The 57,059-nt window shown below is 58.9% G+C and carries 53 protein-coding genes and 1 tRNA gene (1 of these 54 running past the window's edge); 33 read left to right on the forward strand and 21 right to left on the reverse strand.

The genetic code is table 11. The annotated features are described in order from the left end of the window. Together ACSHXH_RS13780 and ACSHXH_RS13785 are read right to left on the reverse strand one after the other, a co-directional pair. Positions 1-75 (reverse strand) — tRNA-Asn (locus ACSHXH_RS13780). 70 nt (positions 76-145) lie between these two features. Next, positions 146-1,057: an MBL fold metallo-hydrolase gene (locus tag ACSHXH_RS13785; RefSeq protein WP_435672473.1), complete on the reverse strand. Its 912-nt coding sequence runs from the start codon at positions 1,055-1,057 to the stop codon at positions 146-148. A 93-nt stretch (positions 1,058-1,150) separates the two neighbouring features. On the opposite strand from ACSHXH_RS13785, the gene ACSHXH_RS13790 reads away from it, so the two are divergent. Next, positions 1,151-2,449 carry an ATP-binding protein gene (locus ACSHXH_RS13790; protein ID WP_435672388.1) on the forward strand — a complete coding sequence of 433 codons (1,299 nt, stop codon included), beginning with the start codon at positions 1,151-1,153 and terminating at the stop codon, positions 2,447-2,449. A gap of 155 nt (positions 2,450-2,604) precedes the next feature. Beyond that, entirely contained in the window at positions 2,605-3,051 is a 447-nt protein-coding gene (locus ACSHXH_RS13795) for an acyl-CoA thioesterase (protein ID WP_435672389.1), read from the forward strand. A 42-nt stretch (positions 3,052-3,093) separates the two neighbouring features. Here ACSHXH_RS13795 and ACSHXH_RS13800 read toward each other — a convergent pair whose 3' ends face one another. From ACSHXH_RS13800 to ACSHXH_RS13835, 8 genes are all read right to left on the reverse strand, one after another. Then, a complete protein-coding gene (locus ACSHXH_RS13800; RefSeq protein WP_435672390.1) occupies positions 3,094-5,304 on the reverse strand; it encodes a PAS-domain containing protein in 2,211 nt (736 codons plus the stop codon). Continuing rightward, positions 5,291-6,439: an FIST N-terminal domain-containing protein gene (locus tag ACSHXH_RS13805; protein ID WP_435672391.1), complete on the reverse strand. Its 1,149-nt coding sequence runs from the start codon at positions 6,437-6,439 to the stop codon at positions 5,291-5,293. The genes ACSHXH_RS13800 and ACSHXH_RS13805 overlap by 14 nt, the downstream gene beginning before the upstream one ends. A gap of 90 nt (positions 6,440-6,529) precedes the next feature. Then, a complete protein-coding gene (locus ACSHXH_RS13810; RefSeq protein WP_435672392.1) occupies positions 6,530-7,213 on the reverse strand; it encodes a response regulator in 684 nt (227 codons plus the stop codon). A gap of 121 nt (positions 7,214-7,334) precedes the next feature. Then, entirely contained in the window at positions 7,335-8,624 is a 1,290-nt protein-coding gene (locus ACSHXH_RS13815) for a branched-chain amino acid ABC transporter permease (RefSeq protein WP_435672393.1), read from the reverse strand. After that, positions 8,621-9,631, reverse strand: coding sequence for a branched-chain amino acid ABC transporter permease (locus ACSHXH_RS13820; RefSeq protein ID WP_435672394.1), 1,011 nt, complete (start codon positions 9,629-9,631; stop codon positions 8,621-8,623). The genes ACSHXH_RS13815 and ACSHXH_RS13820 overlap by 4 nt, the downstream gene beginning before the upstream one ends. A gap of 126 nt (positions 9,632-9,757) precedes the next feature. Next, positions 9,758-10,504 (reverse strand): ABC transporter ATP-binding protein, encoded by a 747-nt coding sequence (locus tag ACSHXH_RS13825; RefSeq protein WP_435672395.1) that lies wholly within the window; start codon positions 10,502-10,504, stop codon positions 9,758-9,760. Further along, complete coding sequence (locus tag ACSHXH_RS13830) at positions 10,501-11,280, reverse strand: ABC transporter ATP-binding protein (RefSeq protein WP_435672396.1); 780 nt, start codon at positions 11,278-11,280, stop codon at positions 10,501-10,503. Before ACSHXH_RS13830 ends, ACSHXH_RS13825 begins: the two co-directional genes overlap by 4 nt. Before the next feature lie 94 nt (positions 11,281-11,374). Further along, positions 11,375-12,571 carry an ABC transporter substrate-binding protein gene (locus tag ACSHXH_RS13835; protein WP_435672397.1) on the reverse strand — a complete coding sequence of 399 codons (1,197 nt, stop codon included), beginning with the start codon at positions 12,569-12,571 and terminating at the stop codon, positions 11,375-11,377. Between the two features lie 335 nt (positions 12,572-12,906). Between ACSHXH_RS13835 and ACSHXH_RS13840 the strand changes: the two genes are divergently transcribed. Continuing rightward, entirely contained in the window at positions 12,907-13,959 is a 1,053-nt protein-coding gene (locus tag ACSHXH_RS13840; protein ID WP_435672398.1) for a PQQ-dependent sugar dehydrogenase, read from the forward strand. A 61-nt stretch (positions 13,960-14,020) separates the two neighbouring features. On the opposite strand, the gene ACSHXH_RS13845 is transcribed toward ACSHXH_RS13840, so the two are convergent. The 3 genes from ACSHXH_RS13845 to ACSHXH_RS13855 all read right to left on the reverse strand — a co-directional run bounded on the left by ACSHXH_RS13845 (position 14,021) and on the right by ACSHXH_RS13855 (position 17,745). After that, the gene (locus ACSHXH_RS13845) at positions 14,021-15,196 is read right to left on the reverse strand and encodes an ammonium transporter (RefSeq protein WP_435672399.1); all 1,176 of its coding nucleotides are present in this window, start codon (positions 15,194-15,196) and stop codon (positions 14,021-14,023) included. A gap of 199 nt (positions 15,197-15,395) precedes the next feature. After that, entirely contained in the window at positions 15,396-16,550 is a 1,155-nt protein-coding gene (locus tag ACSHXH_RS13850; RefSeq protein WP_435672400.1) for an acyltransferase family protein, read from the reverse strand. Positions 16,551-16,740: 190 nt separating this feature from the next. Further along, entirely contained in the window at positions 16,741-17,745 is a 1,005-nt protein-coding gene (locus ACSHXH_RS13855) for a GlxA family transcriptional regulator (RefSeq protein WP_435672401.1), read from the reverse strand. Between the two features lie 168 nt (positions 17,746-17,913). On the opposite strand from ACSHXH_RS13855, the gene ACSHXH_RS13860 reads away from it, so the two are divergent. Then, positions 17,914-19,284, forward strand: coding sequence for a class II 3-deoxy-7-phosphoheptulonate synthase (locus ACSHXH_RS13860; RefSeq protein ID WP_435672402.1), 1,371 nt, complete (start codon positions 17,914-17,916; stop codon positions 19,282-19,284). Positions 19,285-19,333: 49 nt separating this feature from the next. Here the strand turns inward: ACSHXH_RS13860 and ACSHXH_RS13865 are convergent, their stop codons facing one another. Next, positions 19,334-19,945, reverse strand: coding sequence for a PAS domain-containing protein (locus ACSHXH_RS13865; RefSeq protein ID WP_435672403.1), 612 nt, complete (start codon positions 19,943-19,945; stop codon positions 19,334-19,336). A 143-nt stretch (positions 19,946-20,088) separates the two neighbouring features. On the opposite strand from ACSHXH_RS13865, the gene ACSHXH_RS13870 reads away from it, so the two are divergent. The 7 genes from ACSHXH_RS13870 to tsf all read left to right on the forward strand — a co-directional run bounded on the left by ACSHXH_RS13870 (position 20,089) and on the right by tsf (position 27,307). Further along, positions 20,089-20,979 (forward strand): YicC/YloC family endoribonuclease, encoded by an 891-nt coding sequence (locus tag ACSHXH_RS13870; RefSeq protein ID WP_435672474.1) that lies wholly within the window; start codon positions 20,089-20,091, stop codon positions 20,977-20,979. 3 nt (positions 20,980-20,982) lie between these two features. Next, a complete protein-coding gene (gmk, locus tag ACSHXH_RS13875) occupies positions 20,983-21,624 on the forward strand; it encodes a guanylate kinase (RefSeq protein ID WP_435672404.1) in 642 nt (213 codons plus the stop codon). Then, the gene (locus ACSHXH_RS13880; protein ID WP_435672405.1) at positions 21,621-22,142 is read left to right on the forward strand and encodes a gamma carbonic anhydrase family protein; all 522 of its coding nucleotides are present in this window, start codon (positions 21,621-21,623) and stop codon (positions 22,140-22,142) included. The genes gmk and ACSHXH_RS13880 overlap by 4 nt, the downstream gene beginning before the upstream one ends. 91 nt (positions 22,143-22,233) lie before the next feature. Next, positions 22,234-23,535, forward strand: coding sequence for a HupE/UreJ family protein (locus ACSHXH_RS13885; RefSeq protein WP_435672406.1), 1,302 nt, complete (start codon positions 22,234-22,236; stop codon positions 23,533-23,535). A 182-nt stretch (positions 23,536-23,717) separates the two neighbouring features. After that, positions 23,718-25,358, forward strand: a complete 1,641-nt coding sequence (locus tag ACSHXH_RS13890; protein WP_435672407.1) for an ABC transporter substrate-binding protein — start codon at positions 23,718-23,720, stop codon at positions 25,356-25,358. A 210-nt stretch (positions 25,359-25,568) separates the two neighbouring features. Next, the gene (rpsB, locus tag ACSHXH_RS13895; RefSeq protein ID WP_435672408.1) at positions 25,569-26,342 is read left to right on the forward strand and encodes a 30S ribosomal protein S2; all 774 of its coding nucleotides are present in this window, start codon (positions 25,569-25,571) and stop codon (positions 26,340-26,342) included. An 89-nt stretch (positions 26,343-26,431) separates the two neighbouring features. Beyond that, positions 26,432-27,307 carry a translation elongation factor Ts gene (gene tsf / locus ACSHXH_RS13900; protein ID WP_435672409.1) on the forward strand — a complete coding sequence of 292 codons (876 nt, stop codon included), beginning with the start codon at positions 26,432-26,434 and terminating at the stop codon, positions 27,305-27,307. Positions 27,308-27,745: 438 nt separating this feature from the next. Here the strand turns inward: tsf and ACSHXH_RS13905 are convergent, their stop codons facing one another. Then, a complete protein-coding gene (locus ACSHXH_RS13905; protein WP_435672410.1) occupies positions 27,746-29,026 on the reverse strand; it encodes an ArgE/DapE family deacylase in 1,281 nt (426 codons plus the stop codon). A gap of 350 nt (positions 29,027-29,376) precedes the next feature. Here ACSHXH_RS13905 and ACSHXH_RS13910 point away from each other — a divergent pair, with 350 nt between their 5' ends. The 6 genes from ACSHXH_RS13910 to phoB all read left to right on the forward strand — a co-directional run bounded on the left by ACSHXH_RS13910 (position 29,377) and on the right by phoB (position 35,524). Further along, a complete protein-coding gene (locus ACSHXH_RS13910; protein WP_435672475.1) occupies positions 29,377-30,417 on the forward strand; it encodes a substrate-binding domain-containing protein in 1,041 nt (346 codons plus the stop codon). Between the two features lie 86 nt (positions 30,418-30,503). Next, entirely contained in the window at positions 30,504-31,973 is a 1,470-nt protein-coding gene (gene pstC / locus ACSHXH_RS13915; RefSeq protein ID WP_435672411.1) for a phosphate ABC transporter permease subunit PstC, read from the forward strand. Further along, entirely contained in the window at positions 31,970-33,292 is a 1,323-nt protein-coding gene (gene pstA, locus ACSHXH_RS13920; protein ID WP_435672412.1) for a phosphate ABC transporter permease PstA, read from the forward strand. The genes pstC and pstA overlap by 4 nt, the downstream gene beginning before the upstream one ends. A 15-nt stretch (positions 33,293-33,307) precedes the next feature. After that, positions 33,308-34,108, forward strand: coding sequence for a phosphate ABC transporter ATP-binding protein PstB (pstB, locus tag ACSHXH_RS13925; RefSeq protein ID WP_435672413.1), 801 nt, complete (start codon positions 33,308-33,310; stop codon positions 34,106-34,108). 4 nt (positions 34,109-34,112) lie between these two features. Then, positions 34,113-34,829, forward strand: coding sequence for a phosphate signaling complex protein PhoU (gene phoU / locus ACSHXH_RS13930; RefSeq protein ID WP_435672414.1), 717 nt, complete (start codon positions 34,113-34,115; stop codon positions 34,827-34,829). A gap of 5 nt (positions 34,830-34,834) precedes the next feature. Further along, positions 34,835-35,524, forward strand: a complete 690-nt coding sequence (gene phoB, locus ACSHXH_RS13935) for a phosphate regulon transcriptional regulator PhoB (protein ID WP_435672415.1) — start codon at positions 34,835-34,837, stop codon at positions 35,522-35,524. Between the two features lie 87 nt (positions 35,525-35,611). Here phoB and ACSHXH_RS13940 read toward each other — a convergent pair whose 3' ends face one another. Next, positions 35,612-36,661, reverse strand: a complete 1,050-nt coding sequence (locus ACSHXH_RS13940) for a sensor histidine kinase (protein WP_435672416.1) — start codon at positions 36,659-36,661, stop codon at positions 35,612-35,614. Beyond that, positions 36,658-37,839: a trans-sulfuration enzyme family protein gene (locus tag ACSHXH_RS13945; RefSeq protein ID WP_435672476.1), complete on the reverse strand. Its 1,182-nt coding sequence runs from the start codon at positions 37,837-37,839 to the stop codon at positions 36,658-36,660. Before ACSHXH_RS13945 ends, ACSHXH_RS13940 begins: the two co-directional genes overlap by 4 nt. A 134-nt stretch (positions 37,840-37,973) precedes the next feature. Here ACSHXH_RS13945 and ACSHXH_RS13950 point away from each other — a divergent pair, with 134 nt between their 5' ends. The 4 genes from ACSHXH_RS13950 (at position 37,974) to ACSHXH_RS13965 (ending at position 41,558) form a co-directional block, all read left to right on the forward strand. Further along, positions 37,974-38,861, forward strand: a complete 888-nt coding sequence (locus tag ACSHXH_RS13950; RefSeq protein WP_435672477.1) for a PfkB family carbohydrate kinase — start codon at positions 37,974-37,976, stop codon at positions 38,859-38,861. A gap of 1 nt (position 38,862) precedes the next feature. Then, positions 38,863-39,780 (forward strand): pseudouridine-5'-phosphate glycosidase, encoded by a 918-nt coding sequence (locus tag ACSHXH_RS13955; protein WP_435672417.1) that lies wholly within the window; start codon positions 38,863-38,865, stop codon positions 39,778-39,780. Between the two features lie 83 nt (positions 39,781-39,863). After that, positions 39,864-40,544, forward strand: a complete 681-nt coding sequence (locus tag ACSHXH_RS13960; RefSeq protein ID WP_435672418.1) for a DUF502 domain-containing protein — start codon at positions 39,864-39,866, stop codon at positions 40,542-40,544. A gap of 96 nt (positions 40,545-40,640) precedes the next feature. Next, complete coding sequence (locus ACSHXH_RS13965) at positions 40,641-41,558, forward strand: sodium:calcium antiporter (protein WP_435672419.1); 918 nt, start codon at positions 40,641-40,643, stop codon at positions 41,556-41,558. On the opposite strand, the gene ACSHXH_RS13970 is transcribed toward ACSHXH_RS13965, so the two are convergent. Both ACSHXH_RS13970 and ACSHXH_RS13975 read right to left on the reverse strand, forming a co-directional pair. Continuing rightward, complete coding sequence (locus ACSHXH_RS13970) at positions 41,542-42,573, reverse strand: patatin-like phospholipase family protein (RefSeq protein ID WP_435672478.1); 1,032 nt, start codon at positions 42,571-42,573, stop codon at positions 41,542-41,544. The two genes, ACSHXH_RS13965 and ACSHXH_RS13970, sit on opposite strands and share 17 nt — an antisense overlap. A 79-nt stretch (positions 42,574-42,652) precedes the next feature. Further along, entirely contained in the window at positions 42,653-43,426 is a 774-nt protein-coding gene (locus ACSHXH_RS13975) for a 3-hydroxybutyrate dehydrogenase (RefSeq protein WP_435672420.1), read from the reverse strand. Positions 43,427-43,852: 426 nt separating this feature from the next. Here ACSHXH_RS13975 and ACSHXH_RS13980 point away from each other — a divergent pair, with 426 nt between their 5' ends. From ACSHXH_RS13980 to ACSHXH_RS13990, 3 genes are all read left to right on the forward strand, one after another. Further along, a complete protein-coding gene (locus tag ACSHXH_RS13980; RefSeq protein ID WP_435672421.1) occupies positions 43,853-45,670 on the forward strand; it encodes an extracellular solute-binding protein in 1,818 nt (605 codons plus the stop codon). A 21-nt stretch (positions 45,671-45,691) separates the two neighbouring features. Further along, complete coding sequence (locus ACSHXH_RS13985; protein WP_435672422.1) at positions 45,692-45,790, forward strand: entericidin EcnA/B family protein; 99 nt, start codon at positions 45,692-45,694, stop codon at positions 45,788-45,790. 118 nt (positions 45,791-45,908) lie between these two features. Continuing rightward, the gene (locus ACSHXH_RS13990) at positions 45,909-46,142 is read left to right on the forward strand and encodes a hypothetical protein (protein ID WP_435672423.1); all 234 of its coding nucleotides are present in this window, start codon (positions 45,909-45,911) and stop codon (positions 46,140-46,142) included. A gap of 4 nt (positions 46,143-46,146) precedes the next feature. On the opposite strand, the gene ACSHXH_RS13995 is transcribed toward ACSHXH_RS13990, so the two are convergent. Further along, positions 46,147-46,770, reverse strand: a complete 624-nt coding sequence (locus ACSHXH_RS13995; RefSeq protein WP_435672424.1) for a helix-turn-helix domain-containing protein — start codon at positions 46,768-46,770, stop codon at positions 46,147-46,149. A gap of 78 nt (positions 46,771-46,848) precedes the next feature. Between ACSHXH_RS13995 and ACSHXH_RS14000 the strand changes: the two genes are divergently transcribed. The 8 genes from ACSHXH_RS14000 (at position 46,849) to ACSHXH_RS14035 (ending at position 54,843) form a co-directional block, all read left to right on the forward strand. Continuing rightward, the gene (locus tag ACSHXH_RS14000; protein ID WP_435672425.1) at positions 46,849-48,357 is read left to right on the forward strand and encodes a class I adenylate-forming enzyme family protein; all 1,509 of its coding nucleotides are present in this window, start codon (positions 46,849-46,851) and stop codon (positions 48,355-48,357) included. 65 nt (positions 48,358-48,422) lie between these two features. After that, positions 48,423-49,070: a DsbA family oxidoreductase gene (locus ACSHXH_RS14005; RefSeq protein ID WP_435672426.1), complete on the forward strand. Its 648-nt coding sequence runs from the start codon at positions 48,423-48,425 to the stop codon at positions 49,068-49,070. Continuing rightward, a complete protein-coding gene (locus ACSHXH_RS14010; protein ID WP_435672427.1) occupies positions 49,067-49,444 on the forward strand; it encodes a potassium channel family protein in 378 nt (125 codons plus the stop codon). Before ACSHXH_RS14005 ends, ACSHXH_RS14010 begins: the two co-directional genes overlap by 4 nt. A gap of 82 nt (positions 49,445-49,526) precedes the next feature. Then, positions 49,527-50,747, forward strand: coding sequence for an MFS transporter (locus tag ACSHXH_RS14015; protein ID WP_435672428.1), 1,221 nt, complete (start codon positions 49,527-49,529; stop codon positions 50,745-50,747). Positions 50,748-50,772: 25 nt separating this feature from the next. Further along, positions 50,773-51,987 carry an NADP-dependent isocitrate dehydrogenase gene (locus tag ACSHXH_RS14020; protein WP_435672429.1) on the forward strand — a complete coding sequence of 405 codons (1,215 nt, stop codon included), beginning with the start codon at positions 50,773-50,775 and terminating at the stop codon, positions 51,985-51,987. 52 nt (positions 51,988-52,039) lie between these two features. Further along, positions 52,040-52,660 carry a YitT family protein gene (locus ACSHXH_RS14025; RefSeq protein WP_435672430.1) on the forward strand — a complete coding sequence of 207 codons (621 nt, stop codon included), beginning with the start codon at positions 52,040-52,042 and terminating at the stop codon, positions 52,658-52,660. Positions 52,661-52,901: 241 nt separating this feature from the next. Continuing rightward, the gene (locus tag ACSHXH_RS14030; protein ID WP_435672431.1) at positions 52,902-54,437 is read left to right on the forward strand and encodes a trimethylamine methyltransferase family protein; all 1,536 of its coding nucleotides are present in this window, start codon (positions 52,902-52,904) and stop codon (positions 54,435-54,437) included. Between the two features lie 76 nt (positions 54,438-54,513). Next, a complete protein-coding gene (locus tag ACSHXH_RS14035; protein WP_435672432.1) occupies positions 54,514-54,843 on the forward strand; it encodes an SMR family transporter in 330 nt (109 codons plus the stop codon). Between the two features lie 64 nt (positions 54,844-54,907). Here the strand turns inward: ACSHXH_RS14035 and ACSHXH_RS14040 are convergent, their stop codons facing one another. Further along, complete coding sequence (locus ACSHXH_RS14040) at positions 54,908-55,492, reverse strand: outer membrane protein (protein WP_435672433.1); 585 nt, start codon at positions 55,490-55,492, stop codon at positions 54,908-54,910. 320 nt (positions 55,493-55,812) lie between these two features. On the opposite strand from ACSHXH_RS14040, the gene typA reads away from it, so the two are divergent. After that, positions 55,813-57,059, forward strand: partial view of a translational GTPase TypA gene (gene typA / locus ACSHXH_RS14045; protein ID WP_435672434.1) — the 5' portion only. 574 nt of this gene lie beyond the right edge of the window; 1,247 of the gene's 1,821 nt are visible here — the first part of the coding sequence; the start codon lies at positions 55,813-55,815; its stop codon lies beyond the right edge, outside the window.

A 57,059-nucleotide genomic window follows, 5' to 3' on the forward strand; every position in this document is an offset into this window, starting at 1 on the left:
TGGCTCCGGCGGTAGGGATCGAACCTACGACCAATTGATTAACAGTCAACTGCTCTACCGCTGAGCTACGCCGGAACACGAGGCGGGGTTTAGCAACAGTGATGCGGCGCGTCCAGAGGGTTTTCGGAAAAAAATGCGTTCGCTGTTATGTTAATGCAAATACGGTCTGCGCAGACAGTGCGCCCGTTGGTGCAACGGTGTTTTTTCCATGAAGATCAATAAGATGTGCAAGGACGTTTCGCGTTGCAGCTGGCAAGAGCGCAGCAGGCGTGTCGGAGTAGATCCGGGCAGCAAGAGCGGCACAGGTAGCCGGGCCATCTTTGAGCGCGTCCAGCACAGCCGCCTCGCGTGACAGTCGGTGCGCAATCAGCCACTCCAGCCGCGCGTGGGGGGCCGTGATCGGGGCACCGTGGCCGGCATGAAACACCGACCATGTCTCGGTCTGCAAGCGACGGCAGGACGCCATGAAATCGGTTAGGTCGCCATCCGGCGGTGAGACCAGTGAACTGGACCAGCCCATGACCAGATCGCCACAAAACAATACATCATCCCAGGCAAAGCTGAGATGATTGCCGAAATGACCGGGGGTGTGGATCGCACGCAAGGTCCAGTCGATCCCGTGTACCGCGTCCCCGTCGGCAAGACAGATATCAGGGTGAAACTCCTCATCCACGCCTTCGCCGCCGTCCAACAGCCCTGATTTGGCCAGATCCCGCATCACCGCGCTGCGCCCGCCTTTCGCGTCGGAAAACGCGTAGACTGGAGCATTCACGGCGTGCGCTAATGGCCGCGCGAGTGGGGAGTGGTCCACATGGGCATGGGTGACCAGAATTGCCGACACCTGTGCGCCCGTCACAGCCTCTAGAATCGCCTCCAAATGCTGTTGGTCCGATGGGCCGGGGTCGATGATGGCCAGATCCGTGTCGCCCAGCAGATAGGTGTTGGTGCCGCGAAAGGTCATCGGTGACGGGTTCGGGGCCAAAATTCTGCGCAGACCGGGGGCCAATATTTCGGCACTGCCGGGTTCAGGGCGAAAGTCGGGCTGCGGATCCTGCATCATGATGCCCAGAGCATCAGCCCATCTTGCAAATTGCAATCCCTGTTGCGCAGAGACATTCCGTTTTGTCAAAGGGTGGAGTAGCGTCGCGCCATGACATTTGACTGGCTCAAACGCTATATGCCACGCGGGCTGTACGGACGCGCGGCGCTGATCCTGATCCTGCCAGTGGTGACACTGCAACTTGTCGTGTCCATCGTGTTCATTCAGCGGCATTTTGAAGGGGTGACGGAACAGCTTAGCCGGGAAATGGCGCGCCAGATCAACACCGCGCTGGACCCGGTCCGGGAGGGCGATACGGTCTTGGCCGACGCGCTGGATCTGACGTTCCTGCCCACCACGCTTGAAGCAATGCCGGATACAGACTTGCGGCGCTGGTTCGATTTCTCGGGCATCGTGGTCATCCGCACGTTGCAAACCCATGTGATCGGCTATGAACGTGCGCATTTGGTGGATGATTGGACGGTCAACGTCTGGGTCAAACGGGGCGACCAGCCTTTGCGTCTGATCGAATTTGACCGCGAACGGGCATCGGCCTCTAACCCGCATCAGCTTTTGGTCAACATGGTGGTTTTCGGTGGGTTGATGACGTTGATTGCGTTTCTCTATCTGCGCAACCAACTGCGCCCGATCACACGGCTGGCCGAGGCGGCGGAATCCTTTGGACGAGGGCGCAACGTGCCCTATTCGCCGTCTGGTGCAGTCGAAGTGCGTGCGGCGGGGCATGCGTTTCTGGACATGCGGGCGCGGATCGAACGCCAGATCGAACAGCGCACTATGATGCTCTCGGGGATCAGCCACGATCTGCGGACCCCTCTGACGCGGTTGCGGCTGGCTGTGTCCATGCTGTCGGACGAAGATCGTGCGCCGTTGGAGCGCGACATCGACGATATGCAAAAGCTTATTGACGCGTTTTTGGATTTCGCCCGTGGCAATGCTGATGGTGCGCCACCCGAAGCCACCACGATGCCGGAGTTTGTGCAGACCGTTGTAGATGATTGCGCGCGCGCGGGGATGCCGGCGATGCTGGTCGCCTCAACGGGGCGCGGGCAGGTGATGCTGCGTCAGACGGCGATGCGCCGGGCGATTGAAAATCTGATCGGCAATGCTGAACGCTACGGCAACCGGTGCGAAGTGTCCGTGGCCCTGACGGACAAATCGCTGCGTATTCGGATCGAAGATGACGGCCCCGGCATACCGTCAGATCAACGAGACAACGCGCTGCGGCCCTTTGTGCGTCTCGATCCTGCGCGAAATCAGGACAAGGGGTCCGGCGTCGGTTTAGGCTTGGCCATCGCCGCCGATATCGCGCGGTCACATGGTGGTGTTCTGCGTCTGGGCACAAGCGACAGCATGGGCGGTCTGCGGGCGGATATCGTGATTGCGCGGTGAAATAAAATTACGCGGAGCTTCTCTACGACATTGGTATTGCCTCATGAACGGGCAGATTTGACGAAAGATGTTGAAAACGTCACCAATAATCTGAAATACAGACACAACCCGGTTCCTGCCGGGGTTTGGGAGAGACTTGCACAGGATGGTCCGGGATGCCGGCTTACCAATACGTTCACGATGTTATGCTGCGCGACTGCGAAACATCCGGCATCGTTTTTCTGCCTCGTTATTTCGAGATGGTGCACACCGTTATCGAAAATTGGCTGGACGAGGCGCTGGACTGGCCCATGAGCCAGATACAAGGCAGCGATGCGCTGACCTTGCCGTTCGTCAATATCTCGGCCGAGTTTTCGGCTCCAAGCCGTCTTGGGGATCGTCTGACATGGCGATTGTCGGTGCGTGAATTGCGTCGGAGCAGCATTTGGGTCGAGCTTGTTGCAACCACCGGGGCCGAGACGCGTGCTTCAATCACTGGAACGCTCGTGTTGTCCGAAGGTGTGGCGTTGAGAACGCGCCGTTGGCCCGATCCGATCGCCGAACGGGTCAAGGATTATCTGGTCACGCCGAACGGCAACATCCGGAATAAGGTGGCCGAATAGACCTTGGGCGTTGTGCGGTCACTTTCGGCCAGTCGATCCACCCTAATGCACAATATGCTGCGCGGCGGTGTAAAAGAACTCTACAAGCTTGGTGCGATCAATTGGCTTGAGAAGCAGATCAATCCCCAGACGCTTGGTTTCTTGGCGCAATTGGGTTGACCGCTCGGCGGATACGATGGCGCAGGGCAGGCGGCCCATACGCCGGGTCAGCTCTTCGTAAAGCTCTGTTCCGGTGGCACCGTCCCCCAATTGATAATCCAGCAAAAGCGCGTCTGGCGTGATCTGAAGATCAGCCATCAACTCCAGCGCATTTTCGGCGTTTTCGCTTTCGATGACGCTGATCCCCCAGCTTTCGACGAGGAGCGACATGGCGCGTCTGAGCTGTGGATCGTTCTCCACCAAAAGGACGATCAGCCCGGATTTCAGCAGGCCCATTGCAGACGCATTGCGCGAGACCTTGGACAGGCTTGGCTGTGCATGACGGGCGCGCGGCACGTTCAACATGAAACATGACCCACGGCCCAGTTCGGACCACAGGCCAAGCGGATGGCCCAGCCGTGCGCAGGCCCGTTCGACAATAGCCAGACCAAGCCCCAGCCCGTCATTGTTGCTGGCAGTGGTATCAAGGCGGCGGAATTCTTCGAAGATCGCGTTCTGATCCTCCTCGGCAATGCCGGGGCCGGTGTCCCACACCTCGATCCGAACTGAATCACCGTTACGCCGCGCGCCGACGACCACACGGCCTGAGTCAGTATAGCGGATGGCATTGGTCAGCAGGTTCTGCACGATGCGCCGCAGGTAGGATGGATCAGAGTCCACGACATGCGAACTGTCTACAATTCGCAAGGACAGTCCCTTGCGTTCCGCCAACAACCCCATCTCGTCGCGTAACGGATCAAAAATCTCGCGGAGCGCCACTGGACGGATGTCAAAGCTCAGCCCATCGGTTTCCAGCTTTGAGATGTTAAGCAGTGCGTCGATGATCTGTTCGGCGGCACCAAGGGCGGTTTCCGCCTTGGCCAGAACGGCCTGTTCATTGGGGGTGTCGATCTTGTCAGACAACGATGCCATGAACAGCTTGGCCGCAGACAAGGGTTGCAACAGGTCATGACTGGCAGCCGCCACAAACCGCGATTTGGACGCGTTTGCACGTTCTGCCGCACTTAGTGCATCCTCAAGCTCCAGCGTGCGCTCCATCACCCGCTGTTCAAGGATTTCGTTCAACTCATATAGCTTGCGGGCGGCTTCGCGTTCAGCGGTGACATCGGTGCAGGAAATCACAAAGCCCCGGTCCGGCATGTCGCGGCCAAAGATGTGCAGGATGATGCTGTCGCCGCGCTGCACTTCAAAGGACACGGGCTGTCGCAGGCCGTCCGCCACTGCCCAACGGCGGAACGACGCGCGGTCAATCCCGCGGGTAAATTTGAACGCATCATCCAAATCGTCAAGCAGGCCGATAAAGGACGCGCCAATTCGCAGGCGTCGTGCAGGGATCGCCAAGAGGCTCCCCAGTTTCTGGTTCCAGCCGACCAGACGCGCGTTTTCGTCAAAGATACACACGCCTTGGTTCAGGTGGTCCAGCGTGGCACGGATCATGCGGGTTTGCTTATCCCGCAGCTTGGCCTGTTCCTGCCGTTCGATCCGCATGATATCGGTGATGTCGGTCTGAAGAACCACAGTGCCGCCATTGGCCGTGCGGTGTTCGGACACCTGCAACCAGCGGTCCTGCGTAAGCTGCACGTTGAACATCACCCGCCGGTCCGTGTGCCGTTTGCGGCGCAGCTTGGCCCATGTGTTGCGATCCTGATGCTCGGGCAGATGCAGATGCGCTGATCGGCTGACCCGGTCCACATAGCTGTCAAAGGCCAGACCGGGCTTCAGATCATTGGCAGTGTCACGGAAATCCCGGCAAAAGCGCGAATTGCACATGACCAGAAAATCACTCGGATCAAACAGCGCAAAGCCTTCTGAAATCGTCTCGATCGCATCAGCAAGGTTGCGCCGCGCAGCTTCGGTGTCTTGATTGGCCTGCGCCAGTTGCGCGTTGGCGTCATGCAGCAGGTCCAGCGTCTTCTCAAGTTCGAGCGTACGTTCCCGCACCCGCTTTTCCAGCAGCGCCGCGCGTTCGAATTGGGCATAGGCCGCGCCTGAATGCGATGTCCCGTATTCGACACGCCGCATGAGGCTGTCGGCGATCTTGAGCAGCTTTTCGTTCTGACGTTCAAGACTGTCAGTTGGATCAATCAGGGACACGGGTCGCCTCGTGCGCAAGAGGAGGATAAATTGCAACGCCGGTCAGTGTCTGGTTCACATGCAGACCGCCGATCTGTTCACCATAGGTCGAAAACCCAACCACATTATGCGCCTGCAACACGTCCGACACAGCGCGGCTTTGCTGGATGCGCCCGGCCTCAATGCGCCGCAGTATGCAATCACAGCCCAGAATGATCTCGGGTTTTGTGTGCTTGGCAAGGCTCTCAAGCCCACGATCCAGATGCGCCGCGATATCGTCATGGGTGGCCAGCGTCAGAACCATGCCTTCGTTGATGGCCGAAAAGAACACCAGATCGTGGTTTTCCTTAACCTGCTGAATGGCCCGCACATGGTGCGCATCGCCCAGACGCACAACCACCGGGTGTTCGGCAAAGATGAATTGATCAAGCTGGTTCGGGTCCAACCCAAGCAGTCGGGCATATTCAAGAGCGGCTGGTTCCGCGTTGATTTCATGCACGATTCTCGTTTCGGGCGAGGCCGATGTGACCACCATGCGCTGGTCGGTCGGAATCAGGTGATCAAGGCTGAACACCCGAACAGGGCGATCACAGCGCACAAACACCACCACGGCGGCGTTTGTCATCACAACACCGTTGCGCGCAAGCCAAGTCTTGCCAAACCGGGTGCCATCGCCTGACGACCCGCCGAACAAGGGCGTCGGGCCAAGCCCGGCTGACAGGAAAGCTGTTAATTGCTCTTCGCGCAGACTAAGCCCGTCCACCATCAGGAACGCAAATTCCGAGGACCATTCCGGCGTTTTCTGGATCAGGGTCAACCGTGCTTCGATCAAGGCGCCGGCAACAACCTCTTCCTGTAAATTATCAAGATTTTCAATAGAATATGTCGTTATTTTAAAGTTATTTTTGCGAAAGGCGACCGCGATGATCTGCTCTTCCTCATATCCGGCGCGGCCAATTTCACCGGCGGTCGTGCATGCCAAAACATCCGCGTCGCCGAACCGGCGCGAGGTTGCTGCCACCGATGCGCCAAAGTCCGCCTCCGGAGACACAAATAGACAAACAAGCTCGAACGGTCCCGGCCCAAGTTGTTTGGCTATTTGGTCTGCGAAGTCTGGATCGTCACAGCGCACCTGTGCAACTGCGATGACCTCCACGGCGGTCTCAGAACGTTCGGTCTCAGGAAAAATCCTGCTTCCTTCCACTCTTTGGTTCCCAAGTGTTGGCTGTCTTGGATGATAGGAGGATCACAGGTCGTTTGGCAAGACGCGGTTGAACCGCGCTTCCTGTGCGATCAAGACCGCCTGCGTTCGGCTGTGCACACCGAGCTTGCGCATGATGGCTGTCACATGCGCTTTGACGGTGGTTTCGGCGATGGACAGGTCAAATGCGATTTGCTTGTTCAGCTTGCCTTCACAGATCAGGTTGAGGATGCGCGCTTGCTGGTTGGTCAGGGATGCCAAGCGCGACAGCGCCTCTTCCGGGGCGTCGCGGGGATTGTCTTGCCCTTGGGGGTCGATATAGCCATCCGGTACAAATGACAGCCCGTCGCGCACTGCGTCAAACGCCTTGCGGAACACGGCGCGCTGGGAATGCTTGGGCACAAACCCGTTTGCTCCGGCTTTCAGCGCATGGCTGATCATCCGGTTGTCGGCCATTGACGACACAATCAGGATCGCGGATTTCGGCGCTGCCGTGCGCAGACGGATCAATCCATCAAGCCCGTTCACATCGGGCAGATTCAAATCCAGCAAGATCAGGTCGAACTCGGTCTCGTCATTGACCTTGTCCAGCGAGGCATCAAGCGTGCCAGCCGTCTGAATCTCGGCGAAATCGGCAATGGATCGCAGGGTCAACATCAACGCGTCACAGAACAAAGGATGGTCGTCCACGACCAAGGCGGTCAACGCGGTTGTCGGGATATCTCGCATTGTGCTGCTCACTTCTGCCATCCGGGCGGCAGACGCAGCGCACGTCTGCCATGTCCGTTCACTTTAGGCGGTTCCTGCCGCGCCGTCTCTTGCCGAAAGGTCTCATACGGCGCGGCAGGGGTCATCGTTCGGGCAAAAGCCCGCGTGGATAGAGCCGGAGCACCAGCAACAGGATCAGCCCCATCGTCAAAAGGCGCATATGCTGCACGCTGTCCATCAGATGCGCCTTGAGCCAAGACCCGTCCGCCATGCCCGCGGTGATCGCCGACATCAGCAATTGACCCATCGGCTCGACCTGCACCCACAGGAACCAGATCAGGAACCCACCCAATACCGCGCCAAGGTTGTTGCCGGACCCGCCGACAATCACCATCACCCAGATCAGGAAAGTATATCGCAGCGGTTGATAGCTTCCCGGAGTTAGCTGCCCGTCCAGCGTGGTCATCATGGCACCGGCAATGCCGCAGATCGCAGAGCCCAGAACAAAGACCTGCAAATGCCGGGCCTTGACGTCTTTACCCATGGCGCGCGCGGCAGTTTCGTTATCGCGGATCGCGCGCATCATTCGGCCCCAAGGACTGTTCAGCGCGAGTTGCGACAGAACGAGCAGGACAATCAGCACCGCCGCAAACAGCAGCCCGTACTCGATCTTCACATAGATGGTCGATGCGGTGGTCGCATCCAGCCCGAACCCTGCCGCACGTTCGACAAAGGCGGGATCGTTCTGAAGGTCCACCTCGAACGGTACTGGGCGGGGCAGGCCGATCACATTCTTCACACCGCGCGCCAGCCAGTCCTCGTTCTTGAGGATCGCAATGACGATCTCGGCAATTCCGAGCGTAGCAATGGCCAGATAGTCCGACCGCAGGCCCAGCGCTGTCTTGCCGATCACATAAGCCGCACCGGCGGCCAAAACGCCGCCCACAGGCCACGCCAGCAACACCGGAAGGCCAAGTCCCCCAAGATAGCCCGCCAACGCCGGATCAACCGCCTCCACGGCCTCAACCGCGGGGTCCAGCACCATGCGATAGATCACAAGGCCAATCAGCAGCACCGCCGCCGTGCCCCAACCGCGCAGCTTGCCCGTGGTGCGCGACCAGACCAGCACCGCTGCCACGATCGTGGCGGCGCCCAGCACAAGTCCCAACAGGATGTTGCCGCCGCCCGCCTGCCACGCCGCACCCACAGGCGGCATGGAAATCAGCACAACCGCCAGCCCGCCCAGCGCGACAAAGCCCATCACACCGACGTTGAACAGCCCTGCCAAACCCCATTGCAGGTTCACCCCCAGCGCCATCACCGCACTGACCAATCCCATATTCAGGATCAGCAGCGCCGAGTTCCAGCTTTGCACAAATCCGGTCCCAAGAATGAGTCCCGCCACTCCCGCAAACAGCAACACCGTTTTCATAGCGATTTCCCCCGGAACAGACCGGTTGGTCGGAACAGCAAAACGATCACAAGGATCACGAAACTGACCGCAAATTTGTATTCCGTACTCAGCATTTGCACCAAACCGTCAGGCTCCAGGGCAGGGGGCATGATGTAGACTAGCACCTTTTTCCACGCATAGGTGATGCCCACTTCGGAAAACGCGATGACAAACCCTCCGGCGATGGCACCCAACGGATTGCCCAATCCGCCCACGATAGCGGCGGCAAAGATCGGCAACAAAAGCTGGAAGTAGGTGAACGCCTTGAATGACTTGTCCAGTCCGTAAAGCACACCCGCGACCGTGGCGAGGGATGCCACGATAAGCCATGTCACGAGCACGACGCGTTCGGGGTTGATGCCCGACAACAGTGCCAGATCTTCGTTGTCGGAAAACGCCCGCATGGATTTGCCGGTGCGCGTCTTGTTCAGGAACCAGAACAACGCCGCCACCACCACGATTGCGGTCACCACCGTGATCACCTGCGTCGTGCGCAGGGCAAGCCCTTCCTCAAGGCCTGTCATGTCGCGGAAGGTGCGGGCCGAGATCACGAACCGCTCACCATCGGCAAAGCGGTGATCATCCGGGCCAATGATGATGCGCGTAAAGCCATTGTAGATGAACATCACGCCCATCGACACAATGACAAGGATCACCGGCTTGGCCTTTTGTGCGCGGTAGAACTTGTAGACATACTTGTCCGTCAGCAGCACCAGCGCGGTTGCGCCCAGAATGCCGATCGGGATCGCAAGCAGCGCCGTGGGCAATGGCCCAAGGCTCACGCCAAGGCTTTGCAGCCCCCATGTGGTGAGGACCGCAAACATGGTGCCTGCGGCCATTGTGTCGCCATGGGCAAAGTTGGAAAACCGCAAGATGCCATAGATCAGCGTCACACCCAAAGCGCCGAGCGCAAGTTGGCTGCCATAGGCAATCGCCGGGATCAGCACGAAATTGGCCAGCGCCACGATACCGTTCAGGAAATCCATGACACAGACCCTTTGGCCAAATCGGGGCACACCCCTTGCTTTTTCTTTTTCAAAATACGCACGTCCATCATCTCCATCCCGCGCGCCCTTTGGCAAACGCGTTGACCGGGCCTTTGCCCGGTATCCCTATCCACCCAAGAACGACCGGCGCACATCGGGGTTCGCCAAAAGCTCTTTTCCAGTGCCGGAATAGCCATTGGCACCCTGTACGAGGACATATCCCTTGTCCGCGATCTCCAGCGCCTGCCGGGCGTTCTGTTCCACCATCAGGATCGAAATGCCCGTCCGCGCTACTTCAATGATCCGGTCAAACAGCTCGTCCATCACGATGGGCGACACGCCCGCCGTCGGCTCATCCAACATCAGCACCTTGGGTTGCGTCATCAACGCCCGACCCACCGCCACCTGTTGCCGCTGCCCGCCGGACAGTTCGCCCGCCGCCTGATGGCGCTTTTCACGCAGGATCGGGAACAGCTCGTAGACCTGTTCCATCGTGGTGCGGAAATCATCCTCGCGGATGAACGCTCCCATCTCAAGGTTCTCTTCCACTGTCATTGACGTAAAGATGTTCGACGTTTGCGGGACAAAGCCCATCCCGTGCCGCACCCGCGCTTGTGGGGTCAGATGGGTGATGTCCTCTCCATCCAGCAGCACGCGGCCCTCACGCAGGTCGAGCATACCGAACACGGCTTTCATCGCGGTCGATTTACCGGCGCCGTTGGGGCCGACAATCACCGCGATCTCGCCGCGCTCCACAGCGATAGTGCAACCATGCAGGATGTCGGGGCCGGTCTTGCCATAGCCGCCGGTCATGGTCTCGCCGATCAGAAACGGAGCGTCTTGTGTCTTGGTCGCGGTCTGCGTGGTATTCATTGCACCGCTTCCTTGTTCTTGAGGCCAGTGCCCAGATACGCCTCGATCACGCGCTCATCCGCCTTGATCTCGTCGATGGTGCCTTTCGACAGCACCTTGCCTTCGGCCATGACAATCACCGGATCACACAGCCGTCCGATGAAATCCATGTCGTGCTCGATCATGCAGAAGGTATAGCCGCGCTCCTGGTTCAGCCGGAGGATCGCATCCCCAATGGTGTTGAGCAGGGTGCGGTTCACCCCTGCGCCAACTTCGTCGAGAAAGACGATGCGGGCGTCGACCATCATGGTGCGGCCCAGTTCCAGCAGTTTCTTCTGCCCGCCCGACACCTGACCGGCCTTGTGATCCGCCAGATGTTCAATGGTCAGAAATTCCAGCACTTCATCCGCCTTGGCGCGCAATGCACGTTCCTCATTGGCGATGCGTTTGCGACCGAACCATGTGTTCCAAAGCGTCTCTCCCGTTTGACCGGCAGGCACCATCATCAGGTTCTCACGGCAGGACATGGACGCAAATTCATGTGCGATCTGGAACGTGCGCAGAAGCCCTTTGTGGAACAATGTGTGCGGCGGCAGGCCGGTGATGTCTTCGCCCGCCATGAACACCTGACCCGACGTTGGGGGAAGAACGCCTGCCACCACATTGAAAAGCGTCGTTTTTCCCGCACCATTGGGGCCAACAAGGCCGGTGATCGACCCGGTCTCGATCTCAAGCGTTGCGCCGTCCACTGCGTGAAAGCCGCCAAAATGGCGGTGAAGATTTTTCACCTCGATCATCGTGTATCCCTGTGGCGGTTTTGTTTTTTCCGCCTTTTATAGTGAAACGGCGCGAGAAATTCCCGCGCCGCTCGAAATCTGAAGGACGGCGCGCTTAGCGGTAGCCGACCACTTTCAAAGCGCCGTTTTCCACTGTGAATTCGGCATAAGACCCTGCCGCTTCGCCCGGCTCGACCAGTTCAACGCCTGTGGCGCCCTGGTAATCCACGTCACCACCGGCAGCGAGGATTTCCAGCGCCTTGTCCAGTTCGCCCGGCAGGATCGGCTCGCCCGGTGCGTTGGCCACGTCAAAGATGCGCGAACCGTAGTCGCCCGGCTCCATCGACCCGGCTGCGGCCATGGCCAGCAGCATCAGCGCTGCGGCATCATAGGACTCGCCCGCATAGACAGAGGTTCCATCGATCCCGGCGGCGGTTGCCATTTCCTGGAACATCGCGGCGCCTGCATTGTCCGACCCCGGAGCGGTGCCGATCATGCCAGCGATGTCATCACCGAACCGTTCGGCCAGCGAGTCGCCGATCATGCCGTCGCCCATGGCGAACATGTCAAACGCGCCTGTGTCCAGTGCGCCCTGAATGACGCCCGCGCCACCCTGATCGACATAGCCCAACACGACCAGTGCATCGCCGCCAGCCGAGGCCAGCGCGCCGACTTCGGCCGAATAATCGGCCTTGCCGTCCTCATGCGGAGCGGACAGGGTCACGGACCCGCCAGCGGCCACATACGCGGCTTCGAACGCATCGGCAAAGCCTTTGCCGTAATCGTTGTTGGTGTAGGTCACAGCCGCGCTGGTGATGCCTTTTTCCATCATGATGGTCGCCAGAACGACACCCTGACGCGCATCGGACGGGGCGGTGCGGAAGAACAGGCCGTTGTCTTCAGCAGCCGACAATGCGGGCGAGGTTGCGGAGGGCGAAATCATGACCATGCCGTTGGGCACAGACACGTTTGCCAGAACCGCGCCGGTGACGCCGGAACAATCCGGACCCATCATGGCCTTGATGCCGTCGCTGGTGATCAGGCGTTCGGCCGCTGCTGTTGCCGCGGCGCTGTCCACGCAGGTTGAATCTGCACGGACGGACGTGACGGTGGCACCGTCAAGAAGTTTGCCGCTTGCGGTGACTTCGGCCATCGCCATTTCGGCACCCGCCGCCATTGACGGTGTCAGGGATTCAATCGGGCCGGTAAAGCCAAGGATGACCCCCATCTTGATTTCTTTGGAATGGCCGTCTGCAAATGCCGCGCTTGTCATCAAGGCGGCGACCGCAGTCGCTGTCAAAAACGTTTTCATATGTTCACTCCCATGTTGGAACATCGTGATGTTCTGACGAAAGACGATATTCATCTGTTGTGGAAAAGAAAAGACCTCTCGATCGGAGGGGCTGTTGGGGGAAAGTTGTTTAAAAGCAAGTATTTATGGAAAATTTTTCACGATGATACAAACTTTTTCCGCATCCTCAGGTGGCGTCACGTCTGTGTCAGGCCGGTTGCCCTTGCGGCAGGGCCGCCCATATTGACTGGCAAACGTAACACAATTCGGAGACGCAACCGATGATCCCTCTGCGTTCTATGTCCTTAACATGCATGTTGGCGGCCGCCCCTTTGGCGTCTGTCAGTGCTCAAGTGATGTCCGAAACGATCCAGACCAGCGGCGGCGCGATGCAGGTCTCTGCGATGGTGACAGGGCTTGATACGCCTTGGGCGTTTGGTTTTTTACCAGATGGTAAAATTGTGTTGACCGAACGCGAAGGACAGGTGCTACTTGTCACGCCGGGTGAGGGCGCAGTGACGTTACGCACCCCGCCAGACGTGTTCCCGGACGGGCAGGGCGGCTTGCTCGACGTCATGGTGCCACGCGATTTCGCACAGACCCGAGAGCTGTATTTCACCCATTCCAAACGCCAAGGCCGCGGCAGCGGCACGGCGGTGACACGGGCTATGGTGTCGGCGGATGGCACAGCATTGACCAATCACGAGACGGTTTTCGAAATTGCGCCCGGTTCAAACGGCGGGCGGCATTTCGGGTCGCGGATCGTTGAAGCCCCTGACGGCACGCTGTTCATCACCATCGGAGACAGGGGCGATGACGCCACCGCGCAGGACCGCAGTCTGCACAACGGATCGGTTCTGCGCATCACGCGGGACGGGGAGGTGCCGTCAGACAACCCGTTTGTCAGCACCCAAGGTGTGCAGCCCGAGATTTGGTCTTATGGTCATCGCAACCCGCAAGGCGCTGCGTTTGATGCGCAGGGCCAGCTTTGGATCATCGAACACGGGGCGCGTGGCGGGGACGAGGTGAACAGGATTGAGAAAGCGGCCAATTACGGTTGGCCGGTGATTTCGTATGGGCGGCATTATTCGGGCCGGTCCATTGGCGAAGGCACCACCAAAGACGGCATGCAACAGCCCACGGCATACTGGGATCCGTCGATCGCGCCGTCTGGCATGGCAATTTTCAATGGCGGTTCGGTTGGCGCTTGGGCAGGCGATATGTTCGTCGGCTCTCTCAAGTTCGATTATATCGCACGGCTTGAAGGATCGCCCTTGCGCGAGGTCGAACAAATCCGCGGTGACAGCACTCAACGTGTGCGCGATGTGCGGCAAGGCCCGGATGGCGACCTGTGGTTTTTAAGCGTTGGCAATGGCGCGCTTTATCGGATGTCCGCGGTCGGGTCGTAGCCACGAAAAAAGGATGGCCCCCGTATCGAGGGCCATCCTTGTTGGTCTTGATCTATACGATTCAGGTCAGCAATTCGTACCCGCGCTGGCCGTGCAACACCTTGTCGAGGCCCGAGTTTTCATGTTCGGCAGACACCCGGATCCCGACAACGCCTTTGCAGAAGTAGATCACCACCAAGGTCACACAGATGGTGTACGCCCCGATGATGGCGATGCTCCCGATCTGCGCGGTCCAGCTCGCCACACCCAAAGGTGCAATCATCATGGAGCCGTAGATACCACCGACACCGTGTACGGCAAACACATCGAGTGAATCGTCCACCCCAATCTTGCGCAGGAAATACACTGCCTCCTGACACATCATACCGGCCAGCGCGCCAATCAACAGCGCATAGCTCGGATCAACGAACCCAGCCGCAGGTGTGATCGACGCCAACCCAGCAAGCGTTCCTGTGGCCATGCCCACAAGGGTGAACTTGCCGAATTTTACATATTCCCATGCCAACCAAGACAGCGACGATGCGGCCCCGGCAATCATGGTCACAGTCATCGCGCGGGCGGCGGTTGGGTCTGCTGACAATTGAGACCCTCCGTTAAAGCCAAGCCACCCCACCCAAAGCATCGCGGCCCCGATCATCACAAGTCCTGGGCTGTGCGGGTTGTTGTTGGTGTTAAGGCGCGGTCCGATCACAACGGCCAAAACCAGACCGGCAATCCCGGCTGTTTGGTGTACCACCAGCCCGCCAGCAAAATCCCGAACGCCAACGGCGCCAAAGATACCCCCATCGGACAGGAACCCGCCGCCCCAGACCCAATGCGCAACGGGCGCATAGACCAACAGCATCCAAAGTCCTGAAAACATCAGAATGAACCCGAACTTCACGCGTTCTGCGCAGGCCCCGAGGATGATCACGGGCGTGATGATGGCAAAGGTCATCTGGAAGGCAAAGAATACGTATTCGGGCAGTGTTCCCACTGTGGTGTCAAGCGTCACCTCGCTCAGGAAGATCTTATCCAGTCCGCCCCAGTACCCGCTGCCACCTCCGTAAGCGATGGAATAGCCGAACGCATACCACAGGATCACCATGAGGCAGGCCGTGGCAAAGCATTGCATAAACATATTCACCACGTTCCGCGCTCGGACCATCCCACCGTAGAACAGGGTCAGACCCGGTATGGTCATGAAAAAGACAAGTGTCGTGGCGATCAATATCCAAACGGTGTCCACAGAGTTCATGTGTTACCTCCCCAATTCTACAAAAGCTATATGTAGTAGAATATGCACCGGCAGAGGCTATGGATAGAGAATACTATCGATTGCTTCGTTTTATCCACAGATTTTTGTCTCGTTCGCGCATTTGGATGCGCCAAAGAGGTGACTCAAACCTCAGTAAAGGGCGATTTTGGAACGGTGCAGGACGGTCGGTGCCGGGTTTTCAGACTTGTGGCGTTGAGTATTTCTGGACTTTGCCGCCAACAAGATAGGCCACCCGCCCAAGCCGTGCGATCCCGCGCCACAAGACCCATGTCACGATATAGACAATGACAGTGACAGCCGGAAACGCGATCCACCACGGGGCTGAAACTTGAACGGCAAGGGCAAGGCAGACCAGCGTGACCGGAAAATGCAGCACGTAGATCGGGTAAACAGCATCGTTTAATTCTGTCAGGTATCGGTGTGGCCTGGCAAGGTATCGGCACGCCAGCCCAAGTGCTGCAAGGCACCACGCCCAAGCTGTGACAGCTTCAATCACAAGATAGACCGCTGCATGTGCCGGGACCAAACCCGCAGGCACCCAACCTCCGGTCCGCAGCAGGATCGCTGTATCGACGTCGGTTTTCATGACAACCAACAGCAGCGCTGTTTGAACGGCAAACACCAAGCCCGCGCCAGCGGTCAGCCGCCACGCCATGCGTTTGAGCATAGCCATGATCCGGTCCTGATCTGCCCCAATCAGGTAGCCGCCGACAAAGAACATAAGATAGAAGGCAAACTGGTGGGTCTGTCCGCGAACGGCTTCGAAATGCGGTTTCAGCAGGACAAGCGTGAGTGCCGACACCGCAACCAGCGCGGTCAGAGTCACGATCGGCGCGGGCATCACCCCTTGGATTCGATCCCGCAGCGCAAAGATCGGCCAGCACAGCAGCGTGTAAACCGCAAGGTTGAGCAAGAACCACAGATGCATGATCTGCCATGGTGCAGGTCGCGTGTAATACGCGGTCAGAAATTCGGAGACCGTCAAACCCTCAATTGACATCACCCCGATAACATACCCGGCAAACGGATTGAGGCAGGCTGTCCCAAACACCAGCGGCACAAGCAGACGCAAAAGCCGGTGCCCCATAAAGCGCGCGGTGGCACCTTTGGAGGTCAGGAACCACATGCCGATGCCCGAAATCAGAAAGAGCGACGGGATGCGCCAGCTGTGGCTCCAATAAAAGAACAGCAGCATGCCCTCTCCCGCCAGATCGTCATTGAGAAACTGATAAGTGTTGAGCCCGGTATCCACAAAACCAAGGCCGACATGGAACGGCACGAGCAGGGCAAACAGCAGGACCCGATACCAGTCGAGTTCATGACGACGGGTCAAAATATCGACCGCATGGTAGATTCTGTCATGGGCAAACGCGCCTTCGGTGACGAAAAATCGCCTGATGAAATGGATTAGACTATGTCTTTCACCGTCACATCAAGGGTCAAGCCCGTCAACGGAATTGAAACGGTTTGGGGCATTTAGACTGTGTGGTGCACTGAATCAGGGTCATTTCGCGCGACTGCCGTTACACCGATAAGCGTGACGCATGCGCGCCGCGTTCGCGGTACGGCGTTGTTTCGTAATGCGCGCGGTAACATTTTGAGAAATGCGACGGTGAGGCAAAGCCGCAGGCCAATGCAACGTTGATCACGCTCATATCCGTTTGCATCAGCAGGTTGCGCGCCTTTTGTAAGCGCAGTTCCATATAATACCGCTTGGGGCTGCGGCTGAGATATCTGCGGAACAGCCGTTCCAGTTGCCTTGTGGACATGCCCACCTGTTGTGCAAGAACCGAGGGGCTGATTGGTTCCTCGATGTTCTGTTCCATCATCTGGATGACCTTGGACAGCTTGGGATGCCGTACGCCGATGCGGGTCGGCACCGACAGGCGTTGGGTGTCCTGATCGGTGCGGATGGAGTTGTATATCAGCTGATCCGCCACCGCACCCGCCAGCTCTTCGCCATGATCGTCGGCTATGATCTTGAGCATCAGGTCCACGGATGCCGTGCCGCCTGCGGTGGTGATGCGGTTGGTGTCGACGACAAAGATCGACTTGGTCAGGGTCACTTCGGGAAATTCTTCGGTAAAGCTGTCCTGGTTTTCCCAGTGGATCGTCGCGCGCTTGCCGTCCAGCAACCCAGCCGTGGCCAATGAAAACGCCGCCGTGCAGAGCCCGCCCATCGACAACCCGCGCCGTGCTTCGCGGCGCAACCAGTTGATGATGCGCTTGGTGGTGGCCTTTTGCACGTCAATGCCACCACAGAGCAACACCACGTCGTCGCGGTTCAGTTCGATGAGGTCAGAATCCAGTCGAAACGACACACCTGCCGAACAGGTGATCTCTTCTCCGCCTTCACCGATGATCGTCCAGTCATACAGCTTGCGGTTGGCCATGCGGTTGGCAATGCGCAAGGATTCCACCGCCGCCGAAAAGCACAGCATGGTGAATTCGGGCAGCAGGACAAAGACAAACCGGCGCGGTCTGCTGGGGACGTGATCAAGTTCGACGGTTTGGCGTGTCGGTAACATAAATTTTTGACCTTCAGCGGTGCTCTTCGGCACGTTGCAGGCCACAAGGTCAGAAGTGACGGCCGGGGTCAAGCCGAAGGCGGCAATTCCAGACTGGTCAGAGCGGGGTGGTTTCGCTATAGCGGGGCCGCTAACGCTAACTTACTTGGATTGACCGGAGTAGAGACGATGACCGAGTGGCAAAAATCAGGCTGGCGCGCGAAACCGCGGGTGCAGATGCCTGACTATACGGATGCAGCAAAGCTGGAGGCCGTCGAGGCGCAGCTTTCGAAATATCCGCCGCTGGTTTTTGCAGGCGAAGCGCGCAAATTGAAAAAAGCGCTTGGTGCGGCATCCCGTGGCGAGGCGTTTTTGCTTCAGGGCGGCGATTGTGCCGAAGCGTTCGACCAGTTCAGCGCCAATGCAATCCGCGACACGTTCAAGGTTATGTTGCAGATGGCGATGGTTCTGACCTTTGGGGCCAAGGTGCCCGTGGTCAAAGTCGGTCGCATGGCAGGTCAGTTCGCCAAGCCCCGCTCGGCTCCGACCGAGGTGATTGGCGGCGTTGAGCTTCCCAGCTATCGCGGGGACATCATCAATGAACTGGCGTTCACACCTGAGGGACGCATTCCCGATCCGGCAAAGATGCTGCAAGCCTACACGCAGGCTGCCGCGACGCTGAACCTGCTGCGCGCGTTTTCGACCGGCGGGTATGCCGATGTGCATCAGGTGCACCAGTGGACGCTTGGCTTTACCGAAGGCGAAAAGGCAGCCAAGTACCGCGATATGGCGACCCGGATCAGTGATACGCTGGACTTTATGACCGCCGCCGGTGTTGACAGCGACAGGTCCCACACGCTGGCCACGGTGGACTTCTACACCAGCCACGAGTCGCTGCTGCTTGAGTATGAAGAGGCCTTGACCCGTCAGGACAGCACGTCTGGAAAATGGCTCGCCGGGTCCGGGCACATGATCTGGATCGGGGACCGCACCCGTCAGCCTGATGGTGCGCATGTGGAATTTGCACGCGGTGTTCTCAACCCGGTCGGTCTGAAATGTGGCCCGACCACCACAGCCGAAGATCTCAAGGTGCTGATGTCCACGCTGAACCCCGAAAACGAGGCGGGCAAGCTGACTCTGATCGCGCGTTTTGGGGCTGGCAAGGTCGGCGAACACCTGCCGCGCCTAATCAAGGCAGTGGCCGAAGAGGGCGCGAATGTCACATGGGTTTGTGACCCGATGCACGGCAATACGATCAAGTCGTCTACTGGCTACAAAACCCGTCCGTTCGAACTGGTGCTGCGCGAAGTGCGCGAGTTTTTCGCCATTCACAACGCCGAAGGCACTGTCCCCGGCGGTGTCCATTTCGAGATGACAGGTCAAGATGTGACCGAATGCACCGGAGGTGTCCGGGCGGTGAGCGAAGAAAACCTGAGCGACCGCTACCACACAGCCTGCGATCCGCGCCTGAACGCGTCGCAATCGCTGGAACTCGCGTTCCTTGTGGCCGAGGAACTGACCGCGCGCCGCGAAGCGCAGGTTGCCGCCAAGGCGGGCTGATCTGGTCTAGAATTTTTGGATACGGGCGGCTCTGCGGGGCCGCCCTTTTTTATGGATTGCTCACCACCAGCCGCAAATGGCAGTGACCCGTGTGCAGGAACCTGGATCGCGGTTTAGGGCGCGTGATATACTGGCGCGCCATCACGTTGAACCGGCAAGGCGCAGGTCCGGTGGGGCCTGTGACCACGAACCCTCCAAGAAAATGTGACACGTCTTCAGGCCCGTTGCCCAGCGGATACAGCACCATACGGGCCGAAATTGGCACTCCAAGGCTTTGGCGCTCTGCGCGCAATGTCAGGTCCAGCCCGCAGCGCCGTTGGAAACAGTCTGCGATATCCGCATCAAAGCCGGGCCGCGCCTCTGGCTGTATCAGCGCCGATAGGGACAGGCCCGTCAGCGGCGTTCCCAACGGCCCGCCAACAGCCCCGCCTGCGACCCGGATGCGGGCATGTCTGCGCCCGACACGGACAGCCATAAACGCATATTCCAAAGCGTCCTGAATTGCGCCGGGGTCAACTTCTGTCCAAGGCGCAAGCGTGCCTTGAACCGGCAGACTGCGCCAATACGTCTCCAGCAATCGCAGCGCCCGCGCGCCGTGCGTGTTCAGCGCCTCTTGTGTCAATGATATGCCCTGCATCGCACCCGGTCCCCGTTCTTCCATCAACGGCACGCCTACCATGGGTTGGGCGTAATTCCGCCCTAGATCTTAACAAATGGTTAACACCCTGCATGGCGGTCAGCGGCTTGCATCAGAAGGGCGCAGCGCGTACCCAAGCCCCGAACATATGGGACGCGGGGGACAGGATGCGCCAATCCATGACAGGCTTTGCCTCGGGGCAGGGCGAGGCTCTTGGCCTGACTTGGTCCTTGGATGTCCGGAGTGTAAATGCGCGCGGCCTTGATGTCCGTGTGCGTGTGCCCGACTGGATTGACGGCTTGGAACAGGCGCTCCGGGCGCTGCTGAACAAACGTGTGGCACGGGGCAGTGTGACCGTGTCGTTGCGGCTTCAATCAACCGGGACCGAGTCCGTGCAGGATCTTAACGAGGCCCAATTGGACCGCGTTCTGACAGCCATGTTGCGGATCGAGGCCGAAGCGATGTCGCGCGGGCTGTCGCTGACCGCGTCCTCGGCCGCCGACCTGATCACAGTGCGCGGCGTCATGGACACAGCGCAACAGCAATCCGATCCGGCAGAGGTCCGCGCAAAGCTGGTCGCGGATTTTGCCCCGGTTTTGGCCAGCTTTGTCGCGTCGCGTCACAGCGAAGGCGCTGCGCTTGCCGTTGTGTTGACCGGGCAAGTGGCGCAGATCGCCGATCTGGTGACCCGCGCGGCCGACATCGCCGAGGCCCGCAAGGACGAACAAGCGGACCGCATGCGCGCCGCCATAGCGCGGGTGATGGAGGCCCAGGACGGCGTCGATGAACAGCGCATCGCGCAAGAACTCGCGCTGATCGCGGTCAAGGCGGACGTGACCGAGGAAATCGACCGTTTGCGCGCCCATGTCGATGCTGCGCGGGTGTTGCTGACCAGCGATGGCGCGGTGGGGCGCAAGCTTGATTTTCTGATGCAGGAATTCAACCGTGAGGCCAACACCTTGTGTTCAAAGGCGCAATCCGCCCCGTTGACGGCGGTCGGGCTGGAATTGAAAACGGTCATCGAACAGATGCGCGAGCAAGTACAGAATGTGGAGTAGGACATGACCCAACGACGCGGATTGCTGATTATCCTGTCGTCGCCTTCGGGTGCAGGAAAATCAACCATGGCCAAGGCGCTGCGAGACTGGGATTCCACGATCCAGTTCTCGATTTCCGCCACCACCCGCGCGCCACGCCCCGGCGAAGTGGGTGCGCAGGACTATTTCTTTGTCAGCGAAACAATGTTCAAGGATCAGGTCAAGAACGACGAAATGCTGGAACATGCGCATGTGTTCGGCAATTTCTACGGCTCACCCAAGGCACCGGTGCAAGAAGCGATTGCAAACGGGCGCGACATCCTGTTCGACATTGACTGGCAAGGTGCTCAGCAGATCCGCAACTCGGACCTGAACGTGCACACGCTGTCGATCTTCTTGTTGCCGCCGTCGATCCGCGAACTCAAGCGGCGACTGGAAAGCCGGGGGCAGGACAGCGCAGAGACCATCGCCAAACGCATGGAGAAAAGCTGGGACGAGATTAGCCATTGGGATGGCTATGACTTTGTTCTGGTCAATGATGATATCCACCACACCGAAGAGCGGTTGAAGTCTATTATCACTGCCGCCCGATTGCGGCTTTCGCAACAGCCGCAGGTCAAGGACCATGTGCGCAAGCTGCAACAGGAATTCGAGGATCTGACATGACGCTTTTCGCTTTGGATGGTATCGCGCCCGAGGTGGCCGACGATACATGGATCGCACCGGATGCAAACTTGATCGGTCGGGTGATCGTGCATGCCGGCGCAAGCGTGTGGTTCTGTTCCACGCTGCGCGGCGACAATGACCCAATCACCGTGGGCGCTGGTAGCAACATTCAGGAAAACTGCGTCCTGCACACTGATCTGGGCAGCCCACTGACCATCGGTGCAGGCTGCACCATTGGCCACAAGGTCATGCTGCATGGCTGCACGATTGGCGACAACACGTTGATCGGTATGGGGGCAATCATCCTCAACGGGGCGAAGATCGGCAAGAATTGTCTGATCGGGGCAGGGGCCTTGATCACCGAAGGCAAAGAGATCCCCGATGGCTCCCTCGTGATGGGCGCGCCGGGTAAAGTGGTGCGCGCGCTGGATGATACGGCCATCGAGGGACTGCGTAAAAGTGCGCTTGGCTATCAAGCCAATATGCGCCGGTTCCGCGACGGGCTTCGGGCGCTCTAAATTTGCCCATTTTTACATTTTGTCGAAACTTTTGCTTGAAGCCGCGTGGCGCTGCATCAGTCTTGAATTAAACAGTGATAGGATGTCTGTGATGAAAGCGATCTGGCTCGCTCTGTGTTTCATGAGTGTCGCAACCTTTGGCGCAGCGCACGAGGTGCGCCCGGCGATTGGCGATCTCGAAGTGGTGGACGGGCAGGTGATCCTGACGCTGACCCTCAACGGCGAAGCGATTGCCGCCGAGGTGAGCCTTGAGGGAATCGACAACACAGATGCACTGGATGCCTCGGATGACGTGGATCGCCTGCGTGCACTAGAGCCCGACGCGCTGCGCTCTGAACTTGACCCGCGCATGCCCGGTTTCGCAGACAGCCTGTCCGTGACGGCAGGCGGCGCGTCTGTGGCTCTGACGGTCATGGATATTGATGTGGCCGAGGTTGGCAACACGGAGCTGCCGCGTGACACTGTGGTGCACATGAGCGGCCCCGTGCCTGAGGGTGCCGAGGCGCTGTCTTTGACATGGCCCGCCGCCTATGGCGCGCTGGTGTTGCGCCAGCAAGGGGTCGATGCACCCTATACTGGCTACCTTGAAGGTGGGCAAAGCAGCGGTGACATCCAGCTTATCGGTGGCGATGAGGCCAGTGGTTGGGCGACCTTTGGCACCTATATTCCCGTGGGGTTCGATCACATCCTGCCCAAAGGACTGGATCATATCCTGTTCGTTTTGGGACTGTTTTTCCTGTCCACACGGTTCACGCCGCTGCTGTGGCAGGTATCGGCGTTTACGTTGGCACACACCATCACGCTGGCCATGGCGGTGCTGGGTGTTGTGTCGGTGCCGGGCAGCATCGTTGAGCCATTGATTGCCGCGTCGATCGTCTATGTCGCGGTGGAAAACATCCTGTCGGACAAACTGCATCGCTGGCGACCTTTCGTGATCTTCGGCTTTGGGCTGTTGCACGGTTTGGGATTTGCCAGCGTTTTGGGGGAGTTCGGGCTGCCGGACGGACAGGTGATCCCGGCGCTGATCGGGTTCAATATCGGGGTTGAATTTGGCCAACTCACAGTGATTGCGATTGCGTTCCTGATCGTGTGGTACGCCATGAAGGTTGATCGCGGCGAAGCCGACGTCGCCCCGGCGCAAGGCATCTATGGCGTTTTGGCGGTGGTGTTTGTCGGGTTGGGCTTTGCGATGAACACGCCCGGCTTCCAAGAGGTGATGGGCGCATCCGCGATGATCTTCTTCTGGCCGCTGGCGGCGCTGTCGCTTTTATGCGTTGCATCGGCCACGCTGGTCGATCAGCTGGACGCGTATCGCCGCTATGTAGCAGTGCCTGCATCCGCAGCAATCGCGCTGGTCGGTGGGTATTGGTTCATAGAGCGGGTTTTTCTGTAACGCAGAGCCTTTTTAACCCTCTGTTTTCTAAGAAAAACCCAAAGAAACCCGGTTTTCCGGTTGAACCCATGGTCATCAGGCTATGTATTGGGACACTCGACGAGCGCGGTGATCGCGCTCAAGGCACCCGTCCCAAAAGGGCCCCTGCCTTTCCTTTTCTCACCTAAATTGATGAGATAGCGATGAAAAACTCCCATTCCGTTCACCCGGCTGCCCGGGCCTATGCCATTGAAGTGACCGACGGCACCCTGTCCAGACGTGAATTCATGACGCGCGCGACAACACTGGGTCTGTCTGCCGCCGCAGCCTACAGTCTTCTGGGTCTTGCCAAACCTGCAAAGGCTGCCGGGCATGCGCAATCAGGTGGCACGCTGCGTATTGAATCGAACCTAGTGGCAATGAAAGACCCGCGCACGTTTGATTGGCCACAACTGTCGAACTTCACGCGCGGATTTTTCGAATACCTTGTTGAGTATCAGGTCGATGGCAGCATTGCGCCCGCCTTGTTGGAAAGCTGGTCCGTCAATGATGATGCCACGGTCTATACCTTGAACATCCGCCCCGGTGTGACGTGGAACAATGGCGATGCGTTCACCGCGCAGGATGTTGCGTTCAACATTGCACGCTGGTGTGAAAGCGCGGTCGAGGGCAATTCCATGGCGTCCCGTATGGCGTCCTTGATCGACAGCGACACCGGAGAAGCCCGCGACGGCGCCATCACGGTCATTGATGACACCACTGTAGAGCTGACGCTGAACCAGCCTGACATCACAATCATCGCAGGGTTTTCGGATTATCCGGCGGCGATCGTGCACCAAAGCTTCAACGGTGATCCGCTCGACGCTCCGATTGGCACTGGTCCCTATGTGCCCAGTGAATACACGGTCGGGGTCAAGGGCGTCCTGGTCCGTGCGCCAAACCACGACTGGTGGGGCGAGGGTGCGCATCTGGATCAAATCGAATACATCGATTTTGGTACCGAACAGGTCGGCATCTTTGCGGCGGTCGATTCCGGCGAGGTCGATATGGTGTACGAATCCATTGGTGACTTTATCCTGCTGATGGACAGCGTCGGCTGGACGAAATCCGAGGCGCTGACTGCGAACACGGTGGTTATTCGTCCCAATCAAGAGGCAGAGGTTAATGGCGTGAAGCCTTATGCCGATGCCCGTGTGCGCCGCGCGCTTGCGATGGCCATCGACAATTCGGTGTTGTTGGAACTTGGCTTTTCCAGCAATGGCCATGTTGCTGAAAACCACCACGTGTCGCCGCTTCATCCCGAATATGCCGAACTGCCCGCGCCGGTGTTTGATCCCGAAGGCGCTGCCGCGTTGATGGCAGAGGCTGGGATGGCCGATTTCGAACACGAGCTGATTTCAATCGACGATACGTGGCGCAAGAACACCAGCGATGCCGCCGCGGCGATGCTGCGGGATGCGGGGATCAATGTGGCGCGTACCGTGATGCCGGGATCGACATTCTGGAACGATTGGGCGAAATACCCGCTATCGACCACCGATTGGGCGCAACGTCCCTTGGGTGTGCAGGTACTGGCCTTGGCATATCGCTCTGATGAAGCGTGGAATGAAAGTGCGTTTGCGAATGCGGAATTCGACACTCTGCTGGCCGAGGCCATGTCGATTGCCAACGCTGACGCCCGCCGCGACGTGATGGCCAAGCTTCAGCAGATCATGCAGGACGAAGGTGTCGTGGTGCAGCCTTATTGGCGGTCGATCTACCGTCACCATGCCCCCAACGTGGTCGGTGCCGAGATGCACCCGACGTTCGAGATCCACGTGGCCAAGCTGGGTTTTGCCGCCTGAACGACTGGAATTCCGTTTTCCTGCCCGGCACATTGCTGTCGGGCAGGGCGCGTTCAACACCCTCTTGCACCTTTTCCCAACCAAAGCTATACGCGCGCCACTGACACCACAGGCGGGGTCGGGCCGTTGGGGGAGACATCCTCAATTGTCCACCGGTTGGCCACATGGCTGATACCCCCGCTGAGGATTGAAACCGGAAAGGATACGACAATGGCTCTTCCAGAGTTCACATTGCGCCAATTGCTTGAAGCAGGCGTACACTTCGGCCACCAGACGCAGCGTTGGAACCCCCGCATGGGTCCGTTCATCTATGGCGCGCGCAACGGCATCCACATCATGGACCTGACGCAGACTGTTCCGATGCTCGATGCAGCGTTGAACGTGATCCGCGACACCGTCGCCAAAAATGGCCGCATCCTGTTTGTTGGCACCAAGCGTCAGGCACAGCTGCCCGTCGCCGAAGCCGCTGAAAAATGCGCACAGTATTACATGAACCACCGTTGGCTGGGCGGCACGCTCACCAACTGGCAGACCGTGTCCAAGTCGATCCAGCGTCTCAAGCAGATCGACGAGCAGATGTCGCATGGTGCCGAGGGCCTGACCAAGAAAGAGCGTCTGGGCATGGAGCGTGAGCAAGGCAAACTGCAAGCCTCGTTGGGCGGCATCCGCGAAATGGGCGGCGTTCCTGACCTGTTGTTCGTCATCGACGTCAAAAAAGAAGCGTTGGCCGTTGCCGAAGCCAACAAGCTGGGCATCCCCGTTGTGGCCGTGGTTGACACCAATTGCCCGCCCGATGGTGTAGATTACATCATCCCCGGCAATGACGATGCGGCCCGCGCGATCAGCCTTTACTGTGACCTCGTTTCGCGCGCGGCCCTTGACGGCATGACAGCGCAGATGGGTGCCGCAGGCGTTGATCTGGGTGCACTCGACGAAGCGCCCATGGAAGAGATCGTTGCAGCCGAAGAAGCACCGGCCAGCTAAACGTCACTGCGCCGTTACATTGATATGACAGGGCAGGGCGGTTGAAACATACCGCCCAAACGCCCGCTTTTGATACGAGGAGAGCCGAGATGGCGATCACAGCAGCACTGGTAAAAGAACTGCGCGAAATGACGAGCGCGGGCATGATGGATGCCAAAAAGGCGCTGGTCGAAACCGGCGGCGACATGGAAGCGGCGGCAGATTGGCTGCGCACCAAAGGTTTGGCCAAGGCGGCCAAAAAATCCGACCGTACCGCGGCAGAAGGTCTTGTGGCAGTCAACGTCACAGCCGGCAAAGGCGTTGCAGTCGAAGTGAATTCTGAAACTGATTTCGTTGGCAAGAACGCAGAATTCCAAAACATGGTCGGCGCAATCGCCGGTGCAGCGCTGAACGTGTCCGATGTGGACGCGCTCAAGGCGGCGGATATCGGTGGCAAGACCGTTGAAGCCACGATCACCGACAAGATCGCCACCATCGGCGAAAACATGTCCGTGCGCCGCATGGCGGTTCTCGAAGGCACGCAAGTGGTGTCCTACGTGCACAACGCTGCGGCCGAAGGCATGGGCAAGATTGGTGTGCTGGTTGCACTGTCCGGCGACAACGAAACGTTTGGCAAGCAGGTTGCGATGCATATCGCAGCTGTAAACCCGGCGTCGCTGTCTTCGGCGGACCTTGATCCGGCGGTTGTCGAAAAAGAGCGTCAGATCCAGATCGACATCGCCCGCGAGTCGGGCAAGCCCGAGCAGGTCATCGAAAAGATGATCGAAGGCCGGATGAAGAAGTTCCTGAGCGAAGTTACGTTGCTGGGCCAATCCTTTGTCATCAATCCTGACCTGACCGTTGAAGACGCGGCCAAAGAAGCCGGTGTCGAGATCACAGGGTTTGTGCGTCTCGAAGTGGGCGAAGGCATCGAAAAGAAGGTCGAAGACTTTGCAGCAGAGGTTGCCAAGGCAGCCAAAGGCTAAGTCACCGACCACACGACACATAAGGAAGCGGCGCTGTTGAAATAAACAGCGCCGCTTTTTTGCGAGAGCACAAGGCACACATCATTTGGGGATGATGCGGTCTCATGACAGGCACCGGCATTGTCACCCGGGACAGGCCCAACACCTTTGCACCGTCACATGTCGTTTAGATAGAGACCCGCAGTGCCCTGGTAATATCGGGGATGCGGGCCCCCAGTTCCTTGGCCAAAATTGCCACCACTCACGGAACACAGCCATCTTGCCAATTTACGCTGGGTCAAGGAAGTCAGGATGTGTTTGGCTCACGGTTTTTTCACGCTTCAGGCGTAGCTTAGCCGAAGATCAGTTGGTTTGCTGGTATTGTGGGGTATCTATTAAATACATAATACTGATTATAAGAATTTTTGAGCCGAATAACGCAGGCTGTATGACACGCCCCTATATCTTTGTGGTGCCGCACCAATCCGCAATAAACAGTGCCATCGTGGTTGTGATCCGTTTGAGCGATTGCAGGCTCACCCGTTCATCAAACCCGTGAATGTTTTCCGAGATCGGACCATAGCACAGCGACGGGATATCATTGTAAAGCCGGTACACCCGACAATCGAGGTATCCCGGCGTTGTAAAGCTTTGCAGTGGCGCCCCTGTGGCTGCACGATGTGCACGGTCCAGTACCGCTTCGGCCTCTGATCCCGGCGGCTGAACATAGCCTTCCGCGAAGAACCCGTTGAACGTGATTTTCGGTGGTATGTCAGATAGATAGTTATCACTCTTCGCAAATTCCGTAAGGTGCGCTTCGATGTCATTTGCAGCGTCTGCGGCCTTGATGCCGGGGTAAATGGCGATGCGGCATTGGATGCGGCACCATGCAGGAACAGATGATCCCCAATCCCCGCCTTCGATCTTGCCGATATTCAGATTAATGGGGTGCGACAAGTCATTGAAATATTTATGTTTATGCCGATTATTATTCCATCGCGCTTCAAGGGTTCGAAGACTTTGGATTACCCGGTACGCGGCGTCAATCGCGTTGGCCCCTGCACCCATCTCGCGGACATGCACCGGCGTGCCGCGCAGCTCTACCGAAAACCAAAGCGTTCCAACATTCGCCCGGACCAGCATCTCTTCTTCGGGTTCCGGGATCAGCACAGCATCAGCCGTGTGCCTTGCCAAATAGGTCATCAGCGCGCCATTGCCGGTGGATTCCTCTTCCACTACGGATTGGATTTCGACCCGTGCCGCTGGTACAAGCCCTGCCGCGCGCAAAGCGTCCATCGCAAAGATCATCGCGGCATGCCCGGCTTTCATGTCTGCGCCCCCGCGCCCATAAAGCCAGTCTCCGTCGATCTGCGGATCAAATGGATCAAAGCGCCACATCTCGTGCGGCCCTGCGGGTACGACATCGGTATGCGATTGCAAAATCAGGGATCTCCCCAGCGTCTTGGACGGTGTGAAGGTGCCGATCACAATGGGCGCATCAGAATGCTCTGCACTGAATTTGCCGCCGCCCTCATGCGCTTCAATCGCGCGTTGATCCATGTGCAGGCGGGTCGTGGCATAACCGCGCTCTTTCAACGCGTCGAACACAAAATCCTGCACGTCATGTTCCTGCCCGCGCATGGAGGGAAACCGAATAAGGTCTTGGGTAAACGCGATCTGTGCGTCGAACCCGTCTTCCACCGCCCGGCCAATCGTGTCTGCCTTATTCTGATCCAGCATTGGAGTCCCTATTCGCTGTTCGTGCCAGTGGCGTCTATCCTTGGTGGTCTGATTCCCACCTCGATTTTCCGAACGTTACAAAACGCGCTGTCCTATGGGGAGCAAACCCGAATCCAGACAAGGTTTTCAGTGGATTGCATCACACAAGCTTACTGACGTTAAGTCAATTTGTAAAATAATAACGTTATAAAACAACTTGTTATGAGTTATTTAAGGATATGCGCTTTGCAGTATGGATGCTGTCATGAAACCGTTACGTAACTGTCACAAAAGCATGGCCAAAGCGGATTAGACCCACCGCCAACGGTCATCAGGGGGATGGCCGAGAGATATCCAACCAAGGAGCTGACATCATGTCTGTGAAACTCTCTGTATCGGCACTGGCGATCGCCGCTGTGTCTGCAACGTCCGCAATGGCGCGTGACAACGTTCAGGTTGCCGGGTCGTCCACCGTCCTGCCCTACGCGTCCATTGTGGCCGAAGCCTTTGGCGAAAATACCGATTTCCCGACACCGGTCGTCGAATCCGGTGGGTCTTCGTCGGGCCTGAAGCGCTTCTGTGAAGGTGTCGGCGAAAACACCATCGACATCGCGAACGCGTCCCGCGCCATCCGTGAGAAAGAAGTTGCGGCTTGCGCAGAAAACGGCGTGACCGACATCATCGAAGTCCGCATCGGCTATGACGGCATCGTGTTCGCGTCGCAGCAGTCCGGCCCGGCCTTCAACGCGTTCACACCGACCGACATCTTCAATGCCATTGGCGCAAAGGTGCTCAAGGACGGTCAGATCGTCGACAATCCCCACAACACCTGGTCCGAGTTCAACGCGGATCTGCCGGATGCCGAAATCGCGATGTTCATTCCGGGCACCAAGCACGGCACACGCGAAGTGTTCGAAGAAAAAGTTCTGCTGATCGGCTGTGAAGAAACAGGCGCCATGCAGGCGATGATCGACGGCGGCATGTCCGAAGACGACGCGGAAGACGCCTGCCTTGACGTGCGTCAGGACGGCAAGTCGGTCGATATCGACGGCGACTACACCGAAACGCTGGCGCGCATCGACGCCAACACCAACGGCATCGGCGTGTTCGGCCTCGCCTTCTACGAGAACAACACAGACAAGCTCAAAGTGGCCACCATGTCCGGCGTTGAGCCGACAACAGCCACCATCGCGGCTGGTGACTACCCCGTGTCCCGCCCGCTGTTCTTCTACATGAAGAAAGCCCATATCGGCGTGATCCCGGGCCTTAAAGAATTCGCTCAGTTCTTCGTTTCTGATGATCTGGCAGGCCCGGACAGCCCGCTTGCGAACTATGGCCTCGTGTCCGACCCCGAGCTGGCAAAGACCCAGCAAATGGTTGCAGACGAAAAGGTCATGGGCGCGGACATGTAATCGCCTGACGATCCAACCAACACGAAGGCGGCATGTCGCGCCGCCTTCGTTTCTTCTGACCATCCTCGGAACAACTTGGGGGCATCATGCCACTTCTTTGGCTCTTTCTGATCGTTCTCGCGGTTGCTGCCGGGGCTTTTGTCCTCGCACGGTCCCGCGTCATGGCCATGTCTGGCCAAGACCGGCGCACATTGCATTCGCTTCCCAATTACTACGGCAGCAACGCCGCTATGAAATCTGCGATCCCGGCCCTTTTGGTCTTGGTGATCTGGCTTCTTGCGCAGCCGTTCTATGTCAACAACGCGGTCTCGGGGTTGATCCCGGACGCGGTCATTTCCGAAAGCTCTTCGCGCGGGCTTGTTCTTGCCGAAGTGCGCCGCACAGCGGACGGTCTGGACCTCGCGGTCGAGACCGGGAACATGACCGAAGATTACGCGCGGACGACTGTCGATGTCGAGGATGTCTCCGCCCGCTTGACCGAGGCTGGTGCCATCGTCACATCGCAGGTCACCGAGCCCGTCCTGCGCGCAGCACAGCAATTCCGCGTGCTCAACACCACCGGCTCCCAGATCATGACCGTCGTGGTGTTGTTGATTGCCATTGCAGGCGCGCTTTGGGCGGTCCGGGAAACCAACCCGACTTTCCGTGCACGCAACGTGGTGGAACAGGGCATCCGCGCCCTGCTTATCGCAGCGGCGTCCATTGCCATTCTGACCACGCTCGGCATTGTTTTGTCGCTGCTCTTCAACACGATCGAGTTTTTCCGCCTTTACCCGGCGTCTGATTTCTTTTTCGGCACCAACTGGGCTCCCAGCTTTTCGGGGCGCGGGGGATCTTCCGATCTGGGCATCTTGCCGCTGCTTTGGGGGACGTTCTACATTTCCATCGTGGCCCTGATCGTGGCCGTTCCCATTGGCCTCTTTGCCGCGATCTACCTGTCGGAATACGCCAGCCCCAAGGTTCGTGCAGTTGCCAAGCCGATGCTCGAAGTCCTGGCCGGTATCCCGACCATCGTGTACGGCCTCTTTGCCCTTCTCACGGTTGGTCCACTGTTGGTCAGCGTGTTTGGCGACGACGGGCTGGGCTGGATGCAGGCCGGGACCGCTGTCATGACGGCGGGTGTGGTCATGGGCATCATGCTGATCCCGTTCGTGTCATCGCTGTCTGACGATATCATCAACGCGGTTCCGCAATCCATGCGCGATGGGTCTTATGGCCTTGGTGCAACCCAGTCTGAAACCATCCGTCAGGTTGTTATGCCAGCCGCCCTGCCCGGCATTGTCGGCGCGATCCTTCTGGCTGCAAGCCGCGCCATTGGCGAGACGATGATTGTGGTTCTGGGCGCGGGTGCCGCAGCGCGCCTGTCGCTCAACCCGTTTGATGCAATGACAACAGTGACGGCCAAGATCGTGTCACAGCTTACAGGCGACTCGGATTTCGCATCCCCCGAAGCCCTTGTTGCCTTCGCCTTGGGAATGACGCTCTTTGTCATCACCCTCGGGCTTAATATCTTCGCGCTGTATATCGTGCGCAAATACCGGGAGCAGTACGAATGACCGACGCAAGCATGGACAGCGCGCGCATCAAAAGCCGCCTGACAACCGTCGACGCCCGCACCAAGAAACGCAACGCTGCCGAAAAGCGGTTCAAGGCGTATGGTCTGGTTGCCATTCTGGTTGGAGTGTTCTTCTTGGTCGTTTTGACCGTGTCGATCCTGCGGTCTGGCCTCCCGGCGTTTACACAAACCGAGGTCGAGGTGGAATTCGTCCTGACGCAGGCAGACTTCGACGCCGCCGAAGGTCAGATGCTCAAGACCCGCGCTTATGAAGACCTGTTCATCGCCGCTTTGCAAAGCCAGCTGGAAGAGCGCGGGATGGACGTCGCCTTTGACCCTGCGGTCATCGAACGCCTGTTGGGCAAAACTGGCGGCACCATCCGCGAGTATTTCCGCGAGAACCCGGACCGGATCGGCACGCCTGTGTCCTTCAATCTGGCCGCATCGTCGCGGGTGGATGGCTATTTCAAAGGCCGGGTGACCCGCGATACCGTTGTCGACAGCCGCTTTCTCGAAGTGACCGACCTTGATCTGGTGGATGCGCTGCGTGATGCAGGGATCATCAAGTCAGCTTTCAACTGGAACTTCATCACCGGGTCTGATTCCGGCGTGGACAATCCCGGCGGAGCCGGGATCGGCGTGTCGGTGATTGGGTCGTTCTTCATGATGCTGGTCGTGCTGGCGCTGTCCCTGCCCATCGGGGTCGCCGCGTCGATCTATCTTGAGGAATTTGCACCGCAAAACTGGTTTACCGACTTGATCGAGGTGAACATCTCGAACCTTGCCGCGGTTCCGTCCATCGTCTTTGGTATTCTCGGTCTGGCCGTGTTCATCCAGTTCATGCACATGCCCCAATCCGCACCGCTGGTGGGCGGTCTGGTGCTGACGCTGATGACACTGCCGACGATCATCATTTCGACCCGCGCATCACTCAAAGCGGTTCCGCCGTCCATCCGCGAAGCCGCGCTGGGTGTGGGCGCGTCCAAGATGCAGACCGTGTTTCACCATGTTCTGCCGCTGGCGGCACCGGGCATCCTCACGGGCACGATCATCGGCCTTGCCCAAGCGCTTGGGGAAACAGCGCCGCTGCTGCTGATCGGGATGGTGGGCTTTATCGCCCGCGCGTATCCCGAAGGCGTTGTATCCGGGTTCCTTGATCCTAACTCGGCCATGCCGGCCCAAATCTACACATGGGCGTCTCGCGCCGATGCCGGTTTCTATGAAAAAGCTTGGGGTGGCATCATCATCCTGCTCATCTTCCTTCTGACGATGAACATCATCGCCATCATTCTGCGCCGCCGGTTCGAGCGCCGCTGGTAATCAGGACCCTGCCCCATGTACGATGCACCACATTACACCACACAGGAGACGGCTGTGACGGACGTCAAAATCAAAGCCAAGGACGTGCAGGTCTATTACGGCGACAACCACGCCATCAAAGACGTGTCGGTCGAGATTGAAAACAACACGGTCACCGCCTTTATCGGTCCGTCGGGATGTGGCAAATCCACTTTCCTGCGCTGTTTGAACCGGATGAATGACACCATCGATATTTGCCGCGTGACCGGTGACATCCTGATTGACGGAGACGACATCTACGACAAACGCGTCGATCCGGTACAGCTGCGCGCCAAGGTCGGTATGGTGTTTCAGAAGCCGAACCCGTTTCCTAAGTCGATCTACGACAATGTCGCTTACGGGCCCAAGATCCACGGCATGGCCAGAAACAAAGCCGAACTGGATGACATCGTCGAACGCGCCCTGCGCCGCGGCGCCATCTGGGACGAGGTCAAGGACCGCCTGCAATCGCCGGGCACCGGCCTTTCGGGTGGGCAGCAACAGCGCTTGTGCATCGCCCGCGCCGTGGCCACTGAACCCGAAGTCCTGCTGATGGACGAGCCCTGTTCGGCGCTTGACCCCATCGCCACGGCACAGGTCGAAGAACTGATTGACGAGTTGCGCCAGAACTATGCTGTGGTGATCGTCACGCACTCTATGCAGCAGGCCGCCCGCGTCAGCCAGAAAACTGCATTTTTCCATCTGGGCAACCTTGTGGAATATGACGACACCTCGAAGATTTTCACAAACCCCGAAGACAGCCGCACCGAAAGCTATATCACCGGACGGATTGGATAAAATCGTGAGCCAGCAACATATCTCAAGCGCGTTTGACCGCGATCTCGAAGGCATTCAGGCCCGTATCATGAAAATGGGCGGTCTGGTCGAACAAGCCATTCTTGATTCCGCCGAAGCGCTTGACACCCGCGATCAGAAACTGGCCGACAAGGTGCGCGTCGGGGACAAGGCGATCGACACGCTTGAAGAACTTCTGAACGAGGAAGCCGCCCGCGTCATCGCCCTGCGCGCCCCCACCGCCATAGACCTGCGGGTGATCCTGTCGGTCATGCGGATCAGCGCCAACCTCGAACGGATCGGCGATCTGGCCAAGAACCTTGCCAAGCGCAACGCGGTTTTGATGACCATGCCGCAGATCAACGGCTCTGCGTCACAGCTGCGCCGCATGTCGCGGGATGTGCAGTTGATGCTCAAGGACGCGCTGGACGCATATATCCAGCGCGACGACAAGCTTGCGATGAGCGTGATCGAACGGGATGTGGATATCGACCAGATGTACAACACGCTGTTCCGCGAATTCCTGACCTTCATGCTTGAAGATCCGCGCAACATCACACCGTGCATGCACTTGCATTTCATTGCCAAGAATGTCGAACGCATGGGCGACCATGTGACCTCGATTGCCGAACAGGTTGTGTTTCTTGTCACTGGCGAAAAGCCAGATGAGCCGCGTCAGAAAGAGGACAACACCTCGACTGACGCAGCTCTGTCTCAAAGGTAGCGCCAATGTCCTCTGTCCCGCCCACCGTTCTTGTTGTCGAAGACGAACCCGCCCAGCGCGAAGTTCTGGGCTACAACCTTGAGGCCGAAGGATTTCGCGTGGCCCGCGCCGAGAATGGGGAAGAGGCGTTGCTTCTCGTGGATGAGGAACAGCCAGACATCATCGTGCTGGATTGGATGTTGCCCAATGTGTCGGGCATTGAGGTCTGCCGTCAGCTCAAGACACGCGCGGACACCCGCAATGTGCCGATCATCATGCTGTCAGCCCGATCAGAAGAGGTGGATCGCGTGCGCGGTCTGGAAACTGGCGCGGATGATTACGTGATCAAGCCGTATTCGGTGGTTGAGCTGATGGCGCGTGTGCGCGCGCAGCTGCGCCGCACCCGTCCGGCTGCCGCTGGGTTGCGGCTGGAATTCGATGACATCATTCTTGACGCCGAAACACACCGTGTCACCCGCGACGGGTCCGAGGTCAAACTGGGGCCGACAGAGTTTCGTCTTTTGTCTACGCTGATGGAAAAACCGGGCCGCGTTTGGTCGCGTGAACAGTTGCTCGACCGGGTGTGGGGACGGGACATTTACGTGGATACGCGGACTGTGGACGTGCATATCGGGCGACTGCGCAAATCCCTGACCACAACAGGCGGCGCTGATCCGCTGCGCACCGTGCGTGGCGCGGGCTACTCCTTGGGGTAAATCGGTTTCTGGCGTTTCAAACACAGCCGATCCGCCACCACCATAATCGCCGTTGCCTCATCTCGTTTCCGTCAAAGGAAACGCAGCTCAGTCCTCCTCACGCTCCATCGGCAAGATCACCGTAAAGGTCGTGCCTTTCCCGGTCTGGCTTTCCACCAACAACCGTCCCCGGTGACGGTTTACAATATGCTTGACGATCGCCAAGCCAAGCCCTGTCCCGCCAAGTTCGCGCGATCGGTGACTGTCCACGCGGTAAAACCGTTCGGTCAGGCGCGGCAGATGCACAACGTCAATCCCCTGCCCGGTGTCGGTCACTTCGATCCGTACACCCGAACCGCGTAAACGGGTCTCGTAATCGGGAACGCCAAGGCTCAGGCGCACAAAACTGCCCCGACCGGAATACTTGATCGCGTTCTCCACAAGGTTGGTCAACACCTGACGGATCTGGTCGGCATCGCCGGGGACAATCACGGGGCTGTCCGGCACATACACATCAAGCTCGATCCCGGCCTCACTGGCCAGTTGCGCAAGGCTGTGCCGGGTTTGCTGCATCACCGCACCCAGATCGACGGGATCGACAGGGCGCACCCGCTCTTCGGCTTCCACCCGGCTGAGGGACAAAAGGTCCGACACGAGCCGGTTCATCCGTTCGGCCTCGGACGCCATAATGCTCAGGAACCTGTCTTGCGCATTGGCATCGTTACGGGCCGGACCTTGCAGCGTTTCGATGAATCCCAAAAGGGCAGTCAACGGTGTGCGCAGTTCGTGGCTCACATTGGCGACGAAATCCCGGCGCATCTGGCCCGCCTGTTCCATTGGCGTGATGTCTTCGAACGACACCAACGTGCCCTGCTTGCCTTGCATAGGCACCGGGCCACAGGTCACCCGGTAGGTGATGTCATGCTGTCCGTCATTGGTCAGATACCGGGTTTCGCGCCGTGTCCCATCGCTTTGTGTCTGCTCTATGCTGTCAAGCAGGCTTGGTTGGCGCAGCGCGGTGATAAAGTGCCGCCCCTCGATGTTTTTGCCCAGCAGCTTTTCCGCTGCGGCATTGACGGCAAAGATCCGGTTGTCCGGCGCAATGAGCACCGCCGGAATCCCCAGCACCATCAGGATATCGCGGGGCGCTGCGGTCATTCGACGGCCGCGACGGATGCAAGTCCCGCATCAAATGCTGCGATCAGCGCGTCGGGGTCCTCAAGCCCCACTGACACCCGGAAAAACCCTTCGGTCATGCCCAGCTTGGCGCGCCCCTCGGGCGTCAGGGCCCGGTGCGAAGACGACGCTGGATGCGACAGTGTTGTGCCGACATCACCCAATGTCGGGGCAAAGGCGATCTGGTCGGCCGCTTTGGTGAAGGCATTGGCCTCGGCCCGCCCGCCATGCAGTTCAAAGCTGACCATGTTGCAGCCGCGCCCTTGCAATAACCCTTGTGCGCGGGCGCGGTCGGGGTGATCGGGGCGGGTCGGATAGAGCACGCGCTTGACCAGGCCCTGCCCGGCCAGATGGTCAGCCAATCGTGCTGCCGTCGCCTCGGCGCGGTCAAAGCGCAAGTCGAAGGACATCAAACCGCGTTCGGCCAGCCAGCAGTCGAACGGGCTTGGCGTCATACCCGTAGTCACAGCGAAATCGTAGATCGCCTTGGCATCTGCCGCCGCACGCGCGGCGACCCAGCCCAATGTTACGTCTGAATGTCCTGCAAGAAGTTTGGTCACGGAATGCAACACCACACCCGCGCCCAGATCAAACGGGGTGACCGCGCGCGGTGTGGTGAACGTGTTGTCTACAACCAAAAGCACGCCCTTTTCGCGGCACAGCTCTGCAGTGCCCTGCACGTCCGCAATCCGCAGCGTTGGGTTCGACACCACTTCGATCAGAACCATCCGGGTGTTGGGCCTGAGGGCTGCGGCCATCGACGACACATCCGTTGGGTCGGCCAGCGTTGTCTCAATTCCCAGACGAGGCAGGTCGTCCCGCATCATGCGCAAGCTGCGCCCATAAAGCTGATCGCCGCCAACAACATGATCCCCGGCCTTGCACAGACCCAGCAGAACCGCCGTCACCGCGGCCATGCCCGACCCCAGCACGATCCCCGGTTGCGGCGCGCGCTCCATCGCATCAATACGCGCCGCCAGAACATCAGCATTGGGATGCCCTTCGCGCGCATAGGTGTAGCCCTTGGCGCGGCCTTCGTACTGATCATCAAGCGTGTCTGGCGTCTCGCTGGCGTAAACAACCGACGGCATCAACGGTGTCACCACCGGCAAAGACGCAGACTCGGGAAGCCCACCAGGGCGCATCAGGGTGCGTTTCATCATTGTCGCAAAACTCCATCCAATTCTTGGCAACAGCCGTGCCACAAAGCGCAGGCGGCAACAATGGGCGGCGAGACAGGATGTTTGGCAATCCGACCCTTGCGCTGATCCAACACTCGGGCGATGACGGGCGCATGACACAGCGCCCTGATATCCTTTGCATCGGCTCTGTCCTCTGGGACGTGATTGGCCGATCTGACCGCCACATGAAGCACGGGGCCGACGTGCCCGGCCACATCACGCGCCTGCCCGGCGGCGTGGCGCTCAATATTGCAATGACACTGGCGCGGTTCGATCTTTTGCCTGCTGTGCTCAGCGTTGTGGGTCGTGACCCCGAAGGCGAAACGCTGGTCGCGGCCTGTGCGCAATTGGGGCTGATCACGGATCACCTCTACCGCTCGGATGACCTGCCTACCGATCAATACATGGCGATCGAGGCGGCAAACGGGCTGATTGCCGCCATTGCCGACGCCCATTCACTGGAACAGGCGGGCGACAAAATCCTGCGTCCGCTGATCGATGGCCCCTTGGGGTTTGTCGAAGCACCCTTTCCGGGCCCCATCGCGCTGGACGGCAACCTGACCGAGGCGCTTTTGGACACTATCGTCCGGCACCCGGCGTTCTCCAAGGCGGATTTGCGGATCGCGCCTGCGTCGCCCGGCAAGGCCGAACGCCTGTTTCCCTTCATCCGCAGCGGCAAAGGTGTGCTTTATGTCAACCTCGAAGAGGCCGGGCTTCTGTGCCAGACCGAATTCACAAATGCGCCTCAGGCAGGTGCTGCCCTGATCGAACGCGGTGCCGCGCGGGCGCTGGTCACCGATGGGGGCAATGTCACCTGTGATGCCACGCGCGACGGCATTCTTGCCGAACGCCCGCCCGAGGTGATGGTCACCCGCGTCACGGGGGCTGGCGACACATTCATGGCCGCCCATATCGCGTCCGAATTGCGCGGCGCTGACCGCCCCACAGCGCTGCACCGCGCCCTTGCCACAGCCGCGGCCTATGTTGCCGGAGGAACCTGACATGACCACCCTGCCCCTTGATATCTCGCCCGCCGTGCAAGCCGCGCTTGACGCGGGCCGACCCGTGGTCGCGCTGGAATCCACCATCATCACCCATGGCATGCCCTGGCCCCAGAACCTTGAAACCGCCCGCGCGATCGAAGCCACCGTGCGCGACGCAGGCGCTGAACCTGCAACCATCGCGGTTCTGCAAGGCCGCCTTTGCGTGGGCCTTGACGCAGACCAGCTTGACGCGCTGGCGCAGGCCAAACAGGTGGCCAAGCTCAGCCGCGCGGATATGGCGGTTTGTATGGCCAAAGGTGGCACCGGGGCGACCACAGTTGCCGCCACCATGATCGCCGCGCATTTGGCAGGGATTAGGGTTTTTGCCACAGGTGGCATCGGCGGTGTGCATCGCGGCGCGGACCAAAGTTTTGACATCTCTGCCGACCTTCAGGAATTGGCGCAAACGCCGGTCACAGTCGTGGCAGCCGGGGCCAAAGCAATCCTTGACCTGCCCAAGACGCTCGAAGTGTTGGAGACCCTTGGCGTTCCGGTCATGGCCTATGGGCAAGACATGCTGCCCGCCTTCTGGTCGCGGACCTCAGCGCTCAAGGCACCGCTGCGCGCCGACTCTGCGCTGGACATCGCCAAGGCCCATGTGATGCGCGTCGCACTGGGCCTGCCTGGCGGGCAGCTCATTGCCAACCCGATCCCTGCCGAGGCTGAAATCCCGCATGCGCAGATTCATCCGATCATCACGCGGGCGACCCAAGATGCTGAGTCGCATGGGATCTCGGGCAAGGCGCTAACGCCCTACCTGTTGCAACGCATCTTTGAGCTGACCGAAGGGCGTTCCTTGGACGCCAATATCGCATTGGTGCTAAACAATGCCCGCCTTGGGGCACAAATTGCACAGGAATTGACGTCTCTGCGTTAAAAATCAGGCTGTTGCGCCCTCACCCCATTGTAGAGCGCCGTTTGACAACCTAGGTTTTCGAGGAACCATGGACGGACGCCTTGATGACCACCCCATTTGATCCAGAACGCCGCAAACCCGGGATGTTCGCCCGCCTGCGCGCCAGTTTTCTGACAGGGATTGTCGTCATTGCCCCGGTCAGTCTGACGATTTGGCTGATCTGGAGCATCATGGGCTGGGTTGACGGATTCGTCCTGCCGCTCGTGCCAAGCCGCTTCAATCCCGAGCAATATATCGGTATCAACTTGCGCGGTGTCGGCGTCATCATATTCCTGCTGTTCACGATCTTTGTCGGCTGGGTTGCCAAGGGGCTGATCGGCAGGTCGCTGATCCGTTTTGCTGAAAGCCTTGTGGAACGCATGCCGGTTGTTCGGTCGATCTATAGCGGCGTCAAACAGATTGCAGAGACGATTTTTGCCCAATCAGAACGCAATTTCGAAAAAGCCTGCCTGATCCAGTATCCGCGCAAGGGTATCTGGGCCATCGGTTTCATCTCGACCGATGCACGTGGAGAAGTGGCGCACAAGGCCGAAACCATGGGGCGGCTGATGTCGGTGTTCGTACCCACCACGCCCAACCCGACCTCGGGGTTTTTGCTGTTCTTCCCGGCGGAAGACGTGATCGAGCTGGATATGTCGATTGAAGACGCTGCAAAGCTCGTGATCTCGGCAGGGCTAGTCTACCCCAACGCCAAAGACCCTACACAACCTGCCAAAGCCGCGTAATTATTCGCAGCGCCCGCTTGAACGGGCGCGCGCGCCAGCACACCTATATTTCACGGTCCGCTGCCGAGCTGCGCGTGACAGGCTGGGAGACACTTCTTGGATACTATTTTCGTGGCCTTCGGGTTGGTCGCGGTGCTGGCGGGCGGCGATCTTTTGGTGCGCGGTGCTGTGGGTATAGCCCGTCAGTTTGGTGTGTCGCCCATGGTGATTGGACTTACGCTTGTCGGCTTTGGCACCTCTGCGCCGGAACTAGTGACATCGCTCAGTGCGGCGCTGGCGGGTGTGCCCGACATTGCCGTTGGGAACGTGGTTGGCAGCAACATTGCCAATATCTTGCTGATCCTCGGGGTAGCAGCCCTCATCCGTCCAGTCAGCGCGAACATGCCCGGCCTGCCCCGCGAGGCGATTTGGGTCGGAGGAAGTGCACTGTTGCTGGCGGCCCTGTCCTTGACCGGACAGATCGGCGCTGTGATGGGCGCAGGGCTTGTGGCAGGTTTGGCGGTTTATCTCTGGGGCGCGTTCCGATCCTCCACACCGCCCGATGACGACCCAAGCATTCCCACCGACCCGCTGCCCGGTGCTGCGCTGCGCCTTGCGTTTGGTCTCGCGCTGACCATTGGCGGGGCCATTGCGCTGGTCGACGGTGCCACTGGCATCGCGCGTGCCTATGGTGTTCCCGAAGCGGTGATCGGCCTTACGCTTGTCGCCATCGGCACGTCGCTGCCCGAACTTGCGACCACAATCATGGCGGCCCGTCGCGGTCAGTCCGATGTGGCGCTTGGCAATATCCTTGGTTCAGGCATCTTCAACATTCTGGGCATCTTGGGCACCACCGCGCTTGTTGTGCCGCTGAGCATCGATCTAAGCCTTGGGACCGATATCTTGATTATGCTCGGCACCACCGCACTTTTTCTGGTGATCCTGTTCGCGCGCAGGCAGATCAGCCGCCCCATGGGGGCTGCGTTTCTTTTGCTTTATGCCGGATACATGGCATGGCTCAGCCAAACATTTTGACCAGATCGACCGATTGCCGATGCCCGATATCCGCCTTGTGGTTTAACAAGAATTCCCCCGCCGCGCAGCGGCCCGCTTCTTTCAGACGGGTGATGATTGACGGAACAGGAACCAGCTTGGTGGCAACGGACAGGTTATTCATAAGCGCGTCGTCCGCGATCATGTGAACGCGCAGCTTTTTCATCGCACCTTCTTTCACGGATCCGTCCTCGATCAACCGTTGCACAAACTCGATCGCGCGCAATTCGCGCAGCAGCGATGAATTGAAACTAATCTCGTTAATCCGGTTCTGGATTTCGTTTGGCATCACAGGCACGGTGTCACGGTGCAACGGGTTGATGTTCACAATAACCAGATCGTCCGGCAATTGCGGTTTGAACAGCGGAAACAGCGCCGGATTGCCGGTATAGCCGCCATCCCAGAACGCTTCTACCACGCCGGTCTCGGGGTCTTCGACCTCGACCGCTTGGAACATTGTCGGCAGGCAGGCAGATGCGAGAATGGAGTGCGTGGTGATCCGGTCGCCGGTGAAAACCCGCACCTTGCCCGACCGCACTTGTGTGGCACAAACATACAGTTCGGGTCCGTCCTGGGCACACACACGCCCAAAATCGAACTGGTCCACGATCTTGGTCAAAGGATTTTCGTACAGTGGCCCCCAGGCATAGGGCGACATCATCCGCCCCAGCGTGTCGCCCAGCATGTAAATCGGCGAATACTCGATGCTTTTGCTGATCGCCGCAGGTGTGGGCAACCAGGCCTGCATCCATTTCGGCGTCGCCATATCATCCAGCCGCGCCACCTGGGACCACAGCCAATCCAGATTGTCCCGCGCGCCCTGTCGCCCATCCTTGAGCCATCCTGCCTTGAGTGCCGCCCCGTTCAGCGCCCCCGCAGACGTGCCCGAGATCGCGGCGATCTCGACATCGTCCTCTTCCAGAATCCGGTCCAACACACCCCATGTGAATGCGCCATGCGCGCCACCGCCCTGAAGTGCGAGATTGATCTTTACCATGCGGGTCCCCTGCGTCTGCGTGTTCCAAATGCCTTCGATGCGCATGACAGGCTGGGCCATTGCATCGCGCGATGCTGCATCAAAGTGCCGTCCATCCCCCATCCACCGAGATCGTCGTCCCGGTGATCTGTGCGGCGGCGTCCGAGCACAAGAACACCGCCGTGCCGCCGATCTGTTCGACCGTGGCAAATTCCTTCGAAGGCTGGCGTTCCAGAATGACCTTCTGCTTGGCCTCGTCTTCGGTCATGCCGTATTTCTTGGCGGTATCGGGGATCTGAGCTTCGACCAATGGCGTCAGCACATAGCCCGGACAGATGGCGTTGCAGGTGATCGGCTCGCGTGCGGTTTCAAGCCCGGTGGTCTTGGTCAGGCCAACAACCCCATGTTTGGCCGCGACATAGGCCGATTTATAGGGCGAAGCCGTCAACCCATGCGCGCTGGCCACGTTGATGATCCGGCCCCAGCCCGCCTTGCGCATCATCGGCAAGGCAGCAGCGGTGGTGTGAAACGCCGATGACATGTTGATTGCTATGATTGCATCCCATTTTTCCATCGGGAATTCGTCAATCGGCGCAACAAACTGAATGCCAGCATTGTTCACCAGAATATCGCAGGCGCCGGCTTGTTCGATCAGCGCGCGGCATTGGTCGGGTTTGGACATGTCGGCCTGAACATAGCGCGCTGTTACGCCGTGCGCGTCGCCAATCGCCTTGGCCAATGCGTGGTCATCCTCTGTGTTGGTGAATGAATTGATCACCACATCCGCGCCCGCGCGCGCCAGTTCATGCGCAACACCCAAGCCGATGCCCGAATTTGATCCCGTGATAACAGCGGTTTTGCCTTTAAGTGACATCATGCACCCCTTTTCTGCGTCTTTCGCTTGTGCGAGAGGCTACATGCTGCAACTGCATAATACAAAGAAGATCACGGGTCTGGAGCACAAGAATCACCGCACCCGCGAATCGCGTCTGCCCAAAGCCGTTGCGATTCAGCGCCCCAGAACAGCACTCAACCGGCCGCACCCATGCAACCCCGGGTTAGCCCTTGATTCACAGGTGTCTGACACATCAACGGATTTGGGGAATGCACAAAAAAAACCCCGGCACGAAGCCGGGGTTAAGTTATTGAGGCAGGTTTCATACAGGCAAGAAACCTATCGAGCAGTGGTGTCTTTATAGGCATTCTTTGCCCGCGATCCAAGCTAAAAGTTTGAAAAGCCTCAAAAGCCCGGTTACCGTCTAGGTCAAGAAAACAATGGCAGACAGGGATTGTAGCGAAAATGGGAACCGATTTTTTCCGCAAACAGCGCCTCGGCCTCGCGGCAATGGCACTCGCGCTTAGCGCGCATGCAGGCGCCGCAGAGCCACAACACGGCATAGCTATGTATGGCGACCCCGCGTTACCACCGGATTTTGTGTCCCTGCCCTATGCGAACCCGGACGCACCCAAGGGCGGACGCATCGTTACCGGAGAGACGGGCAGCTTTGACAGCCTGAACCCGCACATCCCCAAAGGCTCGACCCCATGGCAGCTTCGGTTTCTTGCCTACGAAAGCCTCATGGGCCGCAACTACGACGAACCGTTCACGCTCTACGGGCTGCTCGCCGAATCGATTGAGGTCGGAGAGAATCGCGAATGGGTGGAATTTGTCCTGCGCGAAGAGGCGAAGTTCTCGGACGGCACGCCGCTGACGGTCGAAGATGTGATGTGGTCCTACGAGGTGCTGGGCACTGTCGGCCACCCCCGCTATCACGGCGCATGGCGCAAGATCGCGTCGATGGAACAAACCGGGCCGCGCAGCATCCGCTTTACGTTCAACGAACAAGATCCCGAAATGGCGCTGCTCATCGGCATGCGGCCGATCCTGAAAAAGGCCCAGTGGGAGGGCAAGGATTTCGCTGCTTCCGGCATTGATGAGGTGCCCATAACCACGGCCCCATACGTGATCGACGATTTTGAAGCGGGCCGCTTTGTCAGCCTTAGGCGCCATCCCGACTATTGGGGGCAGGACGTCAATTTCATGCGCGGGCAGGCCAATCTTGATGAAATCCGCCTTGAATTTTACGGCGACGGCACTGCGATGTTCGAGGCCTTCAAGGCAGGCGCGCTGAACTCCAGCCGCGAATTCAACGCCGAGAAGTGGGACACCCAATACGATTTCCCCGCCATCGACAGCGGCGATGTGGTGAAATCCGTGATCCCGCATGAACGCCCCTCGGGCATCACCGGCTTCGTGATGAACACCCGCCGCGAAGCATTCCGCGACTGGCGAGTGCGAGATGCCATGATGCATGCATTCAATTTCGAATTTATCAACGAAACCATGACTGGCTCCAAACAGCCGCGCATCACGTCCTATTTCTCGAACTCGGTTCTGGGAATGCAGGAAGGTCAGGCAGAAGGCCGTGTGCGGGAATTGCTGGAACCCTTCGCCGACACGCTTTTGCCGGGCGCCCTTGAAGGATATGCCTTGCCCGTCAGTGACGGCGCCGAACGCAACCGGGGCAACATCCGCACAGCCATCGCATTGATGGAGGACGCGGGCTACACCATTGAAGAAGGTGTGATGACCCGCCCCGACGGCAGGCCCTTCACGTTTGAAATCGTGCTCAGTCAGGGCAGCTCGGAAAACGAGTCGATCATTGACCTGTTTACACAATCGCTTGAACGTATGGGCATCGCGCCGATCATCACCACGATCGACAGCGCACAATATACAGAACGCACCAACACTTATGATTTCGACATGACAGACTATCGTCGCGGCCTGTCGCTCAGTCCCGGCAATGAACAACGGCTTTACTGGGGCTGTGACGGGGTCGAAGCGCCAGGCTCGCGCAACCTGATGGGCATGTGTTCGCCTGCGGCAGAACAGATGATTGCTGAGATTCTCAATTCGCAGTCCCGAGACGACTTTATCGCCGCCACACGCGCGCTGGACCGGGTACTGACCACCGGGCGCTACGTCATACCGATCTACCAATGGAACATCAGCCGTATCGCCCATGCCAAGGAATTGAAATTCCCGGCATACTTGCCAATCTACGGGGACTGGATCGGTTGGCAGCCAGATGTGTGGTGGTGGGAAGAGGAGTGAGCCATGCGTGCTTGAGTTTTCATGATCTCGGTTGTGGGCGCGCTCAGCGCCTGCGCCACGGTTGACGGCATCGGTCAGGACATTTCAACGGCATCCCGCGCCGTTCAGGGGTGGTTCTGACGCTGTCCTGCGACCAAAGTCTGCGGCGTGCTGCCTCATGTGACCGCGCGCCGCTTAGGTGCTCGCGATTCTGTATGCCAAGCTCAATGCTGCGAGGGACGTTTGGAGGAGCGTCTTGATGAACTGGACGGATATTACAAAGAACTGGCACGCGGCCCTTGCACGGCTCGAAGCCCGGTTTCCTTTGCTGAACAAGGACACGCTGGCTCACCCGCCGGAAAGCCTGACAAACCTGTCAGAGCATCTGGCCATCACCCATGATCTGACTGCGCTTGAAGCAACAGAAGAACTGGCAGATTGGCTTTTGATTGAATCGCTGGCCCGACAAGCAAGCGAAATGGGCCTGCACTAGACCGCTAGGTTTGCAACGAGGTGACCCACAGGATCGTGGCGTCTTCGTCTGACGTGGAAACCACGTTATGGCCCATCGTCGCGTCGTAATAGGCACTGTCGCCACGACGCATGTCGATGGGTTCATAAAATTCGGTGTAAAGCCGGATCACCCCGGTCAGCACATATAGAAATTCCTCGCCGTCATGGCGCACCCAGCCGTCGAACTCATCCATCGACCGGGCCCGCACCCGCGCGCGGTAAGGCAACATCTGTTTCTTGGTCAGCGTTTCCGCCAAAAGTTCGTGTTCATATGTGGTTGTGGCATGATGTTGACCCTTTCCGTTAAGGGTCATCACCATCCGGCCATTGACTTTTTCGCGCTGCGGCGGCGTGAATAGCTGCGGCACGCCGATCTGTAGGCCCACGGCCAATTTCTTGAGCGCGTCATATGTCGGAGACATCTGGCCGTTTTCGATCTTCGACAAAGTGGATCGCGCCAGTCCTGCCTGCTGCGCCGCCTGTTCCAGCGTCCAGTTCCGCGCCTTGCGCAGATCCCGCACCCGCTCGCCAAGGTTCAATGGCTCGGGTTGGTCATGAGCGCCGGTGTCACGCGCAATGCGAATGAGGTTTTTGGGATCATCTGACATAGGCCTGTCTATAATCACAGCCCACGCCCCTCGCAACCGACGCTTGCGACGGCGGGCATTGCGTCCTACGCCTGTGCAATGACGCCACTTTCCGCCCAATGCCCCTATCCGCCCTGCCCGCAGAATTTCAATCTGGCCGCGCATGTGCTGGCTGCGGCCGAACGCGTGCCCGACAAGATCGCGCTCGCAATTGTGAAACCCACGGGCGCACAGCGGTGGAGCTATGGGCGGCTCAGGCAATCGGTGCTGGGCTGTGCAACCGGGTTGTTGAACAGCGGATTGAAACCCGGGGACCGTCTACTCATGCGGGTTGGCAATGTGGTCGAGTTTCCCGTGGCCTATCTTGCCGCGATTGCGGCAGGCATCATCCCGATCCCGACTTCAGCGCAACTGACCGAACCGGAGGTTAGGGTGCTCATGGACATGACTGCCCCGGCGGCTGTCTTGCATGACGGGGAAACGGCCTGTCCAGCAAACGCACACGTGATCGCCACGTCCCGGATGTCCGAATGGTACGGTTTGGCACCGGCCCGCTTTGATCTGGGCGACCCAAACCGCCTTGCCTATATCATTTTCACCTCGGGCACCTCTGGTACTCCCCGTGCCGTGTGCCATGCCCACCGCGCCATCTGGGCGCGCGGCATGATGATGGAAGGCTGGTACGGCCTGACCGAGACCGACCGCCTGATGCATGCGGGCGCGTTCAACTGGACCTATACGCTGGGCACCGGGTTGCTTGATCCCTGGACCAAAGGCGCGACTGCCCTGATCCCGGCGCAGGGTGTAGAACACGGGCAAATATCACTGCTCCTGAAACGCCATGAAGCCACGATTTTCGCAGCAGCACCGGGCGTTTACCGCCACATCCTAAAGTCCGGCGCATTGGACCTGCCCAATCTGCGCCACGGCCTGTCTGCGGGTGAAAAGCTGCCTGCATCCCTCCGCGACGCATGGCAGCGCGCCACGGGCGCACGCGTCTATGAGGCGTTCGGCATGTCCGAATGCTCAACCTTCATCTCAAGCGCGCCCGGATCGCCCGAGCTTTCTCCTGAAAGCCTTGGCTGGCCGCAACCCGGTCGGAACGTGGCAATTCTGGGCGATGCCGGTCCTGTCCCCATGGGGACACCAGGCATCATTGGCATTCACCACTCTGACCCAGGCTTGATGTTGGGCTATCTGGACCAACCGAAAGAGACATCCGCACGGTTCCAAGGTGATTGGTTTTTGACTGGAGACGTTGGAGAAGCCACAGAAAACAACGATATACTTTATCACGGCAGGTCCGACGACATGATGAACGCAGGCGGGTTTCGCGTCAGCCCGATCGAGGTGGAAGCAGCGCTTCTCACCCATCCTGACATCCATGAAGTCGGCGTGACCGATATCGAAATCAAACCCGACACGCGCATAATTGCAGCATACTATGTCGCCGACACCGAGATCGACCAAGACAGCCTTGATGCGTTTGCCGCGCAACAGCTTGCCCGGTACAAACAACCGCGCCTTTACAAACGGTTACACGCCTTGCCGCGCAACGCGAACAACAAGCTTTTGCGCCGCGCGTTGCCCGATCACCCCGGTGCATGATCGGTTTTCTTATCATTTCCGATGCGATCTGCTAGACCGCGAAAAAAGACACAAAGGAACAACACATGGTCAAGCTCGACATCATGTCCGACCCGATTTGCCCGTGGTGCTATATCGGCAAGACCAATCTGGACCGCGCGCTTGAACAGCGCCCCGATCATCCGTTTCTGATCACATGGCACCCGTTCCAGCTCAACCCTGACATGCCCAAAACCGGCATGGACCGCCGCGAATACCTTGAGACCAAGTTTGGCGGCAAGGCTGCCGCCATCAAAGCCTATGCGCCCGTGGTCGAACATGCCGCCAAGTCTGGCTTGAATATCAACTTTGAAGCCATTGAAAAGACACCGAATACCTTGGATGCGCATCGCCTGATCCACTGGGCCGGGATCGACGGCCACCAGAACGCTGTCGTCGATGCGCTCTTCCAAGCGTATTTTGTCGATGGTCGCGATATCGGCGATGCCGATGTTCTGGCCGATATTGCAGACGCCTGTGGCATGGATGCCAGCGTTGTTCTGCGTCTTCTTGCCACCGACGAAGACCAGCGCGACATCGTAGACCGTGATGCCGCGGCGCGCGGGATGGGGGTCAGTTCTGTGCCCACCTTCATCGTTGCCAGCCAACACGCCGTGCCCGGCGCGCAGCCGACGGACCTGTGGCTTCAGGTCTTGGACGATCTGGGTCAACAAGGGAATGCTCTGAACGGATGACGACGCGGGTGCGCATTGCCACGCTGATACTGACCCTTGTGCTGATTGTTGCATCGGGCACGATGTTTTTCCGCTGGGCCGAGGGGTGGAGCTGTCTTGATGCCTATTTCTTCACCGTCGTGACCTTGTCCACAGTGGGCTATGGCAGCCTTGTTCCTGCAACGGCTCTTGGCAAGATCGGGACAACGGTGTTCATCTTTGTCGGGCTGGGCGTGTTTGCTGTAGCAATTCAACAGTTTGGCATGTTCGCCATGCGCAAACGCGAAGAGCATGTGGAATGGATCGTCGGACGTCTGGGCAAGCCCGACTCCACCGCCAACACTGACGATGATCCGCACGGCAGACCGCCTCCATCGGCGTCACCAAGGCTCTGACGTCCGGTAGGTCTGTTCCCTTCCCGGTGTTGGTGCTAGGGCTGACCGCATATTTTCAGGACAGTCCCCCATGCCAAACGCTATGCCGCGCACAGAATTCATCGCCCTGATGGCAATGCTTGCGGCCACGGTGGCGCTGTCCATTGACGCGATGCTGCCCGCCTTGCAACAGATCGGCGCAGAGCTGACGCCGGACAACCTCAATAATGCGCAATTGATCCTGACCATGTTCGTGTTGGGCATGGGATTGGGCACGTTTTTCACCGGGCCCTTGTCGGACACGTTTGGACGCAAGCCGGTGATGCTTTGGGGCGCCGTGCTTTATACAGTCAGTGCATATGTGGCGTCCAAGGCACAGACGCTTGAGGTTCTGTTGATCGCGCGGGTGTTTCAAGGGCTTGGCGCAGCCGGTCCGCGGGTGGTGGCGATGGCCGTGGTGCGCGATCTTTACATGGGACGGGGTATGGCGCAGATCGTTTCATTGATCATGATCATTTTCACGCTCGTTCCGGCCATTGCCCCCTTGCTTGGATCTGTTGTGATCAACGCCTATAGCTGGCGTGCTGTGTTCTATGGGTTCATGATTTTCTCTGTGATCTCGGCGCTTTGGCTGGCGCTTCGCCTGCCCGAGACCCTGCCCTCCGAGCACCGCCGTCCGTTCCGCGTGCACAGCTTGCGCAGCGCCGTGGTCGAGATGTTCGTGCACCCGGTCGTACGCCTGTCCATCGTGGTGCAAGGCCTGTGTTTTGCGATGTTGTTTTCCATGTTGTCCAGTGTGCAACAGATCTACGACATCACCTTTGGCCGCGCCGACAGCTTTGCCCTGTGGTTCGGCTTTGTTGCCGTGGTGGCAGGCAGTTCGGGCTTTCTGAATGCCAGTCTGGTGATGCGGCTGGGCATGATGTTTCTGGTTCGCGCCATGCTGGTGGTGCAGGTTGGCCTGTCGGCGGTGATGATCCTGTTTGGCTATGCAGCGTCCGCCGGGTTTGTGTCGTCAGATCTGTTTTTCGCGTGTTTTGTCATTTGGCAAATCTCGGTCTTCTTTCAGGCGGGCATGACGCTGGGCAATCTGGCCGCCATCGCGCAGGAACCGATGGGCCATATTGCCGGCATGGCCGCCAGCGTGATTGGTGCGGTGGCAACGGTGGTGGGTGTTGCGCTTGCCATTCCTGTCGGGCTTTTGTTCGACGGAACCCCTGTACCGCTGGCCATTGCGATTTTCCTTGAGGCGGCGGCAGCCCTCTGGCTCATGCGGTTGATGATGCAAGCGGATGCGCAGATGAGCCCCTCACCCATGAATTGAGACGACACCGAAAAGGGACCCTCCAATGTCGAAGATCAAAGTTGAAAACCCGATTGTCGAAATGGACGGTGATGAAATGACCCGGATCATCTGGGATTTCATCAAGAAAAAGCTGGTCCTGCCCTATCTGGATGTTGACCTGCTCTATTACGATTTGGGCATCGAGGAACGCGACCGCACCAACGACCAGATCACCATTGATGCCGCCGAAAAGACCAAAGAGATCGGTGTTGCCGTCAAATGCGCCACGATCACCCCTGACGAGGCCCGGGTCGAAGAATTTGGCCTCAAGCAGATGTGGCGCAGTCCGAATGGCACGATCCGCAACATCCTTGGCGGTGTGATCTTTCGCCAACCCATTCTGTGCCGCAACGTGCCGCGTCTGGTGCCGGGCTGGACGAAGCCGATTGTTGTGGGACGGCATGCATTTGGCGATCAATACAAAGCGACGGATTTCAAATTCCCCGGCGCGGGGAAGTTGACGATGAAATTCGTCGGCGAAGACGGTACGGTGATCGAACGCGAGGTTTATGACGCGCCCTCGGCGGGGGTGTTCATGTCGATGTATAACCTCGACGCCTCTATCACCGATTTTGCCCGCGCATCGTTGAATTACGGGCTCAACATCGGGTGGCCGGTGTATCTGTCGACCAAGAACACCATCCTCAAGCAATATGACGGTCGGTTCCTGGAGATTTTCCAGCACATCTACGACACCGAGTTCCGCGACGCGTTTGATGCCAAAGGCATCGAATACCAGCACCGTCTGATCGACGACATGGTCGCCTCAGCGCTCAAATGGTCGGGCGGGTTTGTCTGGGCGTGCAAGAACTATGATGGCGACGTGCAATCCGATACGGTGGCGCAGGGGTTCGGGTCATTGGGCATGATGTCATCCATCCTCATGACACCCGACGGCAAGATCGTTGAGGCCGAAGCCGCACACGGCACTGTCACCCGTCACTACCGGCAGCATCAGGCGGGCGAACAGACATCCACAAATTCCATCGCATCGATCTACGCCTGGACAGGCGCGCTCAAGCATCGGGCCAAGCTGGACGAAAACATCAGCCTGCGCGCCTTTGCTGAAACGCTTGAACGGGTTGTGGTCGAAACGGTCGAGGCCGGGTTCATGACCAAGGATCTGGCACTTCTGGTCGGACCCGAGCAAAGCTGGCTGACCACGATGGGCTTTCTTGAAAAGCTGGATGAACGGCTGAATGCGGCCCTGACGGGCTAAGGATTTTGGCTTAGGGCTTGACGGGCAGATAATATGTCATAAGTGCTGACCTATGTTCTTGCTCAGCACCCCACCTGCCGACCGTCATACCCCGCTTGAGGACGTGCAAGGCATCCTTATCGGTGCCACTCTCGTGGCGCTGGCGGTGCATCTTCTTGCATCTGCAAGCCTGATGACGGGGCAAATCGCCGGGCTGTCTCTGCTGACCAGCTATGTCACAGACCTCAGTTTTGGCGTGATCTTCTTTGTATTCAACCTGCCATTCTACGTGCTCGCTGTGCATCAGATCGGCTGGACTTTCACGCTCAAGACCTTTGGTGCTGTGGCGGTGATGTCGGTGATGTCCGAACTGCTGCCACTGGTGCTTGATGTGACGATGGTGCACCCGGCGCTTGGCGCGGTGTTGGGTGGCGTGCTGGCAGGGGTGGGTTTGCTGTCGCTGTTCCGGCATGGGGCCACATTGGGCGGTGTCGGGATTGTAGCGCTGTGGTTGCAGGATGCGCGCGACATTCCTGCGGGCAATGTGCAACTGGTCTTTGACCTGTTTGTATTTGGCCTTGCAGTGATGCTGTTGCCCTTGGATGTGGTGATCTGGTCGCTCATTGGGGCGGTGATCCTGAACCTGATTGTGACGGTCAACCATCGCCGCGACCGCTATGTCGCGCGGTCCTGAGCGGCGCAATCCCGACTGACGCGCTGAAAACGACACATTGTCGCAATTGGCGCAGATTGCACCTGTGATTTTCGCGCAGCATTTCCGTAACAAGACGGAGACAAAAGATGCGCGGTGACCGATCCGCCCTGACTTTGGTGTTGCGCACGATCGGGGCGCGACGGGGACGCGCGGCCCGAGGGCGGCCCTAGGGGCGGACCACCCAGCCGTATTGTCCCTTCCTTTTCAAACGAGTGCTCACATGACTGATCTGTCCCCCCGTCGCGCCGGAGGCCGTGCCGCCAGACGCGAAGCGCGTTCCAACCCTTTGGCCGAAAACCTGCGCCCTATCCGTCCCGGCATGTCCGGCGGTCGCTATGCGCCGCTGGCCGCACATGATCTTGACCGTATCCACAACGCAGCCCTGACCGCGCTTGAGGAAATCGGCCTGTCCGAGGCCCCCCCGTCCGGCGTCAAAATCATGACCGACGCAGGTGCGATCCTGGGCGATGACGGGCGCATCCGTTTCCCACGCGCCTTGGTCGAAGACATGCTGGCCATCGCCAATCGGGGTGTCACGCTGTGCGGGCGCGATCCGCTTTATGACCTCGATCTGTCGGGCACCCGTGTGCATTACGGCACGGCGGGTGCTGCGGTGCATATGGTGGATGTTGAGACCGGCAATTACCGCGAAAGCACGGTGCAGGATCTGCACGACGCCGCGCGCATTGCGGACCAGTTGGACAATATCCACTTTGTGCAGCGCCCGATGGTGGCGCGCGATATTCCCGACAACCTCGAAATGGATCTCAACACCATCTACGCCTGTTGTTCGGGCACGTTCAAACATGTGGGCGTGTCGTTTACGGAACCGTCTTTCGTGCCACATGCGTTTGAGTTGCTGCACATGATTGCGGGCGGCGAAGACGCATGGCGCGCGCGGCCCTTTGTGTCGAACTCGAACTGCTTTGTTGTGCCACCGATGAAATTTGCCACCGAGTCCTGTCAGGTGATGGAGGCTTGTATTCGCGGCGGCATGCCAATCCTGCTGCTCAGCGCCGGTCAGGCCGGGGCAACCGCCCCCGCCTCTATCGTTGGCGCGATTGTTCAGGCCGTGGCCGAATGTCTTGCGGGTGTTGTCTATGTAAACGCAATGGCACCGGGACATCCGGTGATCTTTGGCACCTGGCCCTTTGTGTCGGACCTGCGCACAGGCGCGATGTCGGGCGGATCGGGTGAACAGGCGCTTTTGACGGCGGGCTGCGCACAGATGCACCAGTATTACGGCCTCTGTGGTGGGGCTGCGGCGGGCATCGCGGATGCCAAGCTGCCGGATATGCAGGCCGGGTGGGAACAGATGTGTTCCAACGTCATGGCGGGGCTGTCGGGTCTCAACATGGTCTACGAGGCTGCCGGCATGCACGCCTCTTTGCTGGGGTTCTGCCACGAGAGCCTGATCCTGGGTGACGATCTGATCGGTCAGGCGCTGCGCTGCGTTCGGGGCATCGACGTGACCGAAGACGACCTGAGCATCGAAGTGATGCGCGCCACCTGCATTGGTGGACCGGGGCATTATCTGGGCAGCGACGACACGCTGAACCGGATGCAGCGTGACTATGTCTACCCGGTTTTGGGTAACCGCGCATCGCCCAAGGAATGGGTCGAACAGGGCCAGCCCATTCTGGTGAACAAAGCGACCGAGCGCAAAGAGATGCTGCTGTCAAAACCGTCGCGCGCCCGTCTCGCACCCGATGTGGACCACGCCATCCGCGCGCGGTTCAACATTCACCTGACCTGAGCATCACACGCAGTCGGGGGCTGGCCCCCCGCTGCGCTTTGCGCCACTCTGTCTGCTGTCAGTTCAGGAGGCTTGCATGCCCTATATCATCCTCATGTTCGCCGTTCTGGCGGAAACCATCGGCACCACAGCCCTACAGGCAAGCCAACAGTTCAGCCGACCCCTGCCTTCGGTGATCGTGGTGGTGGCCTATAGCGCCGCGTTCTACCTGCTGGCCATCGCGCTCAAGACATTTCCCGTTGGGGTGGCCTATGCGATGTGGTCTGGCATGGGGATCGTGTTCATCTCGATCATCGGCTTTGCGGTCTTCGGCCAAAAGCTCGATCTTGCCGCCGTCATTGGGCTTGCTCTCATTCTGGCGGGCATTCTGGTGATCAATCTTCTGTCCAACACCGCCACACACTAGGCTGCAAAAACGCAAACGCGCACCCGAGGGAGGGGTGCGCGCCTGAGTGCCTTTCGTCACACGGTCAGAACCGGAAACTGCCCCGGATCGACACGGTGTCGGCGTTCACATCAATGCCAGTGTCGTCGAAATCGTCAAATCGGTGGGCAAGGTATTCGCCGCCGACGGTGAACTGATCCGTCACCTTGTATTCCACGCCCAAACCGCCAACGAGGCCGGTATCATCACCGATATTGGTGTTCAGTTGCGCGGCCCCTGCGGTGGCATAGACAAGAGTGCGGCCCAGATCATACCCGCCCCGCAGTTTCGCGCGCAGAATGTCGTCCACTTCGATGCCGCCAAGATCGATGTCTTCGCCAGTCTGATAGTCAAGTTCGCCACCCACAACGAATTGGCCAAAATCGTAATCATAGCCGCCGAAGATGCCGTAGATGCCTTCGCTGTCATCCAACCCGCCATCGGCGTCTGCCGACAGGTTGCCAAAGCTCAGACCGCCGTAAGGCCCGGTCCAGTCGCCACCCGTTGGTGTGGGGGCCACCGCCACGGGTTCAATCATCATCGGCTCGGCCGGTGCGGGATCAGCGCTGCCTGCGTAGGATGCAGATGCGGCGAGTGCCAGAACGGCGGTGCTCAATAATATGCGTTTCATGAGATGTCCTTTCTCTCGTTACTGTCGCGTGCTGCGGCGGCAAAGCACGGCTGTGCCCTTCGCCTCATTGCATCAACTTCGGAGGTCTTGGACTGGTTTCAATGAACGCGCTCTAACTTAAAGCAGTTGCCCCCGTTTCGAGCCATTCGCCGCCGAAACCCGCCCCCGCATCAGTGCTTTGTTGCCGGTGTCCTGTCACTCTGTCGTGAGGTCGCTGTGACCCTGCTGCGGCGGTGCTGAAGCCGTGTGCCTTTTTTGCTGGTGTTCTCGGACCGGGCCTTGTAACCCCCGGCCAACTCATCCCTGCACGAGATAAAGACATGGACCTTCGCAATATTGCGATCATCGCTCACGTTGACCACGGCAAGACCACGCTGGTTGACGAGCTTCTAAAACAATCCGGCGCGTTTCGTGCCAACCAAGCTGTGGCTGAACGTGCCATGGACAGCAATGACCTCGAACGTGAGCGCGGCATCACCATTCTGGCCAAGGCCACGTCTGTGGAATGGAAAGGCACGCGCATCAACATCGTCGACACACCCGGCCACGCCGATTTCGGTGGCGAGGTGGAGCGCATCTTGTCGATGGTGGACGGTGTTGTCCTGTTGGTGGACGCCGCAGAAGGCCCGATGCCCCAAACCAAGTTCGTGACCTCTAAGGCGCTTGCCCTTGGTTTGCGCCCCATTGTGGTGCTGAATAAGGTCGACAAGCCCGACGCTGAACCCGACCGCGCACTGGACGAATGTTTCGACCTGTTTGCCAACCTTGACGCCAATGAAGATCAGCTAGATTTTCCGCATCTTTATGCGTCGGGCCGCTCTGGTTGGGCCGACACCACGCTTGAAGGGCCGCGCAAGACCCTCGATGCGCTGTTCAAGCTGGTCGTCGATCACGTCCCTGCCCCCAAGCAGATCAAGCATCAGGACGAAGATTTTCGCATGCTGGCCACTACGCTGGGCTCGGACCCGTTTGTGGGCCGCATCCTGACGGGCCGCGTGGAAACGGGTCGGCTCAAGGTGGGCGCCACTGTTCAGGCGCTCAGCCGCGTGGGTCAGAAGATCGAACAGTTCCGCGTCACCAAGATCCAGGCGTTCCGGGGACTTGGTCCGCAGGACATCGACGAAGCGCTTGCTGGTGACATTGTCAGCATCGCAGGCATGTCAAAGGCGACAGTGGCAGACACGATCTGTGCGTTGGCCGTTGACGAACCTCTCGAAGCACAGCCTATCGATCCGCCCACCATCACCGTTACCTTTGGCATCAATGACAGCCCGCTGGCGGGCCGTGACGGCAAGAAAGTGCAATCGCGCGTCATCCGTGACCGTCTGATGAAAGAAGCGGAATCCAACGTTGCGATCAAGATCAAGGACACGCCTGGTGGCGAAGCCTTTGAAGTGTCGGGACGTGGCGAACTCCAGATGGGTGTTCTGATTGAAAACATGCGCCGCGAAGGGTTCGAACTGTCTATCTCGCGCCCGCAGGTGATCATGAAAGAGGGCGACGACGGCAAGATGCTTGAGCCGGTCGAAGAAGCCACGATTGACGTGGATGACGAATATTCCGGCGC

The organism is Marivita sp. (assembly GCF_051251565.1).
GTDB lineage: Bacteria > Pseudomonadota > Alphaproteobacteria > Rhodobacterales > Rhodobacteraceae > Marivita.

Excerpts from the sequence above, each read along its gene's own strand:
- ACSHXH_RS13785 (WP_435672473.1), bottom strand. The coding sequence starts at position 1,057 with ATGCAGGATCCGCAGCCCGACTTTCGCCCTGAACCCGGCAGTGCCGAA.
- ACSHXH_RS13790 (WP_435672388.1), top strand. The coding sequence starts at position 1,151 with ATGACATTTGACTGGCTCAAACGCTATATGCCACGCGGGCTGTACGGA.
- ACSHXH_RS13795 (WP_435672389.1), top strand. The coding sequence starts at position 2,605 with ATGCCGGCTTACCAATACGTTCACGATGTTATGCTGCGCGACTGCGAA.
- ACSHXH_RS13810 (WP_435672392.1), bottom strand. The coding sequence starts at position 7,213 with ATGCGAGATATCCCGACAACCGCGTTGACCGCCTTGGTCGTGGACGAC.
- ACSHXH_RS13815 (WP_435672393.1), bottom strand. The coding sequence starts at position 8,624 with ATGAAAACGGTGTTGCTGTTTGCGGGAGTGGCGGGACTCATTCTTGGG.
- ACSHXH_RS13820 (WP_435672394.1), bottom strand. The coding sequence starts at position 9,631 with ATGGATTTCCTGAACGGTATCGTGGCGCTGGCCAATTTCGTGCTGATC.
- ACSHXH_RS13825 (WP_435672395.1), bottom strand. The coding sequence starts at position 10,504 with ATGAATACCACGCAGACCGCGACCAAGACACAAGACGCTCCGTTTCTG.
- ACSHXH_RS13830 (WP_435672396.1), bottom strand. The coding sequence starts at position 11,280 with ATGATCGAGGTGAAAAATCTTCACCGCCATTTTGGCGGCTTTCACGCA.
- ACSHXH_RS13835 (WP_435672397.1), bottom strand. The coding sequence starts at position 12,571 with ATGAAAACGTTTTTGACAGCGACTGCGGTCGCCGCCTTGATGACAAGC.
- ACSHXH_RS13840 (WP_435672398.1), top strand. The coding sequence starts at position 12,907 with ATGTCCGAAACGATCCAGACCAGCGGCGGCGCGATGCAGGTCTCTGCG.
- ACSHXH_RS13845 (WP_435672399.1), bottom strand. The coding sequence starts at position 15,196 with ATGAACTCTGTGGACACCGTTTGGATATTGATCGCCACGACACTTGTC.
- ACSHXH_RS13855 (WP_435672401.1), bottom strand. The coding sequence starts at position 17,745 with ATGTTACCGACACGCCAAACCGTCGAACTTGATCACGTCCCCAGCAGA.
- ACSHXH_RS13860 (WP_435672402.1), top strand. The coding sequence starts at position 17,914 with ATGACCGAGTGGCAAAAATCAGGCTGGCGCGCGAAACCGCGGGTGCAG.
- ACSHXH_RS13865 (WP_435672403.1), bottom strand. The coding sequence starts at position 19,945 with ATGGAAGAACGGGGACCGGGTGCGATGCAGGGCATATCATTGACACAA.
- ACSHXH_RS13870 (WP_435672474.1), top strand. The coding sequence starts at position 20,089 with ATGCGCCAATCCATGACAGGCTTTGCCTCGGGGCAGGGCGAGGCTCTT.
- gmk (WP_435672404.1), top strand. The coding sequence starts at position 20,983 with ATGACCCAACGACGCGGATTGCTGATTATCCTGTCGTCGCCTTCGGGT.
- ACSHXH_RS13880 (WP_435672405.1), top strand. The coding sequence starts at position 21,621 with ATGACGCTTTTCGCTTTGGATGGTATCGCGCCCGAGGTGGCCGACGAT.
- ACSHXH_RS13885 (WP_435672406.1), top strand. The coding sequence starts at position 22,234 with ATGAAAGCGATCTGGCTCGCTCTGTGTTTCATGAGTGTCGCAACCTTT.
- ACSHXH_RS13890 (WP_435672407.1), top strand. The coding sequence starts at position 23,718 with ATGAAAAACTCCCATTCCGTTCACCCGGCTGCCCGGGCCTATGCCATT.
- rpsB (WP_435672408.1), top strand. The coding sequence starts at position 25,569 with ATGGCTCTTCCAGAGTTCACATTGCGCCAATTGCTTGAAGCAGGCGTA.
- tsf (WP_435672409.1), top strand. The coding sequence starts at position 26,432 with ATGGCGATCACAGCAGCACTGGTAAAAGAACTGCGCGAAATGACGAGC.
- ACSHXH_RS13905 (WP_435672410.1), bottom strand. The coding sequence starts at position 29,026 with ATGCTGGATCAGAATAAGGCAGACACGATTGGCCGGGCGGTGGAAGAC.
- pstC (WP_435672411.1), top strand. The coding sequence starts at position 30,504 with ATGCCACTTCTTTGGCTCTTTCTGATCGTTCTCGCGGTTGCTGCCGGG.
- pstA (WP_435672412.1), top strand. The coding sequence starts at position 31,970 with ATGACCGACGCAAGCATGGACAGCGCGCGCATCAAAAGCCGCCTGACA.
- pstB (WP_435672413.1), top strand. The coding sequence starts at position 33,308 with ATGTACGATGCACCACATTACACCACACAGGAGACGGCTGTGACGGAC.
- phoB (WP_435672415.1), top strand. The coding sequence starts at position 34,835 with ATGTCCTCTGTCCCGCCCACCGTTCTTGTTGTCGAAGACGAACCCGCC.
- ACSHXH_RS13940 (WP_435672416.1), bottom strand. The coding sequence starts at position 36,661 with ATGACCGCAGCGCCCCGCGATATCCTGATGGTGCTGGGGATTCCGGCG.
- ACSHXH_RS13945 (WP_435672476.1), bottom strand. The coding sequence starts at position 37,839 with ATGAAACGCACCCTGATGCGCCCTGGTGGGCTTCCCGAGTCTGCGTCT.
- ACSHXH_RS13950 (WP_435672477.1), top strand. The coding sequence starts at position 37,974 with ATGACACAGCGCCCTGATATCCTTTGCATCGGCTCTGTCCTCTGGGAC.
- ACSHXH_RS13955 (WP_435672417.1), top strand. The coding sequence starts at position 38,863 with ATGACCACCCTGCCCCTTGATATCTCGCCCGCCGTGCAAGCCGCGCTT.
- ACSHXH_RS13960 (WP_435672418.1), top strand. The coding sequence starts at position 39,864 with ATGACCACCCCATTTGATCCAGAACGCCGCAAACCCGGGATGTTCGCC.
- ACSHXH_RS13970 (WP_435672478.1), bottom strand. The coding sequence starts at position 42,573 with ATGGTAAAGATCAATCTCGCACTTCAGGGCGGTGGCGCGCATGGCGCA.
- ACSHXH_RS13975 (WP_435672420.1), bottom strand. The coding sequence starts at position 43,426 with ATGTCACTTAAAGGCAAAACCGCTGTTATCACGGGATCAAATTCGGGC.
- ACSHXH_RS13980 (WP_435672421.1), top strand. The coding sequence starts at position 43,853 with ATGGGAACCGATTTTTTCCGCAAACAGCGCCTCGGCCTCGCGGCAATG.
- ACSHXH_RS13985 (WP_435672422.1), top strand. The coding sequence starts at position 45,692 with ATGATCTCGGTTGTGGGCGCGCTCAGCGCCTGCGCCACGGTTGACGGC.
- ACSHXH_RS13990 (WP_435672423.1), top strand. The coding sequence starts at position 45,909 with ATGAACTGGACGGATATTACAAAGAACTGGCACGCGGCCCTTGCACGG.
- ACSHXH_RS13995 (WP_435672424.1), bottom strand. The coding sequence starts at position 46,770 with ATGTCAGATGATCCCAAAAACCTCATTCGCATTGCGCGTGACACCGGC.
- ACSHXH_RS14000 (WP_435672425.1), top strand. The coding sequence starts at position 46,849 with ATGACGCCACTTTCCGCCCAATGCCCCTATCCGCCCTGCCCGCAGAAT.
- ACSHXH_RS14005 (WP_435672426.1), top strand. The coding sequence starts at position 48,423 with ATGGTCAAGCTCGACATCATGTCCGACCCGATTTGCCCGTGGTGCTAT.
- ACSHXH_RS14010 (WP_435672427.1), top strand. The coding sequence starts at position 49,067 with ATGACGACGCGGGTGCGCATTGCCACGCTGATACTGACCCTTGTGCTG.
- ACSHXH_RS14015 (WP_435672428.1), top strand. The coding sequence starts at position 49,527 with ATGCCGCGCACAGAATTCATCGCCCTGATGGCAATGCTTGCGGCCACG.
- ACSHXH_RS14020 (WP_435672429.1), top strand. The coding sequence starts at position 50,773 with ATGTCGAAGATCAAAGTTGAAAACCCGATTGTCGAAATGGACGGTGAT.
- ACSHXH_RS14025 (WP_435672430.1), top strand. The coding sequence starts at position 52,040 with ATGTTCTTGCTCAGCACCCCACCTGCCGACCGTCATACCCCGCTTGAG.
- ACSHXH_RS14030 (WP_435672431.1), top strand. The coding sequence starts at position 52,902 with ATGACTGATCTGTCCCCCCGTCGCGCCGGAGGCCGTGCCGCCAGACGC.
- ACSHXH_RS14035 (WP_435672432.1), top strand. The coding sequence starts at position 54,514 with ATGCCCTATATCATCCTCATGTTCGCCGTTCTGGCGGAAACCATCGGC.
- ACSHXH_RS14040 (WP_435672433.1), bottom strand. The coding sequence starts at position 55,492 with ATGAAACGCATATTATTGAGCACCGCCGTTCTGGCACTCGCCGCATCT.